Origin of the sequence: Butyricimonas sp. DFI.6.44 (genome assembly GCF_022132345.1) — a bacterium.
GTDB lineage: Bacteria > Bacteroidota > Bacteroidia > Bacteroidales > Marinifilaceae > Butyricimonas > Butyricimonas muris.
In genome coordinates this window covers 1-57,671 of the sequence record NZ_JAKNJD010000018.1, presented here as the reverse complement: position 1 = coordinate 57,671, position 57,671 = coordinate 1, and the positions used below count along the sequence as shown (strand labels likewise).

At 41.7% G+C, this 57,671-nt stretch carries 33 protein-coding genes (1 of these 33 running past the window's edge); 13 read left to right on the top strand and 20 right to left on the bottom strand.

Annotated elements, in window-relative coordinates:
• Nucleotides 1–1,087, top strand: partial view of a zinc-dependent metalloprotease gene (locus L0M98_RS20550; protein WP_227217493.1) — the end only. Its footprint begins 1,532 nt before the window's first position; the window shows 1,087 of its 2,619 coding nt (coding positions 1,533–2,619); its start codon lies off the left edge, out of view; its stop codon occupies nucleotides 1,085–1,087.
• A 54-nt stretch (nucleotides 1,088–1,141) separates the two neighbouring features.
• Here the strand turns inward: L0M98_RS20550 and L0M98_RS20545 are convergent, their stop codons facing one another.
• Nucleotides 1,142–1,834 carry a hypothetical protein gene (locus L0M98_RS20545; protein ID WP_227217494.1) on the bottom strand — a complete coding sequence of 231 codons (693 nt, stop codon included), beginning with the start codon at nucleotides 1,832–1,834 and terminating at the stop codon, nucleotides 1,142–1,144.
• A gap of 271 nt (nucleotides 1,835–2,105) precedes the next feature.
• Here L0M98_RS20545 and L0M98_RS20540 point away from each other — a divergent pair, with 271 nt between their 5' ends.
• The 11 genes from L0M98_RS20540 (at nucleotide 2,106) to L0M98_RS20490 (ending at nucleotide 18,936) form a co-directional block, all read left to right on the top strand.
• Nucleotides 2,106–2,759, top strand: a complete 654-nt coding sequence (locus L0M98_RS20540) for a hypothetical protein (protein WP_227217495.1) — start codon at nucleotides 2,106–2,108, stop codon at nucleotides 2,757–2,759.
• Between the two features lie 323 nt (nucleotides 2,760–3,082).
• Nucleotides 3,083–3,637, top strand: a complete 555-nt coding sequence (locus L0M98_RS20535) for an RNA polymerase sigma factor (RefSeq protein WP_099290693.1) — start codon at nucleotides 3,083–3,085, stop codon at nucleotides 3,635–3,637.
• 110 nt (nucleotides 3,638–3,747) lie between these two features.
• On the top strand, nucleotides 3,748–4,680 hold the full coding sequence (locus L0M98_RS20530) for an ABC transporter ATP-binding protein (protein WP_099290694.1): 933 nt from the start codon (nucleotides 3,748–3,750) through the stop codon (nucleotides 4,678–4,680).
• Nucleotides 4,681–4,696: 16 nt separating this feature from the next.
• Nucleotides 4,697–6,994, top strand: coding sequence for a Gldg family protein (locus tag L0M98_RS20525; protein ID WP_227217497.1), 2,298 nt, complete (start codon nucleotides 4,697–4,699; stop codon nucleotides 6,992–6,994).
• Between the two features lie 24 nt (nucleotides 6,995–7,018).
• On the top strand, nucleotides 7,019–7,951 hold the full coding sequence (locus L0M98_RS20520; RefSeq protein ID WP_099290696.1) for an ABC transporter ATP-binding protein: 933 nt from the start codon (nucleotides 7,019–7,021) through the stop codon (nucleotides 7,949–7,951).
• A 15-nt stretch (nucleotides 7,952–7,966) separates the two neighbouring features.
• On the top strand, nucleotides 7,967–10,267 hold the full coding sequence (locus L0M98_RS20515; protein WP_227217498.1) for a Gldg family protein: 2,301 nt from the start codon (nucleotides 7,967–7,969) through the stop codon (nucleotides 10,265–10,267).
• A 153-nt stretch (nucleotides 10,268–10,420) separates the two neighbouring features.
• A complete protein-coding gene (locus L0M98_RS20510) occupies nucleotides 10,421–11,611 on the top strand; it encodes a FecR family protein (RefSeq protein WP_099290698.1) in 1,191 nt (396 codons plus the stop codon).
• Nucleotides 11,612–11,707: 96 nt separating this feature from the next.
• Entirely contained in the window at nucleotides 11,708–15,160 is a 3,453-nt protein-coding gene (locus tag L0M98_RS20505) for a SusC/RagA family TonB-linked outer membrane protein (RefSeq protein WP_227217499.1), read from the top strand.
• A gap of 10 nt (nucleotides 15,161–15,170) precedes the next feature.
• Complete coding sequence (locus tag L0M98_RS20500; RefSeq protein WP_186976988.1) at nucleotides 15,171–16,613, top strand: RagB/SusD family nutrient uptake outer membrane protein; 1,443 nt, start codon at nucleotides 15,171–15,173, stop codon at nucleotides 16,611–16,613.
• A 14-nt stretch (nucleotides 16,614–16,627) separates the two neighbouring features.
• Nucleotides 16,628–17,305 (top strand): DUF4843 domain-containing protein, encoded by a 678-nt coding sequence (locus L0M98_RS20495; RefSeq protein WP_227217501.1) that lies wholly within the window; start codon nucleotides 16,628–16,630, stop codon nucleotides 17,303–17,305.
• A 23-nt stretch (nucleotides 17,306–17,328) separates the two neighbouring features.
• On the top strand, nucleotides 17,329–18,936 hold the full coding sequence (locus L0M98_RS20490) for a PKD-like family lipoprotein (protein ID WP_227217502.1): 1,608 nt from the start codon (nucleotides 17,329–17,331) through the stop codon (nucleotides 18,934–18,936).
• A gap of 322 nt (nucleotides 18,937–19,258) precedes the next feature.
• Here the strand turns inward: L0M98_RS20490 and L0M98_RS20485 are convergent, their stop codons facing one another.
• From L0M98_RS20485 to L0M98_RS20395, 19 genes are all read right to left on the bottom strand, one after another.
• Nucleotides 19,259–21,937 (bottom strand): zinc-dependent metalloprotease, encoded by a 2,679-nt coding sequence (locus L0M98_RS20485; protein WP_227217503.1) that lies wholly within the window; start codon nucleotides 21,935–21,937, stop codon nucleotides 19,259–19,261.
• Nucleotides 21,938–21,962: 25 nt separating this feature from the next.
• On the bottom strand, nucleotides 21,963–24,521 hold the full coding sequence (locus tag L0M98_RS20480) for a zinc-dependent metalloprotease (protein WP_227217505.1): 2,559 nt from the start codon (nucleotides 24,519–24,521) through the stop codon (nucleotides 21,963–21,965).
• Between the two features lie 42 nt (nucleotides 24,522–24,563).
• On the bottom strand, nucleotides 24,564–27,248 hold the full coding sequence (locus tag L0M98_RS20475) for a zinc-dependent metalloprotease (protein WP_227217509.1): 2,685 nt from the start codon (nucleotides 27,246–27,248) through the stop codon (nucleotides 24,564–24,566).
• 134 nt (nucleotides 27,249–27,382) lie between these two features.
• Nucleotides 27,383–28,987 carry a PKD-like family lipoprotein gene (locus L0M98_RS20470; RefSeq protein WP_227217510.1) on the bottom strand — a complete coding sequence of 535 codons (1,605 nt, stop codon included), beginning with the start codon at nucleotides 28,985–28,987 and terminating at the stop codon, nucleotides 27,383–27,385.
• Between the two features lie 17 nt (nucleotides 28,988–29,004).
• Complete coding sequence (locus L0M98_RS20465) at nucleotides 29,005–29,703, bottom strand: DUF4843 domain-containing protein (RefSeq protein ID WP_227217511.1); 699 nt, start codon at nucleotides 29,701–29,703, stop codon at nucleotides 29,005–29,007.
• Nucleotides 29,704–29,717: 14 nt separating this feature from the next.
• Nucleotides 29,718–31,163, bottom strand: a complete 1,446-nt coding sequence (locus tag L0M98_RS20460; protein ID WP_227217512.1) for a RagB/SusD family nutrient uptake outer membrane protein — start codon at nucleotides 31,161–31,163, stop codon at nucleotides 29,718–29,720.
• Nucleotides 31,164–31,173: 10 nt separating this feature from the next.
• Nucleotides 31,174–34,590, bottom strand: a complete 3,417-nt coding sequence (locus L0M98_RS20455; RefSeq protein ID WP_227217513.1) for a SusC/RagA family TonB-linked outer membrane protein — start codon at nucleotides 34,588–34,590, stop codon at nucleotides 31,174–31,176.
• Nucleotides 34,591–34,697: 107 nt separating this feature from the next.
• Complete coding sequence (locus L0M98_RS20450) at nucleotides 34,698–35,882, bottom strand: FecR domain-containing protein (RefSeq protein WP_186977001.1); 1,185 nt, start codon at nucleotides 35,880–35,882, stop codon at nucleotides 34,698–34,700.
• A gap of 86 nt (nucleotides 35,883–35,968) precedes the next feature.
• Complete coding sequence (locus L0M98_RS20445) at nucleotides 35,969–36,541, bottom strand: RNA polymerase sigma-70 factor (protein ID WP_186977003.1); 573 nt, start codon at nucleotides 36,539–36,541, stop codon at nucleotides 35,969–35,971.
• Nucleotides 36,542–36,710: 169 nt separating this feature from the next.
• Nucleotides 36,711–39,419 (bottom strand): S9 family peptidase, encoded by a 2,709-nt coding sequence (locus L0M98_RS20440; protein ID WP_186977005.1) that lies wholly within the window; start codon nucleotides 39,417–39,419, stop codon nucleotides 36,711–36,713.
• Between the two features lie 11 nt (nucleotides 39,420–39,430).
• On the bottom strand, nucleotides 39,431–41,755 hold the full coding sequence (locus L0M98_RS20435; protein ID WP_227217515.1) for a S9 family peptidase: 2,325 nt from the start codon (nucleotides 41,753–41,755) through the stop codon (nucleotides 39,431–39,433).
• A gap of 1 nt (nucleotide 41,756) precedes the next feature.
• Nucleotides 41,757–44,096 carry a S9 family peptidase gene (locus L0M98_RS20430; RefSeq protein ID WP_227217516.1) on the bottom strand — a complete coding sequence of 780 codons (2,340 nt, stop codon included), beginning with the start codon at nucleotides 44,094–44,096 and terminating at the stop codon, nucleotides 41,757–41,759.
• A gap of 16 nt (nucleotides 44,097–44,112) precedes the next feature.
• Complete coding sequence (locus tag L0M98_RS20425) at nucleotides 44,113–46,452, bottom strand: S9 family peptidase (RefSeq protein WP_227217517.1); 2,340 nt, start codon at nucleotides 46,450–46,452, stop codon at nucleotides 44,113–44,115.
• Between the two features lie 82 nt (nucleotides 46,453–46,534).
• Nucleotides 46,535–48,187 carry a PKD-like family lipoprotein gene (locus tag L0M98_RS20420; RefSeq protein WP_227217518.1) on the bottom strand — a complete coding sequence of 551 codons (1,653 nt, stop codon included), beginning with the start codon at nucleotides 48,185–48,187 and terminating at the stop codon, nucleotides 46,535–46,537.
• 16 nt (nucleotides 48,188–48,203) lie between these two features.
• Nucleotides 48,204–48,965 carry a DUF4843 domain-containing protein gene (locus tag L0M98_RS20415; RefSeq protein WP_227217519.1) on the bottom strand — a complete coding sequence of 254 codons (762 nt, stop codon included), beginning with the start codon at nucleotides 48,963–48,965 and terminating at the stop codon, nucleotides 48,204–48,206.
• A 12-nt stretch (nucleotides 48,966–48,977) separates the two neighbouring features.
• On the bottom strand, nucleotides 48,978–50,501 hold the full coding sequence (locus tag L0M98_RS20410) for a RagB/SusD family nutrient uptake outer membrane protein (protein ID WP_227217520.1): 1,524 nt from the start codon (nucleotides 50,499–50,501) through the stop codon (nucleotides 48,978–48,980).
• Nucleotides 50,502–50,513: 12 nt separating this feature from the next.
• Nucleotides 50,514–53,942 carry a SusC/RagA family TonB-linked outer membrane protein gene (locus L0M98_RS20405; RefSeq protein WP_227217522.1) on the bottom strand — a complete coding sequence of 1,143 codons (3,429 nt, stop codon included), beginning with the start codon at nucleotides 53,940–53,942 and terminating at the stop codon, nucleotides 50,514–50,516.
• A 259-nt stretch (nucleotides 53,943–54,201) separates the two neighbouring features.
• On the bottom strand, nucleotides 54,202–55,380 hold the full coding sequence (locus L0M98_RS20400) for a FecR family protein (RefSeq protein ID WP_227217523.1): 1,179 nt from the start codon (nucleotides 55,378–55,380) through the stop codon (nucleotides 54,202–54,204).
• A 149-nt stretch (nucleotides 55,381–55,529) separates the two neighbouring features.
• Nucleotides 55,530–56,042: a GNAT family N-acetyltransferase gene (locus L0M98_RS20395; RefSeq protein ID WP_227217524.1), complete on the bottom strand. Its 513-nt coding sequence runs from the start codon at nucleotides 56,040–56,042 to the stop codon at nucleotides 55,530–55,532.
• Between the two features lie 375 nt (nucleotides 56,043–56,417).
• Here L0M98_RS20395 and L0M98_RS20390 point away from each other — a divergent pair, with 375 nt between their 5' ends.
• Nucleotides 56,418–57,596 carry an OmpA family protein gene (locus tag L0M98_RS20390; protein ID WP_227217525.1) on the top strand — a complete coding sequence of 393 codons (1,179 nt, stop codon included), beginning with the start codon at nucleotides 56,418–56,420 and terminating at the stop codon, nucleotides 57,594–57,596.
• The last annotated feature ends 75 nt before the right edge of the window (nucleotides 57,597–57,671 follow it).

The following is a 57,671-nucleotide window of genomic DNA, read 5'->3' as shown; positions in this document are numbered from 1 at the left end:
CGCCATCAAATGGTTATATTCCCCCATCTCCGGTAACCTAACCTCCGCCGAAGAAGCCAAAATTCTCGAAAAATGGGTGGACGAAAAAGCCGGAGACCCCCGTTTCCGTTATGGCAAACAACAAATCCTAAGCCGTTACGACCCGACTGCCATCGAGGAAGACCTCGGCGATGATCCGATCAAGGCAGGCGAATACGGGATCAAAAACCTGAAATACATCTTCGCCAACCTGAACGACTGGATTCAAAACGACGAAACCACCCTGCACCGGCAGGAACTGTACGGAGAACTAGCCAGCCAATACTTCCGCTACCTCCGCAATGTGATGTACAACGTGGGCGGCATACGCATGACCGCGGTGAAAGAAGGCACACCGGGCAAACGTTTCGAAGCCCTGCCCAAAACACTGCAAAAACGCTCCATCACTTGGGTATTGAACCAACTCCGGGACTGCGAATGGTTGGACAATCAAGCAAACGCCCCACAAGCAAGCCTTTCTCTGAAAATGTCCTCCCGTGTCGTTTCCGGTATGGCAGAAACCATATTTGAAACACTATCCAACAAGGTACAAGTGGCAGCCCAACTGTCTGACGATCCTTACACGATACAAGACTACTACGATGACTTATACACCGGTATCTGGAAAAACACCATCGACAACAAGAAGCTGACCGCGAATGACCGGATGCTGCAACGCTTCGCCATGCTGGCACTCGTGAAAGGAGCTACCCGAATCATCGAAGGCAAAACTCCGCTTTTCAACGCCTATGCCCCCTCGCTGGACGAAATCATTGACTACCGCCTTGACCCATCCGGTATTACCCAACGGTACTACAAAGAGTTGAAAGAAATCGAAAAAGAGAAAGGACAAGCAGCCATCGCCGAACGATTGGAACAAAACTTCGATTACGGCTACAAGTGGCAAAAGAAACTGGAAATCGAAAGCATTGATGAATCCGAAGGCTGCTACATAACCATGCTCAATAAAGTAAAAACTTTACTGGAAAATCGAATCGCCACTGCCAACAAAGTAGATAAAGCACACTATCAAGCGATCCTGTTTAAAATAAAAGCCTTGAACAAATAATCGGGCAAAACGGATTGTTTCATCCATAAAGGCTGATCGAAAAATAAAATTCGGTCAGCCTTTATCCACCGGTTCCCACACGCACACCGAATCCGATGTGTCTTTCCCGTCGGCTCTTCCCGCGAAAACGTAGACGAAAAGCCCGTCCGCTTCCGCCTGATTAGGGAACTCCATGCTCGCAACAAACGTTTCACCCCGCGTTCCCAACTCCTGCAATCGACAACGCCGTTTTGGCACAAAAAGGATTACCCCGTACACCTTGTCATCCGCGAAACAATCCACCGACTCCACGGGCATCCCCTCGTGGGTAAAAACGACCTTCCGGTTTTCCGCGTCCACCTCGACACCGACCACGGGGGTGACCAACTGCCCCGCCGCCACGCGCAATTTACGATAATCAATCGTTCCCGTGAATTCCTTCTCTGCCTTTTTACGATTGCTCACCGGTTTTCCCGGGGCAATTTTCTCCACGGTAACCGCACTCGCCACGTTCGCCCCGGTAAAACCGTTAAACCCCTTGGCATAACCGTTTCCCCCGGGGAATCCCACCCGGATTATATTCATTAACCACTGCTTTCTCCCCGCGACCGTCCCAAACGCCATAGACTGCCGTTTCTGAGGTTCGCCACCGGATTTGCGTTTTAACGACGCGCTTCTGCAACAATTTTTCCCGTCGGGTCTCACGTAACCTATCACGTTCCCGTATTTTCCTCGAATCTTTCCTACCGGATTTACAAATTCTGCCATAGATACTTCATTTTATTTTTCCTACCCACAAATATACAAAAATTAATCCACAATTAACCCTATACAAGGGGAATACATAAATTATTTCAATTTTATTTTCGAATCAATACGGTATCACTATCGTAAGAAACGCTGTAGATTCCCTGTAGGTTCGCTGTAGCAACGCTGTATATGTACAGCGTTGCTACAGCGAACCTATTGTATATTTACAATATTTTTTATACTATTGCACCGAAATTGATAGCTTATTAATACTTAATTCATTTATGTTATGGATAGAACATCACCTATACTTCTTGCAATGCTTGCCAACGGACCGGTCCGAGTGGATGGGGTAACCTTCTTTCTTCAAGGCGGACAAGTGAGAACCTGCAAAACCAAGCGAGGACCCAAGAAAACAAGAACGGAAGGCGAGGAGCAATCCTCGAATCGCTTTACCGAAGTTCGCAAGATGTGGCGAGTGTACCGCCGTGCCATCGGGGGACTTCCGATATGGAGTGTATGGGCAAGACAAACAGGAGCACCCAAGAGCGACACGTTATTCCATACCGTCAACGGGAGCTGCTTCCGCCCGGGCGAGGGCGTGTGGGCGTTTCCCACCTTCCGCTTCTCGATGGGAACACTGGATGCCCCGGTCATCACGTGTGCCGAACGCAACGGCTGGACAGTAACCCTGCGGTGGGAGAACGATGTCGATTGCCCGAAAGCAAATGCAGCAGATCAGGTGTATCTCGGGTATTTCTACGGCACGCTACCCCGTTCCCCGCAATTCATCACCTGCATCAATGCACACCGGGGCGATGGCGAGGTTACCGTCGAAATTCCCCCGGCAAAACAACCGGATGGAACACCTTTACACCTGTATTTATTTTTCGGTAATGAAAACCCGAATCGCTTTTCACCGAGCGAATACGTGGGAGTTTGACACAACTAAAATAAAGCAGGAAATAAATGAAATCGAACAAACTCAAGTAAACATATATAAAGATATTTCGATATAGCTGATTCCAGGCAATTCATTACGATAATAAATAAATACGGTAATCTATCCCTATTACCGTCAGAGGGAAATACCCTTTAATTATCTATTATTAAACCTTCGTTTAATGGTATCAAAAATAATAAAAAAAATATCCTTTCGAATCGAAATCAATATATTTTTTTTAACTGGTAATGAAGAATTTCCATGAAAGCGCTTAATACACAATGATAATATCGTAAAATAGCATTAAACGAACGTTTTGTGCTATGAGTGTTTCAATCACATATGGAGATATTAAGAATGGGGATATCAAGGCATTTGAAGCTCTTTTTCAAGAGTTTTATCCTTCTATGTGTATTGTCGCCATGAAAATTATCACAGATCAAAGTGCCGCGGAAGATATTGTGCAAGAGGCATTCATAAAACTTTGGGAAAAACGTAGCGCATACAATGACATCCCGAGTTTGAAAACATTTCTTTATGTAGCGGTCAAAAATCTATGTTTCAATTACATTCGAGATAAAAAAATAACCGTGGATTACACCTCTCCCGAAGTCGAAAACCAAGAAGCCGTTTTTAAAGACCTCGTGATCGAGGAAGAAGCCTACCGAATCATAGATGATGCCGTGAATGCCCTCCCCCCGCAAAGTGCACGAATAGTTAAAATGTATTTAGACGGGAAACAAAATAAAGAGATCGCTGAAATATTAGGCATTTCTGTAAACTCCGTCAAGACACTAAAATATAACGCATTAGATTCACTAAAAACTTTATTAAAAGATTATTTCTATGTTCTTTTGCTATTTCTTGCAGAAAAGTAATTCTAAAAGAAATGTCAAAATAAAGTGAAAAACGCACCCCCTATTCATCCTTTTCGAATTTAGCTGTGTTCTGCAAATAGAAATATAAATCAGAAACACAATAAAAATTTATGGAAGAAGCAGTAGTAAAAGTCGAACATCTCTCGCACCGTTATAGTGTGCAATGGGCGATAAAAGACATCAATTTCGAAATCAAGCAGAAGGGGACTCTCGGCCTGTTAGGTTCCAACGGGGCGGGGAAATCCACAACGATGAATATCATCTGCGGGGTTCTCAATCAAACAGAGGGCGAAGTATATATTAACGGTATCAGTCTTCGCGAGCATCCGGTAGAAGCTAAAAAGCACATCGGCTTTCTTCCACAAAAGCCCCCGCTATACCCGGATCTGACTGTTGACGAATATCTCACGCACTGCGCACTGATGCGCCTCGTGGACAAAAGACAGGTTAAAGCAGCAGTGGATAAAGCAAAAGCTCGTTGTGGAATCACTCATTTCAGCAGACGATTAATTAAAAATCTATCCGGAGGGTACCAACAACGGGTAGGAATAGCCCAAGCCATCGTACACAATCCGAAATTCGTGATTCTCGATGAACCGACAAACGGGCTAGACCCGAACCAAATCATTGAAGTACGCCATTTGATCAAGGAAATTGCCGAAGATCACTCCGTCATGCTTTCCACTCATATTCTACCCGAGGTGCAAGCTACTTGTGACACGATAGAAATGATCGAAAAGGGACGAGTTGTTTTTTCCGGCACCATTGGGGATTTCAATAATTACATGGAACCCAACACGTTTATCGTTTCCATGACAACACCCCCTTCTATAGAAACTCTATCCGCTATTCCCGGGATCACGCACGTGGAACATATCACGGATACCCGTTTCCGCATGCGCTTTTCTTCAGGTCAAGAGATCACGAAAAAAATGATCGAATTGAGCGTTGCCAATGAATGGCACCTTCACGAGATTATATTGGAAAGGGATTCTTTAGACGCGGTTTTCGCACAATTATCCGGAAAAAATATTTTAATATAAAAGATAATCATCTAACATGAAAACAATATTCAGATTAGCGAAGACGGAACTTCGCATCTTATTCTGTTCGCCTGTATCTTGGCTGATCCTAGTTATTTTTGCCTTTCAGGCTGGATTGAATTTCAGTGAAAATTTCGGGGGACAATTAAAACGCCAAGCCTTGGAATACGGGCTGGGAGAAGTGACATTGAATACTTTTGCCGGATACACAGGGTTGTTGGTTTCCATGCTTAAAAGCCTGTATCTCTATATTCCCCTGATCACCATGGGAATCATGAGTCGGGAATTAAGCAGCGGTTCTATCAAATTTCTATATTCTTCCCCGATAACGACAACACAGATTATTCTAGGAAAATACCTTTCCATGTTAATTTACGGGGCAATGCTCATGGGCATACTTCTGATTTATATCATTTTCGGATTTTTTACCATCGAGAACATGGATATCGCATTCGTTCTTACCGGATTGCTGGGACTCTATTTACTGACTTGCGCCTATGCCGCCATAGGGCTTTTCATGTCAAGCATCACGTCTTATCAAGTCGTGGCAGCGATGGGTACACTTGCAGTCCTTGCCGTTTTGAATTTTATCGGTGACGTGGGACAGGATATTTCTTTCGTGCGGGATATCACGTATTGGCTATCCATCTCGGGACGCGCTTATCAATTTCTTGGAGGAATGATTTGCAGTGAAGACGTGCTATATTTCATTATCGTAATTTCTCTATTTATTATCTTATCTATCATGCGCTTGCAGGCTGCCCGCAAGAAAAGAAGCAAGGCTGTTACATTTGCCCGCTATTTCGCGGTTATCGCGTGCGCATTGATCATAGGGTATGTATCCTCTCTTCCGACAAGTAAATTTTATTATGACGCAACCGCTTTAAAGAAAAATACCCTGACTCCCGGCAGTCAGGAAGTTGTAAAAAATCTGGACGGGGGATTAACCATCACGACTTACATGAATATCCTCGACGCGAATTACGGTAGCGCACTCCCGAGCCAACTAAAAGAAGATTTCTCCCGTTTCGAACAGTATGTCCGTTTTAAACCGGAGATCAAAATGAAGTACGTCTATTATTACGCTCCATCGGTTCAACCTTCTTTCGATGGACGTTTCGAGGAGTTACAAGGGAAAGAGCGTGCCGAGCGTATCTGCAAGATCATGGAACTTGATTTTGACATGTTCCTATCGCAGGAGGAGATTGACAAGGTTATTGATCTCAAGTCGGAAGGTTACCGTTTCCTTCGCGTTCTGGAACGGGAAAATGGTCAGAAAACCACTCTTCGTCTTTACAATGACATGATGAAGCACCCGTCGGAAACCGAGATCACTACAGCGTTGAAACGCTTCCTAGTCCCCGCCCCTAAAGTTGCTTTTCTCACGGGACACGGGGAACGTAACGTGAATAGTGCCGGCGACCGTTACTATTACACGTTCGCCCGAAGTATTTATTTCCGTCACTCCCTGATCAACCAAGGATTCGATGCCACGGAATTATCTATTAAAGACTCCGATATTCCAGAAGACATTAACATTCTGGTTATTGCCGATATGCGTAGCCCTCTTTCCGAAGAAGAAATGACAAGATTGGAACATTATATAGAACGGGGCGGTAATCTTTTCATCCTTGGGGAACCCCATCGTCAAGAAGCGATGAATCCCTTGCTCGCCCGATTCGGGATAGAACTCATGCCGGGAACCCTCGTGCAACGTAATCAAGATTACCTGCCATCCGTTGTCACCGCGAAACTAACGGATAATGCCGCCGCACAAAGTCCCCGGTACGCCCAACTCAAACGATGGGGAGCCTCAATCGTTATGCCGGATGCCTCTCCTTTACATTATAGCACGGACAAAGGATACACTGTAAAACCTATTGCCATGACGCTTAAGGAGAATAGTTGGAATGAACTGGAAACAACCGATTTTCTGGACGGGGAGTTATCCATTAACGAGGCTATCGGGGAAAAGGAACAGTCTTATCCTGTCATTCTCTCGCTTACCCGCCAAAGGGGAAACAAGGAACAACGCATCGTGGTCACGGGTGACGCCGATTGTATCAGCAACACGGAACTGATGAATAGCCGGAACGGAATTTTCGCCGTCAATTTCGACTTCATCAGCGAAACGTTCAAATGGCTGTCATACGGGGAATTCCCTATCGATACATCCCGCCCGGAAGCTATTGACAACAGGATTCTTGTCAGCCGGGCAGCAACTCCTTGGATTTCAGCATTCGCACTGGGCGCCATTCCGTTTATCTTGGCCTTCATTGGCTTTATGGTATGGTACAAGAGAAAGAAATTTTAATAGCTAAATTTTAAATTATAACACATGGAAGATTCAATAGTAAAGGTCGAGCATTTGTCTCACCGGTATCATATACAATGGGCTATAGAAGATATAAACTTTGAGATCAAAGAAAAAGGGGTGTTAGGATTGCTCGGTTCCAACGGTGCCGGGAAGTCCACCACAATGAATATTATATGCGGCGTGCTGAACCAGACTGAAGGGGAAGTTTACCTTAACGGCTACAACCTACGGACGAACCCGGTGGAAGCCAAAAGACATATCGGGTTCCTTCCCCAAAAACCGCCACTATACCCGGATATTACCGTGGAAGAATATCTGACTTATTGCGCACACCTTCGGCTAATGCCGACACATGAAATCCCGGCTGCCGTGGAACGTGCCATGAAACGGTGTGATATCACACATTTCCGCGAACGTATTATCAACAATCTGTCGGGAGGATATCAACAACGCGTGGGCATCGCACAAGCCATTGTCCATAATCCCCGTTTTGTTGTCCTTGATGAACCGACAAATGGTCTTGACCCGAACCAGATTGTAGAAATACGCCACTTGATAAAAGAAATTGCTACTGATCATGCCGTATTGTTATCGACACATATCTTGTCCGAGGTACAAGCTACTTGTAATAACATCAAAATGATTGAACAAGGTAAACTCGTATTTTCCGGCAGCATGGACGATTTTAACAATTACGTTGCCCCTTCCACGTTGTTAGTCAGATTTGACGCAGCTCCATCCGAACAAACTCTAGGAGCGATAGAAGGCGTTGCCCGAGTGGAAAAGCTCGATCCCCGCAGCTATCGCCTGCAATTCGACGCGTCAAAGGATATTAGCGAACATATCGTACAACTCAGTGTTACCAATAACTGGGAATTAGCCGAGATACAACTGGAACGCTTGGCTCTTGACACGATATTCGCTCAATTATCAGGAAAAAAAGTACAACAGTAAACGCAAATTCTATCTATGAAAACAATATTAAAGATAACCAAAAACGAACTGAGCACGCTATTTTATTCCCCGATAGCATGGCTTATTCTTATTATCTTCACTTTCCAGTCGGGAATGGCTTATGCCGAAGCATGGGGTGATGCATTACGTTCCCAAGCTTTAGGGTATACTGTTATCGGGGCAACCAGACGCCTCTTGCTCGGTTGGCAGGGAGCTATTTCCAGTATGCAAGAACATTTGTTCCTATACATTCCATTACTCACGATGGGGCTTATGAGCCAAGAGTATAACCGTGGTTCTATTAAATTATTGTACTCATCCCCGATCACAAACCGGCAAATCATTTTTGGGAAATATCTTTCCATGATCGTGTACGCCTTGATTCTAGTAGCCATATTATTCGTTTATTATGCCTTCACGGCTTTCACGATCAAGGATATTGATTCGTCGTTTGCCTTGACTGCTTTACTGGGAATATTCCTCATGATTTGTGCTTACGCGGCAATCGGGTTATTCATGTCTTCGCTCACGTCTTATCAGGTTGTTGCAGCCGTGGGGACTCTTGCCATACTTGCCGTACTCAACTATATCGGGAATGTCGGTCAGGAAATCCCATTCGTGAGGGATATCACATACTGGCTTTCCATCTCGGGGCGTGCAGACACATTCTTTAAAGGTCTTATTACCAGCGAAGATCTACTTTATTTCCTACTGGTAATTATTCTTTTCATTATATTTTCCATTTTACGTTTACAATCCGAAAGAACCAAACGTACCGCATCACAATCCGCACTTCGCTATGGAGGAATTATTGTCGTGACTCTTTTGATCGGTTATGTTTCATCCCGTCCCGCACTTCGCTGTTATTATGATGCAACCGAAATGAAAGATAACACTTTGACTCAAAACAGTCTGGACGTCATGGAACAACTGGATGGTCCCCTGACTATCACCTCTTATGTCAACATTCTTGACGAAGATTATTTCCGGGTATTGCCCCGTTATCACAATCAAGATATCGAACGGTTCGAGAAATATATACGCTTCAAACCGGAGATCAAGATGAAATACGTTTATTATTACGACAAAGTAGACAACCCGAGTCTTGCTCAACGCTATCCCGGTTTAAGCGACGAACAACGTGCTCAAAAAATATGTGAAGCTCTTGATTGGAATATAGATCAAGTATTGAATCCCGAACAAATACAGCAAACAGAAGACCTGTCTGCCGAGTACAACAAATTCGTACGGGTGTTGGAACGAGGCAACGGACAAAAATCATACCTCCGCCTTTATGACGATAATATGCGCTTCCCCACGGAAACCGAGATCACTGCCGCTCTTAAACGCATGGTCGTAAAAGCGCCTTTGGTTGCCTTCATTACCGGACACGGTGAGAGAAATATAAACGGGGGTGGTGACCGGGATTATTATGCATTCTCTCAGTATAAAGGATTCCGTAATTCACTTATTAATCAAGGTTTTGATATTACTACACTCGCTCTTGATACCCTAGATAGAATACCCGATGAAGTGGATATTCTCGTGATTTCAGATATCCGCACCCCACTTTCTTCCAAAGAACAGGGTATGATTGATGGTTATATCGCCGAAGGGCGTAATCTGATTATCGCCGGAGAACCTCGTCGCCAAGAACAAATGAACCCCACGTTAGCAAATTTGGGATTAACTTTCATGCCGGGTATTCTCGTGCAGGAGAGCAAGGATTATCCGGCAGATTTGATTTTATCTTCCATCACTAAAGCCGCTGAAGATTTAAGCAAAAGATTCAGCGATGCGGCATATTTCGGTTACAAGATCACGATGCCTTCCACTGTCGGGATCAAGCAAATAGAAGAGAAAGATTTCACGATAATTCCATTGATGACAACCGACTCCACTGGTTCATGGAGCGAACTGGAAACGACGAACTTCGTTGAAGATACGGCACGCATCAATCCTGCTATCGGAGAAATCGAACAGGCAAATGTAACCATGATGTATTTAACCCGCCAGATAAACGGCAAAAAACAAGGCATCATAGTTCTCGGGGATGCGGATTGCATCGGAAACGGTGAACTTACACGCCAACGAAACGGGATCGAATCCTCTAATTTCACGGTTGTCACGGAATCATTCCGTCTTCTCACGAACGGAGAATACCCGATAGATACCAACCGGAAACGTTCCTCCGACAATAAGGTTTACTTGAATGAAAAGTCCGGTGTCTGGTTAAAAATTCTCTTCATGGGTGTTTTCCCCGGTATCTTGACTTTCTTAAGCCTTGCATTGTGGTGGAGGCGCAGGAAAAAATAAATCTCTTTATTTCCCCGATTCTCCCGTACAAGGAAGAATCGGGGAAGTATAAAAAAAATTCCATTTTCTATCAAAAAAAATAATTTTCCATTCATCCTTTTGACCTTATCCCGTGTTCTGTAAATAGATAATAGTTTTGTAACGTCTATATTTATGTTAGAATACACAAAAGAATACCGTATCGCACAACTCATTGCCAAAGAAATGGCAGGAGAGCTTTCACCGGAGGAAGAAGCCGAATTGCAACAATGGCAAGCAGAACACTCTTCCGGAGCCAAGTTGCATGAGCGAATCTTAAATCCCGACAATAAACGTTCTCGGGATCAGCAATTCCATCGCGTTAACCCTCATGCCTCATGGCAAAAGGTCGAGAAACAAATTGCGCCCGCGCACAAAACAAAATCCCGTACACTTTTATGGTGGTCTAGTGCTGCCGCTGTCGCGATAGTGGCCATCACGATCGGCTTGTTTGTCCCGAGGTATGACAAAACACAACAAGAGGTTCTTCCCGTAGCTGAAATTCATGCAGGAAGTTCAAAAGCGATATTAATCACACCGGAAGGAAGGCAAATCAGTTTATCACAACAATCCACGCAACAAACACTTGATTTAGGTAACGGAATTATTGCCATCAACAACGGAAATGCATTAGAATACAAACGACAAGCAGATTCTTTAAACATCAAACATAAACGACATACAATACAAGTTCCAAAAGGCGGAGAATATGAACTTATCCTACCGGACGGGACGCATGTCTGGATAAACTCGGATTCGGAATTGTCATTTCCTGCTCAATTTGATGAAACAAAACGAGAAGTTGTGCTTTCCGGAGAAGCTTATTTTTCTGTCACAAAAAACGCGGCAAAACCTTTTATCGTGAAAACGAACGGGAATATTGAAGTGAAAGTACTCGGAACGGAATTTAATATTTTGGCATACCCGGATGCCGATGTTATCGAAACTACGCTATGCGAGGGTTCTGTTAACGTGTCGGATAAAAAGCAAAATGTAACATTAACTCCATCCCATCAGGCTGTTTACGAAAAACATTCCTGTAATCTGACTACCCGCAAAGTAGATGTACGTTTATACACGACATGGAAGGAAGGATTGTTCGTGTTTGAAAACAAACCGCTCGAAGAGATCATGACAACACTTTCCCGTTGGTATAATATCAACGTGTTCTATGTCAACCCGGCAGTGAAAAAATACCATTTCACGGGAGATCTGGAGAGATACGGGGATTTCAGAAAGACCCTCGGGATGATAGAAAAAGCGACATCCATACGGTTCAAAGTGAATGGAAATAATATTATAGTGGAAGAAGTTATTAATCAATAAAAAACAGGAGGATCTGATCCATCCTCCCATTTGTAACCAACTCATAAACAAGTCTATTTAGAAATCGATTATTTAAACTATTAAGTACTCAAAGTTATGGAAAAAAAACGGAAGTACACCTTTGATTTTCATCAAAGGTGGGAGAAAATTCTTCGGATTTTACGAGCAAGCCTCTTGATAGCGCTTATCACAACGATGTATTTCGACGTGAACGCTACCGCACAAGTCATCAAAGTGAGCGTTAAAATGGAAAACGCAACCATCGACGAAATGATTAAAACCGTCAGAACGGAAACGAACTATCGTTTCCTGTATCGGGTAGAAGAGGTTAATAAATACGGGAAACGTAATATCGACCTTCAAAATGTATCCATTGACGATTTCCTCAAGACCTTACTTGCAGGCACCAAGCTATCTTACGAGATTGAAGATGATGTCATCATCATCCGTCCTGCCGATGACAATAAAAAGGAAACTGAAAAACCTCGGACCATAAAAGGGAAAGTACTGGATGACAAAGGATTTACCTTGCCGGGAGCTACCGTCACAATCAAAGGCACAACACTAGGTGTTGTAACCGATGTGGATGGCAAGTTCAAGTTGGAAATACCTAAAATGGATAGTATTATCTTAGTTATTTCTTTCATCGGGTTTGAAACACAAAGTTATAAAGTAAGCAATAATCCTAAAAACGATGAAAACGAGATCGTTATTAAATTGCAGGAAGATGTAAAACAGATGGATGAGGTTGTCGTGACGGGATACGCCAACATCAAAAAGGAAAGTTTTACAGGAAGTTCTGTATCCGTAAAAAGAGATGAATTATTGAAGGTATCGAAAACTAACGTTATAAAAGCATTGCAAGTTTTTGACCCTTCATTTCGGCTACAAGAAAACAATCAGTGGGGATCAGACCCGAATACCCTCCCGGAAATGTATATCCGCGGTCGCTCGGGGACAGGAGTAAAAGAACTTGACCCCAACTACACGACAAAAGCCAATTTGGAGAATAACCCGAACCTTCCTCTTTTTATCATGGACGGTTTCCAAGTCAGTATCCAGAAAGTGTATGACTTTGACCCGAACCGGATTGAAAGCATGACCATATTGAAAGATGCGGCTGCCACTGCCATGTACGGTTCCCGTGCAGCGAACGGCGTGGTGGTTATTACCACGGTAGCACCCAAACCGGGTAAAATAAATGTCAGTTATTCCATGACCGGTACGCTTTCCATCCCGGATTTAAGTGATTACAATCTGATGAATGCTAAAGAAAAACTCGCGACAGAGGTTGCCGCCAACGTGTTTAAAGCAGATCCGTCAGACTCATACTACGAGGATAATCAAGCAAAACTAGATAGAGAGTACCAGAGCAAGCTAAACAATATTATCGAAGGGGTTGACACTTATTGGTTATCCAAACCGTTAAGAACCGTTTTCAATCACAAACACAGTATATTCCTTGAAGGCGGACATGAAGATTTACGTTTCGGTTTAAATCTAACTTACGCAAACAATGACGGTATCATGAAAGAATCCAGTCGTAACAATGCCGGAGTTGAATTTAGTATTGACTATCGATTGGGTAATTTTCAAATCAAAGATAAAATCGTTTACCAACAAACCAAAAGTAAAGAATCTCCCTACGGTAGTTTCTCGGAATACACCAAGAAGTTACCCTATGACAAATATAAAGATGAGAATGGCAACTATTTGCCAGAAACTACACAATGGAACTCTGAACTTAAGCAAACTGATATCGTTAATCCTTTATGGGAAGCCACTCTAGCGAGTTTCGACCGCACAAAAGAAGACCTTCTGGAAAACGAATTAGGCATAAATTGGTTTATTACACCCCACTTACTGGCTAAAGGGACATTCAAGGTTACCCAAACAATCAGTGAAGGGAAAAAATTCGTGGATCCCAAATCTAAAAGAAACACGAATCCTTTGTCCGTAACCAATTTAACGTCCGGTTCTTTAACCCAACGTGACGGGAAAAGTGCATCATGGGAATTCACAGCTAATCTTTCATATAATCGAAGTATTGAAAATCACAATATTAACTTCAATCTCGGCATGAACGGTTCTAGCACAGACTCCAAAAGTACAACAACGATTTATGAAGGATTTCCTTCCGGTATTTTCTCCTCTCCCAGTTATGCTGAAAAGGTCAGAGAGAAACCATCGAACTCAAAAGACGTAAGCCATCTAATCGGTTTTATCGGTTTGTTGAACTATTCATACAATGATATTTACTTATTAGATGCCTCTATACGTACCGACGGTTCGTCAAAATTCGGACATAATAAAAAATGGGCTTTGTATTGGTCCGGTGGAGTGGGCGTAAATTTACACAACTATGATTTTGTCAAAAATATCGGTTGGCTCAATCTTCTAAAATTACGCACGAGTTACGGATTAACAGGAAACGTGAGTTTCTCCCCGTACGAGGCACAAACCATGTATGAAACTATAGATGACGAATGGTATAAAACAGGATATGGCGCCACTCTTATCGCATTAGGTAATGAAGATTTGGGCTGGGAGAAAAAATACAAAACAAATTTCGGTATTGATTTTGAAATTTTTAAGGGGATTTTGAATCTTTCGGCTGATTATTATATCGAGAAAACCGTTGACATGGTGAATGATGTCACTATTCCCAGTTCTACTGGCTTCACCACTTATAAAGACAATATTGGCGAAGTGAAAGGAAAAGGTTATGAAATCATTTTAAAGAGCAGTATCGTTAATAAAACAGATTGGAATTTCAACGTTTATTTCAATTTAGCACATGACAAACGTAAATTCGTGAAGATTGCAGAAAGTTTGAAAGCGTACAATCAAAAAGTAGAAGACCATTTCAATGATAAAAATACGCTCGTATATAATTCTGCTACAGGGAACAATAGTATATCCGAACCGTTCAAACAATACGTGGAAGGAGGATCGTTGACGCCGATTTATGCCGTGCGTTCCCTTGGTATAGATCCGACGAACGGAAAAGAAATTTTCGTGAAAAAGAATGGCGAGATCACTTATACATGGAACGCATCCGACCAAGTAGCATTAGGGGACTCAGAGCCGGATATTCAAGGTTCTTTCGGTTTCAATCTCCGATATAAAAGTTGGACGTTATTTACCTCCTTCATGTATAAATACGGGGGACAATATTATAACTCGACTCTGGTGGAGAAAGTGGAAGATGCCAATATATACAAATACAATGTCGACAAAAGAATTTTGAAAGACAGATGGCAAAAACCCGGAGATAGAGCTAAATATAAATCTTTAGCAGATGGCATGCGTAGTGAAAAAACTCAGCCGACAGAACGTTTCATCCAAAACGAGAACGTGGTAAGTTTAAATTCTCTCTCTCTAAGTTATGATTTCGATCCCACGTTATTGAAACGTATCGGTGTCAGCATGCTGCGTCTAGAACTCGGAGCCAACGATCTATTCCGCCTTTCCACTGTAAAAGCAGAAAGAGGTCTAAGTTACCCGTTCGCCCGAAGTATGAATATAACATTAAATGCAACTTTCTAAAACAGATATCATGAAATTCAATAAACTATTTTTATATATCATTTTACCGTTTATATTAGGAGGCTGTAATGACTGGCTATCGGTTTCTCCCGAATCCAATATAAATGAAGAAGATCTTTTTGCTAAAGAAGACGGCTACCAAGTAGCATTGAACGGCATTTACAAAAGCATGGCTGAAGCTAGTATGTACGGACAGGAAATGTCTTACGGAGCTTTGGAAATTCTCGCCCATACTTATAGCAACGGTTATTTTAGTGGAGCATACAGTGACATATATAGCAGTAGATTCACGACCGTAAATTCCAAAAATCTTTTTGAAAAGATGTGGAGTGCAACCTATAACGCTATTGCCAATTGTAACAATCTTATCGAAAATGTAAAAAATGAACCGGTTACTCAATTCGAAGAAGGAGAGATAGGTAAAAACCTTATCTTGGGGGAGGCTTATGCCTTAAGAGGATTTCTGCATTTCGATATGCTGAGGTTGTTTGCTCCTTCCAAAAAGGTGGATGACGGCAAAACTTATATTCCTTATTACGATCGCTATAAATCAACATTTGAGCCTCATTTAACCGTGGATCAAACTCTTGAAAAGATCAAAAACGACCTGCTCACCGCAAAAGACCTTGTTGCCACTTTTGATACACTTCCGGAACATAAAAAACGTTTTTCCATAGGCCACCGTATTGAAGGAAGCCTGATTCCTCCCGACAATTTATTCTATGCCTACAGAGGATATCGTATGAATTATTATGCAATCGTGGCGACACTCGCACGTGTATACTCTTGGGCCGGTGATTTGAAAGAAGCACACGATGCCGCTTTGGAAGTTATTAATGCAAAAGGAGGTGGTGAATACTTTTTCACTCTTCAAAACGGTTCCGTTTTTCCTGAAAATCACAAACTCAACAAGGAATTAATTTTTGTATTATCCAACCAGAAATTAATTGAAAATTATAAAGTTTATCTACCCGGGTCGACGGCGGACAGAACAAGTACCTTTTATATTTATCTGAATCAAATGGAATGGTACTCATGGAATCCTCCTACCGAAGATACCAGATACTTAACCTTCCTCGGTACTTATTCATCTAATAAATATCCTTTAAAATATACCTCTCAAACCGGGAAATCATATGGCGAAGACGCAATTCCCATGATCCGGGTTAGTGAAATGTACTACATCGCTTCCGAATACCTATATAAAAATAATCAGTCAGAAGAAGCCTTTAAGATGATTGATCAAGTTCGTAATGTTCGAGGTATTTTAAGTGATCCGATTAAAAACTATATCACTAACGAAGCATCTTTTGAAAAAGAATTGATTAAGGAGATTCATAAAGATTTAATGGTAGAGGGACAAGCTTTCTATTGGTATAAAAAATTCAACCAAACACTAAGCAGGGGTACTATATTCGTTATCCCCACACCTGATAATGAAAATATTAACTAACAAACCCTTCAAATATGAAAACATTTATTTCTCTGATATTCAGTTTTATTATACTTTGGGCTTGCTCGGAGGACAAGACTTACGAGTACAAGTCCGTGAAATACCTGCATTTCTCGAAACCGGAAGTACCTGACAGTGCTACAGTTCTGTCATTTACCCACTACCCGGGAGTAACAGAAAAAGAGATCGCTGTTGAAGTACTATTGGCCGGGGATCTCGTATCGAGGCCAACTCCATACCAATTAAAAGTCGATGCCGATTCTACCACTGCAAACGCAGAACAATACTCTTTTGACCTTATACAAGAATTCCCTGCCAATCAAATAAAAGATACAGTCTATATCAAATTATTCAATAAGGAGCTTGAAGGAAAAGAGGTAACTCTTTATATTCGGATAGTCGAGAATGAAAACTTTACCCCCGGTCTTAAAGCGAATCAAGCAGCTAGAATAATTTTCAACAACATCTCTAGCAAACCTGATTGGTGGGATGAAGAGGTTGAAACATTGTTTTTGGGAGAATGGAGTGCTAAAAAGTACTCTGAGTTTGTCAGTTTCACCAAGATTACAGATTTATCAGAATATGAATTTACCGTTAGACGAAAAATATGTCTTGAATTCAAGAAATACCTCAAAGATGAAGGTATTACAGAAGAAGACGGAGTTACTCCTATGGAAATTCCAGTAAATTAATCGAACGCTAAATTATTACAAATATGAAATTAATATATGCATACCTAATCATTTTTCTCGCATTCATAAGTTGTTATGATGACAAGGGAAATTACGATTACACATCATTAAATAGTGTTACAATAGAACCATTCTCATTTGGTTCTATTAGTTACGGAGATACTCTTCAATATTCACCGGAATTAACATTTAGCGGGGATACTACCTCTAGCAATTTTGACTTCGAATGGACATTATTCGGAACAAAAAAATTCAAGTCACGTGACCTTTTCTATATTACAGATACGATAGGCTCAGGTATCATCATCCTGCATATCACAGATAAAAAAACCGGAGCGATATATAGTCAACACACAATCCTCACCACCAAATCACCTTATGAAACTGACGGATTTGTGATCTTATCCAGAGGAGCAGGTAACGAGTCCATTCTATCCTACCTTCGGCAATCTTACAATTCAAATTATAATGCCACGGAAACCAATTACTATACTTATAAAGATTTTTATAATGTCTACGAGGAGATCAACAAAGAATCCTTAGGACAAGAGCCGGTAAGAATCATGCAACATTTCCACGAATCCGATTATAACCATAATAGTGAAACCGGAAGTTTTTGGATTTTACAAGGTGGTAATAATTCGCTCGATGTATCCGGAATCAGTTTCGAAAAGGATGTGTTGTTAAAAGATCAATTCCTTGATGGTGTCCCTGCCGGATTTGAACCATTCGATATTGTTGATATGACTTGGAGTACCTTCGTGATTGGAAAAGACGGAAAAATGTACAGCCGCAAGAAGAGTAGTCAATTCCTATTTAACACAGGTTATTTTCTAAACGATCCGGTCACTTTTGAAGAAAACGGAGTCACCCATGAAGTAAACGGTCTTGGAGTTATTCACCATCGCTATACAGCAGGAAGTTACACGTTACTGTATGAAAAAAATTTGCATAGATTTTTACTAATCATGGATAGCGACCAACAAGTTGCCGGTAAAGTCACGGCACCATTCGTTCCACACGATGCATACGAATCAAGTGACGTCACACGAATTGATAACCTCGGGGACATGAAAATGATTCATTGTGGCGCATACAAATGGAATAATTATCCGGACGCTATCAGATTCCATGCAATTTTACAAGACCCTGAAGGAATCTTTTATTCCTATGATTTTGGTTTAAATAGCACCAAATATGGAGACGAACCTGCTATATCAACCATAAAACAACAAGTATTACCGGAAGCAACACAACAAGTATTAAGTAATATTATCGGCAACGGTAAAAACATATTCAACACCGGTTACACAGACGCTAGTGCATGGGGAATAAAACAACTTCTAGGATATGTATTAATTACCCATAACAATGAATTATGGTTACTAAACCGCACTACAGGAACTATCATCCTATATGACACGTTTGAGGCTGATATCACATCTATTGACACTGAAATATATAATGCTTGGATCGCAGGAATCGGATTAGCAAACGGGAAATTTTACGTGGAAGAAGTTTCTGCACCAGCATACACCAATGAAGTACCTCATAGGATGTTCTCTTTTGAAAAGAAATTTGGAGAAGAAATTATTAGCGTGAGATTCAAGAATGGAAGTACGTGGATGTAATGTAATTCATTCAAGCAAGGACTAAAAAATTCATTCCAAGTACAATCGTAATATAAAACATCAAGCAAGAGCCCGCCTAACAAAAAAAAGTTAGGCGGGCTTCTTACATTTTATAGTGCAAATACAACTCTTGCGACACGGTGTCCACAATACCCCTTCTCTAATAATCTTCTTTTATCTTACCAAACACTTCCGCCTATACCAATGAAATTTTCTATAGAATACATTCTTGGGAAAAAATTATTAGTGTAAGGCACAAGAACAAAAAGGGGCTGAATTCTAAACACTGAATTCAGCCCCTTTTCTATCCCGAGTATCTACTTTACCACTTAGGTGCTTTCTTTAAAGAGCGATTAATCAAATATAATAAATAATCGTAATGTGCTTGGGTTTCAACATTTCCCGTGCCTTTGCGCTGGTTTATTAATTTGATAGCTTTCCCGTAAAGGGCATTCCACAAATGATTTGTATTATCTACCGCGACATTCTGTACCAACCAACGACTGCCAAACCCTGCTGTCGGATTGGTTTTCAAGGCATTATCCACAAGACGCATCTCTGTCGGGATTTCAACATTGCGCATTTGTTTGATTTGGCGTAATATCTCTTCTTCACTTGGTATTTTGGGTGTTGTTGCATATACTTGTCCGAACGGGTCTTTCTTACCGTTAAAATCGACAAGATCACGAGTCCGACGGATAAATTCGTTTTGCATAATACGCTCTGCCTCTGTAACATTTTTGCCTTTTATCGTGGAGTCCCAGATGTGGGCGTAAAGATCTTCAAGGTATTCTTGAGGGGTATAGTTGTCTTTATCCCTATATGCCACGAGGGACAATCGCTTGGTGATGAACAATTCGGTTGTTACGTTTTGCATGCTAATCAAATAAGTTTGTAGTATGCGGCGAGCTTGCGAACCGTCGAATGCCAAATTCTTCGTTACGCTGTAATTGTCAATCCAATCCATGTTTTTCAACTCATTCATGACAAAAGCCAAAGAACGTTTTTGTAAATCCTTGCTTAAAGGTATAAACGAAGGCATAGCGTCACCCACGAAATGTTCGTTCAATTTGAATCCCCCGATATTTATATACACGTTGAACAAGTATTGTTCAAAATGATATACCAAATACCTGTAAAGCATATTCCGGTATTCGTAATCAATATCTTGATTATCCAACCAATCGTTCATGTTCTCAAGAATGTATTTCAAATTCTTGATACCGTAAGTACTGGCTTTAAGCGCATCATCGCCCAAATCGTTCGGGAGGGCAGTCGGATCGAACGTGGTCAACAAGCGTTGCCTTTTGCCATAGCGGAAAATAGGATCTCCGGCTTTTTCAGCAATCCATTTTTTGACTATTTCATAATCCGCTTCTCGTGTCATGGCCGCAGGGTTAGGTTGATAAGCTACTTGCACGGTGTAGTAATCGGCAGGTCCGATTTTACTCTGAACGAGTACCACGTTCTTATCTTCCGGTTGTGCCACGTAATTATATCCCAATTCATCCATAATCGACGGACTGATTCCGTATTGTTGGGTGAAAGAAGCCGAACGCAAGGAGTCAGTCGGGTAAGCATTGGAAGCGGCAGCGTTGCATAGGAAACCCAGCATTGTTCCCGTATTGTTGGCAACCATGGCTTTTAATCCTTCACCGAAAACTTCCAAGGGTAATTTCATATTACGAGCCCGGGCGTCATTGGATGCCGTTTGAATGAAACGTCCGTAATTGATTTGGCTTAACACGTCATGGAAGATAAAGAGGGAAGCCGTCATAATTTCACCGGAACGAGGATCAGCCCATAGGGGACCCGGCACAGTACTGTATATGCTGGTCGGGGCATAACGAATACAATTGAACGCGATATTATCCGGGTCAAAATTCGGATCATCTTTTGGGAAAGGCTTTACTTGAATGGCATTTTTGAAACCGATAGCTTCAAATGCTTTATTCCATTCAAGGACACCTGCCGTGATATATTCGCTCCAGCCTTGCGGGAAAAGATTGTCAATATAGAACACGATCGGCTTTACCGGTTCCACGAGTTCGCCCCGTTTATAGGCTTCCATGTCCTTCGGTTGCAAATTCCAACGAGTCATATAGTGTGTCATCGTGGCACGATCTACCTTCGTGTTCATATTCATTCGGGCTATCGTGTTGATATTAACACGAGGATCTGCCAACCGAGGACACATGATATCTTTCTCTTCCGGGAGAATCATAAGGGTGCGGTTAAGTTTTGCCGTCACGGGCTCATCTTTGGCAACAAGATATTGCCCGCCTACAATAATATCCTGGTCATAGTTTAAAGTCGTGACAACAGACACGTTATTTTCAAAAGCTTTTATCGTGTCGATTTTTGAAAGTTCCTTTTTGAATTTAACGGCACGACCTGCCCAACCGTATTCTACGGTACGTTTACTCGGTCCCCAAAATGGATTCATTTCATCCCGATGTTCCGTGAAGAACGCTGTCATATCGACAACAACCGCACTGCTATCCGGGGTGTAAGTTTCTACTTTGAATGTATTAATTATAGCCGGGGCGCTACTTTTCCGGATAGCTTCGCGTGTGTTTTCGTCTTTTGAATCCGTATAAATTGGTGTCTGTCCGTTCGCGAGCAATTCCACTATACACATTTGCAAAGTCGAATCCCGTAGAGTAAAGGTCACGTGCATTGGTTCATAAGGCATTTGCCCCACCAGACCGTTACCGTTATCGCTGATTTCCACGATGGTTGAGCCTAAAAGGAATTCCCGGTTTAATAATGTTTTCGGAAATTCAAAATAAACTTTTCCATTCACTTGGCGGAGCGTGAACAATCCTTCTGCCGTTGTTACTTTTTTATCCTTGAAAAGTTTTTCGTATTTCGTCAGCTCCGGACTTTCAACTTTTTCCGTTTTTTTCTTTTTCCGTTCGCTCTTTGCCATGACATTCACCGTGTTTGTCAAACAGAAAGCCACGAGCAATAAAATGGATATAACTATATTTCTATTCATTACTTTAGTTTTTAATTTTAAGCATTTATTCCTTCCTATTTCTGAAATCTTCGATCATTTCCAACAGATAAGCGTGGTGCGCCCGTGTGTTGAAATTACCGGTTGCCCGTTTACTTTTTACCGTTTTTTCAATGCGGTCAAGTAGTGAAAAATACAGGTATTTCGTGTTATCGTGAGCAACGTTGTAGACCGGGTATTGGAACCCGAATCCCGATGCCATGTGTTCTCCGCAACTGCAAGTACGGCGCAACATGGGTTTCTCCGCGATAGGAGGTCCTTTTACAGTCCAGTTAACAGGTAATAATGAATTTAATAGAGAAGACAATATCGTTTTCTGCAAAAGCATGTCGATAGCAGAAAGGTTTTGCCCCTTGAGTGTCGGTTCCCACACGAGAGCATGCAGGTCATTCAGGTATTCTTTGGATGAGTAGGAGTTCGGATCCCGGTACTCGCCTAAGGATATTTTTTTCGTGTTGACAAGTAAAGCTGCTGCAAAATTCTTCACGAGCCTTTCCGAACGAGGGGTGCTTACTCTTAGGTTTTCTGTTGCTTGGGGGTTATCCAACCATTCCAGTTGTTGTAAATTTTTAATCAAGAACCTGAGCGATTGTTTTTGCTTCTCCTTGGGAACAACCGTGAACGAGGGGCGAGGATCGTTTACCTCGTGTTCATTCAAGTAAAAACCACCTATATTCATCAGTGCATTGTAGAGATAACCGAAACATTGATTGACGATTTCTCCATAAATATTTATCCGGTAATCAAAATTCGGATCTTCCTTGTCCATCCACTCGTTCATGTGTTCGAGAATGTATTTCAAGTTTTTGATACCGTACTCTCCTGCCTTCACGGCGTCATCCCCCAAATCTTCCATCAGTGCGCTAGGGTCATACACGGCTTGGAGTTGTTGTTTCCCGTAACGGAACATCGGGTTGCCGGCTTTCTCGGCAATCCAGCCTCGTACGATAGCGTTCTCTTCTTCCGCTGTTTTTGCCTCGGGGATGGGTTGGTAACCTATTTTTATGGCATAAAAGTCATAAACCCCGATATTGGGAGGCGTCAACCGCAAACCTTTATCACCGGGTTGGGCGATGTAATTATTACGGGCATAGTCCATAATGGAAGGAGTTGTACCGTATTTTTGCGTGAATGAAGCGGAACGCAGCGAATCTACCGGATAGGATGAAGAGGCTCCCATGTTATGCATCAACCCCAAGCAGTGTCCCACCTCGTGAGCGATAACATAGTTAAGGCTTTCATCTAATATGTCTTGTGGCAACTTTTTCGTGCGCACTCTTTCATTTACTTGTGCTGTTTGCACGAAACGCATATCGTTCACGAGCTTGATGACATCGTGGTAAATGTACACGGAAGCATTGATAATCTCCCCGGTACGAGGGTCTGTCCACGAGGGCCCCATCCCATTAGCCACATCGATAGGCGCATAACGGATGCACGAATATTTCAGGTTGTCCGGGTCAAATTCCGGGTCATCCATCGGGAAATCTTTTGCCTGCATCACGTTTTTAAAACCGATTTTCTCGAAAGCGGCATTCCATTCCAAGACTCCCGCATGGATTGCTTTTTTCCATTCAACCGGAAATGTATTGTCGATGTAGAACACGATGGGTTTCACCGGCTCGACCAATTCACCCCGCTTGTATGCCTCCATATCCTTCGGCTGCACGTTCCAGCGATTCATGAAATAAACGTATTTTGAGCCATCCCGCTTTACACTGATATTCTGTTTCACTGTAGTAAAAAATCCGATCCGGGGATCCGAAATCCTGCTCCTCATCATATGCTCCTCGTCCGGTAACAGAATGATAGAGCGATTAACTTTTATCGTTACAGGCAACTTAACCTCTTTATTCTCTTGGCTTGCAATCGTGTAATTCAAAGAGGAGATGATCGACACATTATCCTCGAACGCTTTAATGTCATCGATAAACGACAACTCCTGCTGGTATTCCGGTGATAATTTAACTCTCCCGTATTCGGCTTTTATCCCGTACGGGTCAAAAGGCGAAACGCGCTCGTCATCACTCAAAAATAGATCTGTCATGTCAATAACCACGGCTGTACTGTCGTTATTGAATGCTTTTATCTCGTACGTTTTGATAATCGGCGAGATAGAGCTTTTCCGGATGGATTGTTTCAGTTCATCTTCCCGGCTATCCGAATACTTCGGAATCACTCCCCACGGTTGCGTGATTTGAAGCAATTGGATAGAGGAATCCCTGCGGGCAAAAGCCAAATGCAAAGGTTCTTGGGGCTTTTGCCCCACGAGCGAATAACCGTTGTCGCTTGTTTCCCTGATCGTGGAACCAAGCAAAAATTCTCGATTTAGAAGCGTCAGCGGGATTTCAAAATAGAGCTTTTTATCTGTTTTATGGAGGGTAAATACCCCTTTACGGGTTACAAATTTTTCCTCCTTGAACAATTTATCATATTTGCTTTCCCGGGTTGCTTCTTCTGTCTTGTCTTTATTCTTTCTTTTCCTGTTCCCGCCGAAACTATCATCGGGTAATGCCGTCACGAGTAGGAAAAGAGAAGAGATGAATATAATGAACCCTTTCGTCATAATACTGATTTATTTTTTATTTATGCTGTCACTTGTAATTTGTTACTTATCTCTGAGAAAATCCTCGATTAATGATAACAAATAGTTATAATGAGCTTTGGATTCGTAGGTTCCCGTATTTTTATTCGCTTTTAGCGTGTTATGAATCCGGCTTACCATCCGATGCAATAAATGTTTTTGGTTGTCATTGGATATATTCTCCACGTACATGATGTAATTAAAACCGAATGTTTCATTTAATGCTTGCCTGAAATCATTGTCACGTTTGAAATTCAAGAAATTCTTTTCAGTCGTGTTCGCGTGTAATGCCGAGTTCTGGCTCAAAGAATTCATCATTTGCATGGCTTCATAAACAGGCATCTTTGTTTTGGCAAATGTTGGAATCTCCGGTATGGGATTACTCCTAAGCAAAAAATAGTCCGATTGAAACATTTTTTCGGTTAGTGGATCAGCTTCTTTAAGCAAGGTTTCAAGGAAAACTGTTTGCAACAGCATTTCCGACGCCGTGGGGGTTCTTCCTTTGATAGCGGATTCCCACACGTGGCTATACAAATCGTCAAGATATTCTCTCGGCGTGTAGGCAACGTCCGGTTCACGGTAGGCTGCCAGTGATATGCGTTTCGTGTTCAACAATGTTCCGCTGAATTCTTTCAACATGAGTCTTGCCGTTGAACCGTCAAATTCAAGGTTTTTAACCACGTTGATATCATCAATCCATTCTAGGTTCTTCAGTTCTTTCATGATGAATGCCAGCGAACGCTTTTGGATTTCCTTGGGGACAACCTTACATGTAGCGTAAGGATCTCCCACGTAATGTTCGTTGATATAAAATCCCCCGATATTCGTTTGAGCATTTGTCAAGTAACGGGTGTATTGAGTCACCATATCATTGTAAATACTTTGGCGGTAGGTGTAATCATGATCTTTATCGTCCAACCATTCATTCATATGTGCCAAAATATATTTCAAGTTCTTGATACCGTACTCCCCGGCTTTTACCGGATCATCACTCAAGTCCTCTGTCATGGATGAAGGGTCGAATACACCGTAATACACCTGTTGTTTCCCGTAGCGGTACTTCGGGTCCCCGACTTTGTCGCTGACGAATTTTCTTAATACCGGAATTTCTTCCGCGGTAGTATTTGCTTCAAGAATCGGTTTATACCCGTATTCGATAGCGTAATAGTCATACACGCCCAAGTCGGGAGGGGTTAATTTAACACCTTTATCTCCGGGTTGCGCAATATAATTGTAACGCGCGTAGTCCATGATAGACATCGTTGTCCCGTATTTTGCCATAAATTCCGCATCCCGGTACTTCTCAACAGGAATAGCGGCAGAGGCTGCCATATTATGCATCAGACCCAACGTGTGCCCGATCTCGTGGGCAACAATGTAACGCATACTTTCTTTCACCACATCCTCCGGTAATTTGGGTGTTCTCACGCGTTCATCCAATTGTGCCGTTTGCACGAAACGCATACTGTTTACCAATTGGATCACGTCGTGGTAAACCAACACGCTAGCGTTAATAATCTCGTTGTTTCTCGGATCTACCCATGAAGGGCCTTGTGCGTTAGCCATCCCGATCGGGCAGTAACGGACGCAATTATATTTAATATTATCCGGGTCGAATTCCGGGTCGTTTGTCGGGAAATCTTTGGCTACCATCACGTTTTTGAAACCGATTTTTTCAAAAGCCTTGTTCCATTCCAAAATACCTTGGCGAATCGGTTCTTTCCACTCCTCGGGGAAAGCGTTATCCACGTAGAACACGATCGGTTTCACGGGTTCCACCAATTCTCCCCTCTTGTAGGCTTCCACGTCCTTCGGTTGCACGTCCCATCGGTTGATAAAGTATATATCTTTTATACCGTCTTGCGTGGTGCTGACATTACTTTTGTAACCGAAGAAATACCCCACCCGCGGGTCGGCTATTCTCGGGCGCATACTTGGCTCTTCGGGGAGCAAAACCAGAGAACAGTTTACTTTTGCCGTCACCGGTTCGTTGTGGGCAAACATTACTATTCCCATGTAAATAATATCTTGCAAATAAGACAGACTGGAAGTGATGGATATGTTGTCCTCGAAAGCTTTGATTTCATCAACGTAGGAAAGGTCTTTTTGGTATTTTATAAATCTAGCCGCCATCCCGTAATAAGTTCTTTGGCTATACGGGTCAAAAGGTTGCAGCCAACTGTTATTGCCCACGAAAAACTTAGTGACATCAAACACGACGGCAGTACTATCCGGGGAATAAGCTTCTATTTTGTAAGCATCCATCACTGGGGCAAAATTTCCTTTCGCCATAGCAGCTTTCACGTTTGGATCTTTTGTGTCCGAGATCATTTGTGTCTTGCGTTCATTGCTCACCTCTTTCATTTGAACAGTACTATCTGCTAATGAAAATTTGATGTGTACCAAAGGATTGTTTTTCTGTCCCACCAGCGCATTGGAGTTGTCACTGATTTCAGACACGGTTGCTCCCAGAAGCATTTCTCTCTCCATCAAGGATAATGGAAATTCCATGTATACTTTTTGATCCATCTTGTGAAGGGTAATCATTCCTTTCACTGTTGTACACTGCTTTCCCTTGAATAATTTTTCGTACTTGCTTTCTGTCTTCTCTTCGACTTTTGCATCTTTTTTCTTGGACTTTTTCCTTGCCTCCGAAGTGAACGGCACGCAAAGTAAAGCCACCAGAATAATTAAAACTCTGATTTTCATAAATACTTTTGATTTAAAACATACAATAATATACCCGATCTATTTTCAATAGATATCTTCTGACATTTCGAGTATCGCGAAGAATCCCCTTACTTGGAGATTCTTCGCTTCACTCCGAATAATGACGGTTTTATTTAATTCCACCCCCAATTATCTCCGCTTCCAACTTTGAATCGTACATCGACAATTTTACCCAAATTCATTGCATTTTCAGGAGTTTGCCATATTAATTTTTCTTCATCTGTTTGCAAGTTTTTCCCATCTCTCATGTTAAGAATGACAAACTGTCCGTTATCCAAACCAATTCCGGCACGTCTGTGGTACCATACCTCGGCATTTATTGCCGTGACATTACCTGTACAGGTATAAAATAATTTAATTCCATCTTTGGGTGATTGCCTGCAATAAAGATAGAGCTCTTTATTTTTGGATATGAGTACATAATCTGATGCATCTTCAAAAGGCAATGTGTATATCACACTATTGGAATTTATATATGGAGCCAAATCTATTTCATTGCGTCTACAATCGCTTAGGTATAAATTTGAAGAAGCCCAATCCCGATTTACAATAAAATCTTGAGCCCAGTATTTTCCGTCTTTGTCCTTTAAAATCATAAAGAAACCGACGGGTTGTGAAACTCCCAACGAAGGATTATAATATCCAAGGTGAATCAATTCATTATCTCCCAAATTGTCCAAAGGAACCCAACCTGTCGGGATATCTTCCGAAGGTTTGCCCGGCATTACTTGTGGTTTGCTTAGATTCGTGGAACTGTAAATATCCGTTTGATCCAAAATTACGACCAGACGATTGTTTTCAAAGTCATGGAGTGTTGCAAAACCATTTTCCTTGAATGTCGAGAGATAGATGTGAGCGTGTAATTCTTCTCCGTCCAATGTCACAGGTGTTTGCAAATAACTGCTGGAATGATACAAGTCATCACTGACTTTAACCCGAGAGAATATTTTCCCGTCATAATTTTCTATCAAATCAACTCTTTTCATAGACATGGTATTGACAGGTTTGAAATCAACCGGTAATGTATGGTTTGCAAAGGCCTCATCGATCGTGATCACTTTTTGGAAGGTAAGACCGTCCAGATCGACCATACCTTGTCCTCCTTGTTGTACCACCATGATATTAGCGGCAAGATCATGATTATTATGTGTATTGCAAAAATGTTCATGCAGTTTGACTGGCAAAGTCCCTAATTCGCTATGGCTTTTCAGCTTATAGACGTCTTCGTATACAATATTAGCCCAAACGTCTTCACCTTTCTCGTTTTCTTTCGTGTGTTCTTTCACGAACGTCAGGTAAGATTTCTGGTCTTTATCTCCCAGGACAATCCACCCGTCAACATTAAACTCGCTGCTTATAGTATATGACTGGCTTTGAATATAAGTAACTCCCGTGTTAGGATCAGTTATACGCAAAACAAGATAACCACTGGATAGCGTGTCCGTGATCCAATAAAAGTCTTTTTTGTTCCACCCCGGACGTGTTTTGCCACACCATTCCCATGTATACTTCAACCCTTCTGTTTCAACTCCTCTGCTGAATGTTAATTCCGGCTTTATATCTATGGTGTCACCAACTGCAAGAGAAGTACTTCCTGTAAATTTCCCAATTTCTATGGTGTTGATATCGTGATAAGAGTAATTCCCTTTATCATCATAGCAATTCGTGAAAAATAAAACTATAATGATGAGTGAAAATATATTATATTTCATATTCATAGTTTTTTCATTTTAAATTAATAGCAAGGGATTATCATTGGAGCACCTCCGGCTTCCGTGATGTCATTTTTGGGATCGTTATCGGCAAGCGAAGCCGCAATTGCATCTTTGAGTTGTAATGACAATATTCGCATTTCCCATGGTTCTTTGCCTTCAAAGGAGATTTCTCCGGTCACACGTATAAAGGCATCATATTTTTCCGGGGAAAATATCCCTAAATACATCTCAATAACCGTGTTATCCCACCATAGAGGTCTGCTGGTAATATTGTCATAACGAAGCTGTGCCGTTTGTTGGTAATAATAACCCGGTTCAAAGTTTTCATTCTCCGCCAACATGATTTTAAGGAGATATGATTTTGCCTCCAAATTCTTCTTTGAAACCTCTATCCACAACGTGTCTGTTGTGCGATTCGCTCTGAAGACTGGAGGTTGGGGTAACGTGTAATCTCCTGCGATAGCTGTCGTTAAGGAATCGATAACTTGAATTTTGTATTCAAGGTCCACCCCGGCAGGTTCTCCGATCAGTGAGACAATGAAAGGAACCTTTAATGTATTTTCCCCGGGATAATGCGAGAAAGAAACATAGGCTGTGTCTATTCTTCCCTTCGTAGAAATAAATAATTGGCGATGTGCAGTATTATATAAATCCGTTTCTTGTTCTGAACAAGCAAAGAGGACGGATAATAATCCTAATATGATAATGTATTTTTTCATATCTTTTGACGTGATTAATTAATAGTTTCACTTTCGGGTAAAGGAAGGATAAACGCTTCATCCGGCATGGATCTCTTGGGTTTGATGTTGAGTTTCTTGTAGTAGAACCACAACTGACCTTCTCCGACAAACTCTCTTTTGGCTTCATTAATTAACTCCGAGTTAAATTCGGTCATCGACGTGATATCCAAACGACCAACAGTACAATTCCGTCCCCGACGTACAATATCCAATTCGTTAGTCGCCTCTTTAAACATATTCGAGTGTGCGTAATATTCTGCCCGGATATAATACATCTCGCTTAAACGGAGCATAGGTATCATAATTTCATTCGTCTGCGGATCGCTTGTGGCATTAAGAGAATATTTTAAAGATTGATACCACCAGTCATTAACTTCTGCGACCAATTTTTTTCCACGATAGTCTGCGGGATCATCAAACATATCCTCTTTATCATAAATGTCCAAATATAATATTACCTCCGGCGTATTATAATATGATAAATAATTATCCAGAAGTTTTTCATTTGACAATGCAAAAATCAGATCGTCATGTAATTTGGGTTTCGCACTAATGCTTTCTTCGGGAGTAAACCGGAATAGGTTCGCCGAATTATCTTTAGCATCAATAATGATTTGTGTTGTATTGAATGCTTCTTGATATTTACCAACGTAAGCGTATGCGCGAGCTAAAACAGCATTAATAGCGTAATAATTCATCCGGAAGCCTCTATAAGCCTCAAAAATATCCGTAATTCCTAAGATCGCCGTGTTCGAAGACGAACTTGAAAAGCGGTAATAATAACTCATTCTGTCTTCCCGTGTGCCTAACGTGTCATACGGGGCCACCAGATCTTTTGCCGCGTTAAGATCCCGGATCACTTTTTCCATCACGTCGTTGATCGTTGCTCTGGACTCGTAAGTCGAGGGGTATTTCTCGAAATAAGGGATATAAGTTTGACCGTCATCTTTGGAAGGAGCAAACAAGCGCACCATTTCAAAGTGAAGGAAAGCCCGGAGGGCTAAGGCTTCTCCTTTAATTACATTTTTTTCAAGTTCTTCTCCCGCGAATTTTAGCGGATCCTCTCCGTCGATTCTTGACAACAGATTATTGGCATTTGCTATCGAATTATAAGTTTTCGACCAGATATTGTCAATTAATGGTTTTACATTTTTATCCTTGTAATTATAATCGGCGATTGTACTCCAATTTTTGGGTAAATAACTTACATCATAATACCGTGCTAATACATCGAGAGCACCCCATGTCATTTCCCGACCATACATACTACCGGCTGCCATATTTTGGTATATGCCGTTTAGTGCGTTTCTATATCCAAGTCCGGTTTCAAATAATTGATCTTCATCAACTTGATTTTTCGGGCTTATTGTCAACCAATCATTACATGAAGTTAATGCAGTCAACAAAGTTATAGCAATAATAAATTTCGATATTTTCATGTTTTTTCTTTTAGAAGCTAGCTTTTAATGAAAAATTTATTGTTCTGGCAAAAGGATAACTTAGACCTCTTTCTTCTTTTACCGAAGACCATCTCACGAGATCCTCCGCCCCAATCTCAAAACGCAACATACTTAATCTGGCTTTTTTTACCCAAGGTTGGGTGAAATCATAACCAAGAGAGATAGAACTTAAAGATACCATATTATAATCTTGAACAAACCGAGAGGTAGGATTAGTTGTTTCAATTCCACCGGTTCTACCGCTTTCCAGTTTTTTAAATTTTGCCTTATCGCCGGCTTTTTGCCACCTATCTGTTAATACTCGTTTATCAACATTCTCGTTGTAAATATCAGCATTCTCAACCCGGTCAACCAATGTCTGGTTATAACGTTGTCCTCCAAATTCATACATAAAATTGGTGAACAGGGAGAAGTTCTTATAGGTCAAGTTAAAACCAAATGAACCTTGAGCATCCGGATCGGTGCATCCGATAGCCACTTGGTCAGAGGTATTCCACACGTCGGTTAAAGTCCCGTCCGGTCGAATAAAAACTTCATTACCGTTAGACGGGTCGATACCCATGGAGCGTACTCCCCAAATCGTGTTCATGGATATTCCTTCCACGTATTTATTAAAAGGCTTACTCGTTGAACCGTCAAAACGACTGTTCGTTTTGAAATACTCGTCGACTTGCGTGTTATAGTCTCTCAAACTTTGAGCAATTTTCATCAGTCTATTTTGATTATGCGACAGATTGCCGAAAAGAGCCAAGTACAGGTCTTGCTTCCTGATAATATTCATCCTCAAATCAATCTCGTATCCCCTGTTCCTAACCTCTCCGATATTATCCTTGTACGTGTTGAAACCCGTGGAACTCGGAACTGTTACACTATTGATACAATCGGTTGTTTTCTTGTTATAATAAGATGCTTTGATATAGAAAAGGCGATTTAATATACTCAATTCAACCCCGACATCTAAAGTATTTGTCGTTTCCCAAGTGAGGTCTTTGTTACCTAAAGCCGTTAATGTAGCCCCAGCTCCTGTCTGATACCATTGTTCATCATTTATCGAATAAATCGTTTTAGCTTCATAATCCGAGAAATTGACATTCCCGGTTTGCCCGTAACTACCTCTAATCTTCAATTCATCAATATACTTGTAGTTATCCATGAAAGCGTAATTGTGAATATTGATACCGAAACCGGTTGACCAGAACGGGGCATATTTACGGTCGCTACCGAACTTAGACGATCCGTCAATACGCCCGGAAAAATCAAACAGGTAAATATCCCGGAAACTATAATTTACTGTGGCTATTGCCCCGAATAATCTGCTTTTCCCTTCCGACTGGGTTGGTTTCTCGTAAATTTCTTTCGCGTAATTGGGTGAATTCAGTGAACCTGATGGGAAGCCTTTATAGAAAGCAGACCCACTTTCACTATAATCTTCTTTTGTATTTATACCTACAGTGAAATTCACGTTATGTTTATCGAAAGTACGATTATAAGCTAATAACAAGTTCATATCCCAATTGAAGGATTCCCCGTTTGATTTCCTCAATTCTCCGGAATAAAGATGGGTCATGCTCAACGGTTCCGCATTCTGCTTGGAAAGCGGATCGAGAAATCTATCTCCATGTTCGACAGTTCTGGTAATACTAAAGGTCCCCTTCAATAATAAATGTTGGGTTATATACCAATTAGCACTAAGATTGTTGATAAATTCTTCTATTTTAGATTTATCATAATTCATCAATGTCGATTCGTAAAGGGGATTTTCCCGATAGTCAGTATCCGTGCTTGTCTTGTCATAGTCTTGCAAGCGCTCAAGGTATTTCCCGTTTTCATCTTTGTAAGTATCATAAGGTTGAGCATAAGCGTATTTTGAAAAATCGCCGTATGGTGATTCTGCCGATTTAGTCAAGTTATAGCTTACTTGATTTTTTACTTGCAATTTCCCTATCCGGTAATCTACGTATAGGGCTACCCCGATATTATCCCTGTAAGAACCAATCATAACACCCTTGTTCGTATTATAGCTGAGATCGAGTCCGAACCGAACGTTTTCCGAACCTCCTTCTATAAATAGACTGTGTTTATGATTGAATACGGTTTCAAGAGGTTTTGCCAACCAATAAGTATCAATACCTTTCTCTATATTAGCAAGTTTCTTGTTATACTCTTGATCTCTGGCAATTTGGAAATCTTCATCGACATAGCAGCCGGCTAACTTCTCGACCTCCAACTTTTCTCTCGCATTGAGAAGATCATAATCCGACAGGTCGGGAGCGACCACGGAACCGGTAAAGCTATACGAAACATTCAATTTGCCGGGTTTCGGGGCTACCGTTGTGATAACCACAACACCATTGGCGGCGCGTGAACCGTATAGGGCGGTTGCCGCAGCATCTTTTAATATAGTGATGCTCTCGATTCTATTGATGTCGAAGTCGTACAATTTTTGCACACTAATCTCGAATCCGTCCATGATAAACGTCGGAAGATTCGGGTTGTTCTGCAAATTACCTTTGGTCGTGTAATTCGGATCCAGTTGCTTTATTCCGATACCGGATTCACCGCGAATATACATTTCCGGTAAGGCATTCGGGTCTGAGCCCCATTGGTTGTTTTCTTTGATGCGGAAAGAGGGATCGAATGCTTGCAGCGCTTTAATTACATTCGTTTTAGATGCCTTTAAAAGTTCCTCTTTTTTTACAGAAACCGTGTTTCCAGTGAAACTTTCTTTTCTGATGTTGGCGTATCCCGTCACGACAACCTCATCCATCTCCTCCACGTCTTCTTTCATCGTAATAACCAATTCTTTTTCATCATTTTTCCGTTCATCGCTCAAACGGTAATGGATGGTTTCCATCCCAATAAACGAGAACACCAAAATTGTACTATCCATTTTGGGTATCTCAATTTTAAACTTACCATCCGCATCTGTTACCACACCCAGTTTAGTTCCCTCTATAAGAATCGTAACTCCGGGCAACGGTACACTTTTCTCGTCTACCACCTTACCCTTGATTTGCCGGGGTTTCTCCTGTGCTTTTTCATCCTTAGCCGGAGTGATGATGACTACATCATTTTGAATAACATAAGACAAAGGCGTGTCCTTCAATAACTCGTTCAACACCTCTTCCAAAGTAGCATCCTTCACACTCAGATTCCGTTTCCCATACTTTATGACCTCTTCCATCTGGTACAAAAAACGATAACCTGTTTTTTGACTCACATTCGTGATAGCTTGGTCGATGGTAACGTCTTCCAAATTCATTGTCAATCTTACAACCTGAGATTTTGCACCTACCTGCAAGAAGAAGAGGGACATGAATAGAAGAAGAAGGCTGCGTTTAAAAATAAATCGCATCTTTTTAAATCTTTGCATCCCGCTAAAGACTTCAATTCCGTTTTTTTTCATACTTTTACATGCTTAATGATTAATGATTGACTTTTTAATCGTTATTAAAACTCACTTAGGAGCAGAAAATAGGACCAATATTTTCTGCTCTTTATATATAACAACATTTATTTGAACATCTTTTTCACGAATACAGTTCTATCTTTCACCTCGAACTGCACCCGAGTAGCTTTCTCCAACATATCCAATATCTCCGTGAAATCCTCATACCGGGCTAACTCTCCGGAGAAGTGATATTCCTTCAGTTCCGGGTTTACCCAAAATATATCAATATTATACCAACGTCCCAAGCACATCATGATGTCCTCCAACGTATTATTCAATAACACAAACCTTCCATCCTTCCACGCAGAATAAAGGCTCGCATCTACCCGACGAATAAAAAGTTCTCCATCTTTATATACAACTTGTTGATCAGGCTGAATCTTCACGCTTTGCTTTCCATCATATACCCGTACCAATCCTTCATTCAACGTGGTTTCCACAATTTTCTTATCCGGATAAGCCTGCAAATTAAATTGAGTTCCCAAGACCTCGACAGAAACTTTGTCATCCGCATTCACTACAAACGGGCGTGAAGCATCTTTTCTAACACTAAAGAAAGCCTCTCCCCGTAAAAATACACCCCGTTCGTTTTTCCCGAATTTAACAGGAAATCGAATCTCTGAATCCGAATTCAAAAATACCTCCGTACTATCGGACAAAAACAACTTGTACTCTCCGCCGCGAGGCACCCGAATGGTATTATACACTAGAACATCTCTTCCACTTTCTCCCGCAATCTCTTCATAAGAAACTTGACGACCATCATTTTTGGCTATCATGCCGCTTCCCAAAGCGATTAATTGTTTCGTACTATCCTGCAATACAATTTCGTCACCGGAAGAAGTAATCAGAACAGCCTTGGAACCACCCGTTTCGATACGAGCTATCGGTTGCGCAATCTCTCGTTCCATCGGCTTTCTAAAAAGTCCCCAATACAATCCTACCCCGACAAGTAAAATCATTGAAGCCGCAATACCTATCCACCAAGGAGATATACTTCTTCGTTTGTCTCGTAAGTCTAACTGTTTTTTCACCGTCTCCCACGAATCATCCACCTCCAAACGCCCGGCATATAAATCTCTGCTCGAAAGATTTTTTCCTTCAAGGATATGTTGAAATAGTTCTCTATTCCGAACATCCTCCTTCAACCACGCTTCCAATTTCTCTTCTTCAGCAGGCAAAAGTGTACCGATCACCTTTTTAGCGATCAAACGAGATATTTTATAATCTTTCGGATAGTCCACCATAAAACGTCCTAATTTAAATTTATAATTCTATCTACAGAACGACAGAATTTCAAAAAAGGATGAGTGGACTTGTCGTTTTTTTTCAATTATATTTTTGGCAACAGGAACAAAAGTAAATAGTAATAATCCTTCAACGCCACACGAAGAATATCCATTGCTTTATATTTCAAAGACTTAACAGTATTAACAGAGATGCCTAATTCTTCTGAAATTTCTTTATTTTGTTTACCTTCCAAACTCAATTTTATAATTCTGCGACTTTGAACGGGTAAAGCATCGATTGCCTCATTAACAATTCGATATGTTTCCTCTTCAATTACAATGTCGCGAAAAAAGTATTCACGCTCAGCAGCCCCCAAACTATTTTGAACAGGCATTTTCTTTTGCTTCTTCAAATAATCAAAGCATTTGTTTTTGACAGCTACATATAAAAATATATCCGGCGTTGTTTCAAAATTATAAGATTCCCTTTTTTCCCACAAATGAATAAATACTTCCTGCGCAATGTCTTTCGCTATATCTTCATCCCCGACAAGACGGCAAGCAACAATACACATAGACAAGTAATATTTTTTAAATAAGACCTCATAAGCCTCAATATTGCCGGTACGAATGGAGTCAAATAAAAAGTCCTCTGTATTTTGATCACGTTTAGACATAATTCTATGATTTACACCAAAAGAACACTCTTAAGAATACAAAAGTAGAGAAAAAAATGAAAATAACAATTTCACGAATAATTACTACTCATTCGCAACACAAATTATTTTGCAATAAAAAACTCGTTTTACATCTGTAAAACGAGTTCTTCACGTTAAATTATCTCACTCAATCATACTTCTGGTCTATCCCCCTCTCGTCTATATTTATCCCCTCTTTCATCCACCGGGGCATAGGTGCGTCTTTCAAGTAATGGTCAAAAAATTGTTGTAAACGAATCGTCCAATCCATTTCTGCCGCCTTGTTATACAAGAAATGTTTATCCCCCTTGTAATTCAGTAACCAAGCCGGTTTCTGCAAACGCCGCATGGCAAGAAATAAATTCAAACCCTCCGAATAAGGTACCGCCTCATCTTTATCACAATGAAATATTAATAGAGGCGTCTGTATCTTATCGGCATAGAATATCGGGGAATTTTTAATATACATTTCGGGGTCGTCCCAAAGTGTTTTTCCCATGCGGCTTTGAGTTTCCTCGTACATGAACATACGGGGCATGCCGCTTCCCTCCCGGATTCCGGTATAGGCGGAAACCATGCTTGAAACAGCCGCACCGGGACTGGCACACCGGAACATATTCGTGCGAGTCACCAGATAAGCCACCTGATACCCGGACCAACTATGCCCCTGTATACCGATACGGTCTTTGTCGGCAATGCCCCGGTCAATCAACATCCGGGTTCCGCTCACCACGGCATTGTAACTACTCTCACCCGGGGCACCTATCGTGAAATGCACATCCGGCATGAAAACCACGTAACCGTTGCTCACGTACGTTACCACGTTAATCATGGCACTACTCAAAGCCGGCACGGGATTCACGTGTATATCCCCGGTATGGGTTTCATAGAAATTCACGATAACGGGGTAACGTTTCGACGAGTCGTAATCATCCGGCAGGTACAACAATCCCCGGTTGCGTTTTCCCTCGAAATTCGTCCACTCGACCAGTTTCACCGAACCCCAGCGGTAATCCTTCTGCTGCGGGTTCGTGTCCGTTATCTTCACGGGACGGACGAAATCGGTTTTACTCCACCAGATATCACGGAATTCATGGTAATTCTGACGAATGTACATGCAATATTTCCCGTCATTGGTCACTTGATTAAAATTCAAGGCATAAGGCCCTTCCATCAATTTACGGATTTTGCGGGCGGGAGTCAGCACGTAAACCCCTTGGTCGAGAGTTTCAGTATTCCATGTTTTCAACAAAACATTCTGTTTCGTGTCAATCCACTTGGAATCGTAATTCGCTTTCAATAAACGCAAAGAGGTATTATTTTTCCGTCCCCAGCCGTTCGTGAGGGAATACACTGCATTTTTACCCGTCAGATCTATCACCCACATATCATACCTGTCATACAAAACCACTTTATTTCCCCCGTCAAGCCATCCGGCGATGCCATATGAATCAGCAGGTTTCGGCTTATCGTGCTCTTCGTCGTACACGGGATAACCAATCGCGGAAGATATATCCGTCAATTCTCCCGTGGTTGGTTCCAATTTATACCATGTTTTCTTTTCCCCGTGATAAAATAAAGCATATTTCCCGTTCGGACTCCATACCGGACGTTGACGAAAATCCGAGAATATCAATTTCCGCTCTCCCGTTTCTAAATTCACCAAGTATAAATCTGATGACTCACCATCCCTCCAGTCCGTCAGTCCGCGGTAAGGCGCCTCATTCGAAATAATCACGTAATTATATTCGTCACAGGTAGGATGAAACACTTGATCAAACTCCGCCGGCGAAACAAGTACACATTCCTTCGTGTCTACATGATAGACGTACTTCGGGGTGTTGCGCCGATAACCTCTCCCGTTCCTTTGGCGACTTTGAGAAAGTTCATCATCCCATTTCCACAATTCAAGTTCGAAACTCTTGTCCGGTTCCACTTTCGGGCGACGAGGCGTTGCCACCTTAGGCACACCGTCGACAAAAATATACCGACCGTTATTAAACGGCATATTCAACCCGCCACGAACTTTATACGCGGTATCGGGAAGCACCACCTCTTTCGTGTCCATGATCAACTTGTAAGTACCGTCTTTCATGTTAAAAGCATACAACAAGTCGGGATCTTTCAAGAAAGAAGTGTCCGACGCTACCGTGAATACCCCCTTCATATTCTCTCTATCCAACGTGAAATTTGTCAACCGGGCATCCGGATTACCATAAATCAACTTCTGCTTCCCCTTCACCGGACCGGCATAAAGAGATTTGTAACCATCACGCTCTTTCGTGTAGATGATCGTCTTGTTATTATCGAGCAATATATGGTAATCCAAACTATCCATGACAGTCGAATCTCCCGTTTCATAGTTCCAAATTACCAATCGTTTGATATCTTTGTCTTTCTCGTTTTTCCCGATAGGATAGGAATAAGTCATAACCGGAGAATCGGATGATTCGTTACAGTCATACGGTCTGTCCCATAACTGCTTTTTCATGTTCCTCAGAGTCAACAGGAAAACGGAATCCTTTACCAGCCCCGAAGTATCCCGCGGAGAAGGGGAAACCACGTATTTCAAGCATTTCCCGTTATTGAAGAAATGAGCTTGCCGCACATTTTCCAGTTCGTAAGTCTTACCCGACTCGTTATGGTGCAAATAAGTGACGGGGGAATCTTTCTCGTGCCCCTCGCTGTCAATATACACGAAACGGTAGGTAATCCATTTCCCGTCATCAGACATATGCTGCCCCTCTACCCTTCGCCATAATTTATAAGCCTCCATATCGAGGGGCTTTTTCTGTGCCATGCCATCCGTCAACCAAGCGAATAACAAACAACACAGCAAAATATATCGTCTTTTCATACCTATATTTTTTATCTTTCCAAAAAGTAATCCAAATCCCCTTGATAATCCGCTGAGGCATCCCCTAACAGATATTTAGCGAAATGGAACCATAACTTGCGTTCAAAAAACTCATCGGCAGCCCCGGAGAACCCGTGAGAATTACCGGGCAACACGAGCATATCGAAGTTCTTCCCCTCTTTAATCAAAGCATCGACCACTCGCAGGGTATGTGACGGATGCACCGTACGATCCATATCCCCGGTCACGATCAACAAGCCTCCCTTATAATTCTTCGCCAATTCCTGATTCGTCTTGCTCCGGGTTTCAAAGGTGATTTCTTCCCGCTCGTTTCCGGCACTATCTTTTACTACCTGCCTTTTCTCCTTCACACTGTAATGGATTTCGACAAAGCCTTTATTATAAATATTATTATCGTGATTCCCTGCCGAAGATACAGCCGCACTGTAAAAATCCGGATAGGTCAACAGTGCCGCCGTGGACATAAACCCGCCACCGGAGTGACCGAATATACCCACCTTTTTCACGTTAATAAAGGGGTAACGTTGTGCCAATTGCTCGATCGCATATTTATCGTCAGCCAAAGGATAATCCCGCTGGTTGCCGTACCCGTAAGTATGGTAATATTTCCCCCGCATAGGCGTTCCACCCCGGTGTCCCATGGATACCACGATAAAGCCCACTTGAGCCAAACGGGTATTCATGTCATCATTCACCGTGAAACGGGTTTGCACGTACTCGAAGAAAGGTCCCGGGTAAACCGACGAAATAATCGGATAGGTTTTCGTGGAATCGAAATCCGCCGGTTTCCACATCACACCGTAAATATCCGTTACCCCGTCTGCCGCCTTCACCTTGAACCGTTCGGGTTTCTTCCAACCGAAAGCATAAAGGTTCTCCAAGTCCGGTTTCTCCAACTCCAAAATCACTTTGCCTTTCCGATCGCGTACCACGTTGACAGGTTCCATATCCACCCGGGAATAGCTATCCACGAAATACTTGCTCGACGGAGAGATATCCACGTTATGCGAGGCATTTTCCGGGGTTAATAATGTTATCGCATCGGTCTTATCCAGATCGGCTCGATAAAGAACATAATAGTAAGGGTCAACCTCTTTCTCCTTGCCTAAACCTATAAAATAAATCTGTCGGCTCGCCGTGTCAATCTTCATGATCGGTCCGGCAACCCATGCCCCGGAAGTAACTTGATTCTTCAAGTTACCATCCTTATCATACAAATAATAGTGTCCCCACCCGCTACGCTCGGAGCGGAAAAGGATCTCGTTCCCATCGTTCAAGAAATGAACGGCTCGCATCTGGTAATCCAGATAAGGTTTGTCTACCTCGTGTATCAACACTTTTACCTCTCCCGTTTCCGTGTCGACAACACAAATCTCGCACTCGTCCCAAGTTCTTTTATAACGTTGAAAATAAAGACGTTTTGCATCCTTACTAGCATACAGGATATCGATATATTGATCTTTCCAACGATCGATATTAACCTTTTTCACCTCCCGGGTATTCGCATCCCCGATCAACAACTCGAACTGAATCACATGTTCATCACCCGCCAATTCTGCCTTGTAAGTTTTCAGACGGGGACGGGGATTTGCCAAAGCATCAATCAACCACAAATCTTCGACTTGACGGGAATCGTCCCGAATAGCATAAAACTTGTGTCCGGTTGGGAACCATTTCGCGGAGCATCCCATGCGTTCGTCCAACTCGCCTTCATCTTCCCGGTTAAAGGTATAATAACGTTCCCCGTCGCTTGTCAATTGTACTTCTGTCGTGTCCTTGCCCTTAGCCGCATTTCCCACGATATAGAGATTATGCCGCTTGGCAAACAACATATAGGAACTGTCCCGTGAATAGTATTTCCAATAAGGATCATAATTCATCTGCCCTTTCTGTTTTTCGGCTAATTTCAGTTCTTTCGTGTTAATATTGTACGTGAAATCATTCCGGTCAAACCAGAAACGGATTGTTTCCCCGTCCTCGTCAAAAGTGAAATCCAATTCCAAATCCTTGTGGTTATATCCCTTCCTAGTAATCTCACTGATTTTCATCAATAACTCCGCGTTGTCGAAAATCAAGCGTTTTTGTCTTTTAGCCGGATCAACCAAGTAATAGTTTTTTCCCTCGCTCGTGCGGAAAGAATACCAGAAACGATCGGTATTATTTATATAACGAGGATGTACTTCCAAACTATTCTTTGTCAACGGCACTTGTGTTACGCGCCGGAAGCGCTCGGCAAGCTCGTAATTCGCTTTTTGCTGCCCGAACGCCCCGACCGAAACAAGTAAAAACAGACCAATAATAAATTTCTTTATCATCCTATCTATCCCCATTCTTGTATTGTTCAACTTCATAATAGTAATCCCCGGTATCATCTCCTAGCAGAATACGGGCAAAGTGGAACCACATCTTACGCTCGTAAAATGTATTCTCGGCTCCCCCGAAACCGTGGTTCGACCTCGGTAAAATGATCATATCAAAATTCTTGTCCGCCTTGATCAACGCGTCAACCATCCGCAACGTGTGAGCCGGATGCACGTTATCATCCATCCATCCGTGAATCAACAACAGACCGCCTTTATATCGTTTTGCCAACTCCATATTCGTACCCACTTTAAATTTAAAAGTTGATTCCGTCCGGTCACCGTTCACGCTATCCTTGATCACTTTCTTTTCTTCTTTCACACCGTTGTGAGTTTCGCCCCACCAGTGATTATAGATTGTATTATCATGATTTCCCGCGGAAGATACAGCCGCCTTGTAGAAATCCGGATAAGTACAGATGGCCGCAGTAGACATAAATCCACCCCCAGAATGACCATAGATACCCACTTTCGTCGCATCGATAAAAGGATAACGGTCAGCCAGTTGCTCTATCGCGTATTTATCATCCGCTAACGGGTAATCCCGCAACCTTCCATGACTGTAAGTGTGATAAAATTTACCCCGCATAGGCGTTCCACCCCGGTGTCCCACGGCAATCACGATAAAACCCAATTGAGCCAAACGGGTATTGTCGTCATGAATCAACCGGAATTGCGTCGGCACGTACTCGTAGAAAGGACCGGGATACACGGAAGAAATAATCGGGTAGACTTTCGTCGAATCGAAATCAAACGGTTTCCACATCACCCCGTAGAGGTCGGTCACTCCATCGGCAGCCTTCACCTTAAAACGCTCCGGAGCCTTCCACCCTATCTCCAAAGCCCGGCGAATATCAGGCTTTTCCAATTCCATAATCTCTTTCCCTTTCCGGTTTTTCAACACGATACGGGGAACCATATCCACCCGCTCGTGAATATCCACGAAATACTTGAATGACTTCGAGAAATGTACCTGATGATTCGTGTTATCAAAAGTCAATTGTGTCAAACTCTCCGGTTTATCAATATTCACCTTGCACGGGATATAATAATACGGGTCTATATTTTCATCCTTTCCTAAAGCATAGAAATAAAGCGTACGTCCCACGGTATCAATATCCGAGCAAGGCCCTGCCACCCATTCCCCGGAAGTAATGGCATGCTTAAAGTTTCCCTCGTTATCGTAAAGATAATAATGCCCCCATCCCGTGCGCTCGGAACGATAAATAATATCCTTCCCGTCATTCAGGAACATGATATTCGCCATTTTGTAATCCATAAAAGGTTTGTCAATCTCGTGAATCAACACTTTCACCTCTCCCGTCGTGAGATCGGCAACACAAACCTCCTGTTCGTCAAAAGCCCGGGTTTTCCGTTCAAAATAGATCTTATTACCATCCTTCGAGGTATAAAGTACATCCACGTACTGGTCTTGCCAGCGATCGACATCTATCGTTTTCATCTCCTTCGTTTCCACATCGATAACCGTCAACACGGTTTTCTCCAATTTCTGGTCGCCTGCCATAGAATACTTGTACGTTTTCACCTTGGGACGGGGAGTTGCCATCACGTCCACCAGAAACAATTCATCCACGTAGCGGGTATCTTCCCGCACGGCATACACCTTTTTAGAATCTTTCATCCACACGGCAACCGGAGTTGCTGGAAATGTATCCGTACCAACCTCTTCTTCTTCCTTGAAATAAGAGAAATATCTCTCACCATCCGTCGTCAATTGTATGACAGTCGTGTCTTTCCCTTTATCCTTATTCCCCATGATATAAAGATTATGACGTTGAGCAAACATGATATAGGTACTATCCGGAGAATACTTTTTCCAAGAATCCCCGAAACCTTTATTAATCACGGTATCCAACTTCGTCACCTCCTCCGTCTTCATATCATAACGGTATTTGTGTTTCTCGAAATCAAAAGTGAAAGAAGTCCCTTTTTTATCAAACTCCAATCCTTGGAACGTGAAATCCTTCGCGTCACACACCTCGTGCGTTTCCTGATTCAAGAACCCGAACAGTTTTTCCGAGTTGAACAGCAAGCGCTTCTCTCTCTTCTCCGGATTCACGTAATAATAACGCTTTCCTTCTTCCGTCGTGAACGAGTACCAAAAACACTCTCCGTCATTAATATACATGGGATATATACTCATGCTGTTTCTATCTGCCGACCGGAAATTCCGACTCGTGAAACGATCGGCAAGCTTGAAATTCGCCTTTTGTTGCGCGCGTACAGAACTTCCTGCCACCAACAACAAAAGCATTATGATATATTTTGTTCTCATTTTCAATTCTCCATTTTCAATTTTCGATTCCCTTGTATTCCTCTATATTACCGTAATGATCGGCAGTGGTATCCCCTAACAAGTATTTCGCAAAATGATACCACAACTTCCGTTCAAAAAATCTATCCGCGCTCCCGTAACCATGAGTCTTACCGGGTAATATCAGCATATCGAAATTCTTCCCGGCTTCTATCAAGGCATCCACCATCCGCAAAGTATGAGCGGGATGCACGTTCTTGTCCATATCCCCCGTCACGAGCAAAAGATGTCCTTTCAAGTTTTTAGCCAACTCCATGTTCGTGGGTACCTTCACGCTGAACTTTGACACTTCACGCTCCCCGTTCACACTATCTTTTACCGTTTCCTTGGCTTCTCTCACTCCATGATGAATCTCCACCCAACCATTATTATAAATATTATTATCATGATTACCGGAAGAAGACACTGCGGCAGTGTAAAAATCAGGATAAGTACACAAAGCCGCCGTCGACATGAAACCACCCCCGGAATGACCGAAAATACCGACTTTCGTGATATCTATATAAGAATAACGATCCGCCAACTGCTCAATAGCGTATTTATCATCGGCCAAAGGGTAATCCCTCAAATTTCCATACCCGTAACGATGGTAGAACTTGCCTCGCATAGGGCTTCCTCCCCGGTGTCCCATGGAAACCACGATAAATCCGAGCTGAGCCAGCTTCATATTATAACTATCATCCAAAGTAAACGACGTACTCACGTATTCAAAGAAAGGTCCCGGGTAAACGGACGAAATAATCGGGTATTTCTTGTTCGGGTCAAAATCTGCCGGCTTCCACATGATACCATGCAGGTCAGTCAACCCGTCGGCAGCCTTCACCACGAAACGTTCCGGCGCACGCCATCCCATCTCGTAAGCCCTCCGCACATCCACTTTTGCCAAATCTTTAATAATCACCCGCCCGTTATTATCCTTCAACGTGAATCTCGGCTCCATATCCACCCGCGAATAACTATCCACGAAATACTTCCGGGATTTAGAAAACTCCGCCTTGTGTTGTCCGTCTTCCGGGCTCAACAACTTCACTCCTTCACGATCAAGATGAGCCTTCACCACTTGGTAATAATAAGGATTCATCTTTTTGTCATACCCGTGCGCATACAAATAGATCGTTCTGCCCACCGTATCGATAGCAGCAATCTGCCCTGCCACCCAATCGCCTGAAGTAATCGTGTTTTTCAAAACCCCGTTACCATCATAATGGTAATAATGAGCCCATCCGGTACGTTCTGAACGATAAAGAATATCATTCCCCTCGTTCAAAAAAACGATATTACGCATATGATAATCAATATAAGGTTTATCCACCTCATGTATCAACACCTTCACCTCTCCCGTTTCCGTGTTCCCCACGCACAACTCCACTTCATCCCGCACCCGGTTATAGCGTTCAAAGAAAATCTTATCCCCCTTGTCCGTCACGTACCGAACCTCGGCATCCTGATCCTGCCAACGCTCGATATTAAAATCCGTCACTTTACGCTTGTCTACATCAATCACCGAAAGCACCCACTTCGACAAGTTCTTATCTCCCGCCATATCATATTTGTAGCGTTCCAGTACAGGTTTAGGCTTCGCCAATACATTAATCACCGCCATCTCGTCTGAGTTCCGGTTGTCTTGACGCAAGACATAAACCTTATTCACTTTCGGGAACCAACGCCCTGCCATCGCTTCTTCATCAGATACCGTATCCTGACCATTCCGGGCATAGGAAAAATAACGTTCCCCGTTCGTGGTCAACTGAATCTCTGTCGTATCCTGTCCTTTATATTTATTTCCTCTCATATAGAGGTTATGATTCTTCGCGTATACTATATAATTCGTGTCCGGAGAAAAAGACATCCACGAGTATATCACCATGTCCTCCTCCTTCTTCTCTTTTTTTGGCAACTCCTTTACCTTCTTCGTCTTCATATTATACTCGAAATCTCCCCCTCCCAACGAAAAAGTCATCTTCGACATATCTTTTGAAAAATCTATATTTGATAGTTGTAGATCCTTCTCGTTATACGCCTTCCGGGTAATACTACTCACCCCTTGCGCTATATCCGTATTCTCGAAAAGCAATCGTTTTTCCGCTTTCACCGGATCAACCAGATAATACATCGTCCCCTCGTCCGTCCTAAAATCAAACCAAAACTTCTCCCCATTATGAATATAACGAGGAACTACCCGCATACTATTCCGGGCGGCAATCCCCGACAACCCCATCTGGGTAAACTTTTCTGCCAACTTATAATTCGCTCTCTGTTGGGCATCCCCTCCCAAGTAAGAAATAAGTAGGCATAACATTACGAATGTTTTTTTCATAACAATAATTTACACGAAACAACATTAATATGTCGACGGGAGTAAATACTCCCGTCGATTATTATCTCAAATACAATAAAGTTTAATTCAAATATCCGTCGAAATTTCCACCACTGCCATATTTATGGATCATATCTACAACATCTACAATTTCAGTATCTAATTCTTTCAAATTTTCTTCGTAAATCTTTTTAACAGTAAATGCGTCCGATTCATAATTAATCTCCAACACTAGGAATGTTCCATCTTTCAACAGTACTCCTAGATGGCAATACATTATATTCTCTTCATTAGACATCGAATTACCAAAATAACGAACTTTTACAGATACTATATCTGCAGAGGCTGTAAAAATCTCTCTACTATCCTGCAGAGGCTCATTCCAGTCCATCACTGTTCCGTACAATTTATTTCCAGAAGCGACAAACAACCATTCCCAATCACCGTAATACCCGTACACAAAAGCAGCATCCTTGAAATTAGTAAACATTTCTGCTGTCAACTCTCCCGTTTCAGAACTCTCTACTTTCACGTCATCTCCCGTGGTATAACGATAAGGAAAGTCCAAAGCATATTTGTGCCATAGATATTTGCCATTGCGCTCGATAAGTGACAAAAAGTATTCATCCGTGTTCACTAAAACATGTTTGATATACCTTCCTGTAAAATTATTAAACAACGACATATCAAAGTTTCCCGACGAATTATTGATCAAACGCGCTCTCGAACCGATACTATTCAGAGGATCAACGAGTCCACCACTATTATACTTTTCTGATCCATTATCTATCAATGCCCACATGGTGTTGGTTTCATCGATAGCGAGAAAAAATTTCGGGGCATAATATCCTCCAGATTTCATCACCTCGACCAATGTTTTGTATTTTGCTCCATTGAAAGCCGGGTCATCAGAATAACGCCCTGAATGTAAATCACTCGTCACTCTTGCAACGGAATAATACAAAAGATTGTCCTCTGTCTGCAACCACTTACAACTCCAACTTAAAGCGGCATCTTTTATCTTTTGTCTGGGAGCAACTCCCGAGAATTCATCTAATGGATTCCCCGTGAAATCCAATTCATAACCGCCCAATTCAATCGGTCCGCTTTCCTGCAGAACCATAATTTCAGAAGTCAACGGGACGTTATAATTCTCTTGGTAAGTAAACTCCTCTATAAGTTTAATTGGACCGGAACCCAACGATTCGCCCAAGTTAGTATAAAAACCCACATACACCAAAGAATCTCTTTGTCTTTGATAATTACCATCCATATAAGGAACATATATTCTTTTCCCTGCCAACAATGATAAACGAGAATTTCCCGAAGCAGTACGGCTAAGAAACAACCACCCTAATTTATACTGGGGAGCAACCAGTAAGTCTGTTTCTGCAGGGAATGATACTCCCGTTTTTTTATCTGTTGCCAAAAAAGTCAATGTATACTCCCCATACTCCTTTGCCTCGAAAGTATAAGAAGGTCCCGTAGCCACCTCGGTATCACCCAACATCCAACGACATTCCACATCCGGATTCAAGGTATCTATCGACAAGCGAACTTCCGGTGTTATGGTTACCGACTCCCCAGGGAACAAACTATACCGACTCTCGATTCCGGTAATTTTCCAACTATTACCATCAAAGTTATTTATATCACGATAATCCGTGTTTGTTTTGTCATCCAAGCAGGCTCCCGCCGCAAACAAAACCAATATCAAAAATAAAATACGTTTCATATTCTTTCTATTTTTATTAACCGGCAACAGGAACTTGCATCAGTTGATTGTTATCTTCATCCCACATCGGAGCTGCACCAGAAGCGATATTCGCCGGATCATTATTAAAATCTTCTAGCCAATATTTCAATCGTAAAGCATATTTTTTGATCATCACCATATCATCACCCTCCAATGAAGCATTATCTTCTGCTAAACGATCCAAGAATAATTGATACTTTTTCTCTGAATATTTTCCCAAGTACACCTCTTCTACAATATTATAAGGATTAGACTCCGTATTATCATTACGACTCCACCATTCCGGTATCTCCAACCGATCTGAAACATAGAATTTCGCTATCCGATAAGCGTATTCCCCTTGCTTTACGCAATCGGTTTCATCAATCCGTAAGAATAAACGATAACTCTTATTTTTCAAATCCTCGAAATTATTGAAAAATTTAATTTCAATCGTGTCTATTTCCTGCCTGGGGGCAAATTCACATTTCGCCGGCAATTCATAAGCGCTCTCCGGCAATGTGGTAGAATCAGGATGTGCCGAAACGGTAAACTCACGAGACTCGGTCAACCAATGTCCACGAACCCGAACCGGAATTTTTGCCACAATTTCTCCACTCGGATAAGTTTTAAAACTATAAATCATACTGTCTGCCGAAGCATCTTTCGTGAACGAAATGTAAACGAGATCCCCCGAGAACGTTGCTATCCCCTTTTCGGAACAAGCTCCAAAAACGAATAGAACCAATATAATTGATAATACATATACTTTTTTCATTTCAATATTCTTTTAGTTCAAATTAGTTTCAGAATCAGGTACCGGCAAAATTGCATGTTCAGCATCTATAGGAATGACATTTCCAGATCTTACAGCAGGAATACTTTCTTTTAAACGCTTGTGCATAAAAAAGATTTGTCCCTCTCCCAACCATTCTCTCCGGGCGTCATTCATCAGTACGGATATGAAATTGCTCTCATCGGCATTATCTAAATTTAACATAGAAGCATCTGAAGTCCGTAAGCCGCGACCTAATTTCACTTTACGAAGATACCCCTTAGCTTCTTCCAAATTACTCTTGTAAATAGCCTCTGCCGCAATATAATACACCTCACTCATACGTACTATCGGGACCAAGTAATTATTAATTTTAGCCTGAGTCCGATCTTCATTGTCATATTTCTCATACTTCGTAAAACGGTACTCCGTCCCGATTCCGTAATCATACATCCAATGCTTGTAACGCAGATCATTACATCCAGAGGATGTTATATCGCCTTGGAAATAATTATCTTTAACATTTGCCACCATTATATAGCGATGGTAGTATGAATCCGGATTTGTCAAATCATTAATAGCATTAACATACTCTATCAAATCCAAAGACTCTAATCCCCAAAGGATATCGGAATAAAATTTCTTATCCCCGTATCTCGTTTGGTCATAAAACCTGAAAGCATTTGTTTTATCTTGGTAAGCGATAATCTCTTTCGCATACGTGTACGCCTTTTCAGGCTTCTGGGCATATAGACAAGCTCTTGCCAAAATAGCCGTAGCGGCATAATAATTTAATCGATAACCTCTTTTATAATCAATAAAGAGAGACTCTCCCAAGGTATTGTTCTCAAAACGTAAACGAACATCGAAAGTTCTACCCGAATCTGCCTTCCAAAGTAAAGCCCGCGCATCTTCCAAGTCTTGGATAATAAGACTCAAACAACTATCTGCGGTCAAACGTTTGGAAACATACGAAGGATACTCTGAAACATAAGGAATATATACATTATTCTTCTCTGCTTCCATTGCAGGAGAGGCGGCAAAAAGACGTACCATATCTAATTGTATTGCTGCACGAAGAGCCAATGCTTCACCCCAAATCTCACTCTTTTCTCTTTCTTTGTAATAAAATTTCTCTGGATCTTCATTCGCAATATTCTGAACTAAATTATTACAATTGGCTACCATTTTATAAGAATTTTCCCACATCGTTTCGATAGCAGGTTTCAATTGATAATGCTCCCATTGATAATCGGTAGCACCATACCTGCCCAACCACCCAGCAGTCTCAGAAGTAGTGTTATCAAAATCAAAACATTGCCCCAAAGCATCAACAATTCCCCACGTCAATTCCCGACCATACAAACTCGAGTTTGACAAACCATAATAAATTCCGTTCAACAAATGACGATATCCATCCCCGTTTGCAAACAGATCCTTTTCGTCTATTTCATCTTGCGGTTTTACATCCAACCATCCGTCACAAGAAATTGTGGACAGTGATATCAATAATAAAAACAATAATTTATATTTTCTCATCGCATCTAATTTTTAAAACGTTGCCCGTAACGAAAAATTCACACTCCGCGCAAACGGATAACTCGTACCGCGTTCTTGTCTTACCGTAGAAATCCGGAAAAGATCATTTGAACTTAGTTCAAAACGCAATCTCTGCAAACGAAGTTTCTTGACAAATTCCGTGTTAAAATCATAACTTAACGTAAGAGCACTCAAAGACAATTCATTGTCATCCTGCACAAAACGAGAGGTCGGCATCGTTACCGATTTGATATCTTTGATATCCTTCAACGGGGCAATATCCCCCGGGTTTTGCCAACGATCTGTCAATACGCGACGGTCAACATTGCTATACTGTATATCGGCATTTTCGACCTCATTAACCAAAGTTTCATTATAAGTCTGTTTTCCCCAGTCATAACTGAATGAAGCAAACAAAGACAAATTCTTGTAAACGAGATTCACTCCGAAAGATCCACTTGCCTTAGGTTCGGTATCTCCTACGCGCACCTCCTGCAAAGCCGCCCATGTATTGGAAATAGAGCCATCTCTATTCAAGAACAACTCTTTTCCGGTCACAGGATCGATACCTAAAGAACGAACGGCAAAAATAGAAGTCAAAGAAGCACCCTCTTCATATTTCATGATCGGTTTGGAGTATTCCGCATTCCATATAGGATTATTTCCATCCTGACGATCTTCTGCTTCTTCGTAGTAATCATTTACTTGCTCGTTATAAGCCCGCAAAGCATCGGATACTTTCAAGATCTTATTCGTGTTATGGTTCAAATTACCCCACAAAGACACACTCCAATCTTTTGTCTTATACACGTCAAAACGCACTTGAATATCAAATCCCTCGTTCAAAGTTTCACCTAGATTGTCTTTATAAGAAGTAAAACCGGAAGAAGAAGGCAAAGTGACATCTGTGATCAAATCTACTGTCTTGTTATGGTAATAATCAAAGTTTAACGAAATTCTTTCATTCCAGAACTGCAAATCCGTGCCAATATTCAATTTATTAGTAGTCTCCCATTTCAGATCCGTATTTCCTAAAGCTTTTAAGTTTACACCAAATCCGGTCACGTACCAACGGTCATAAGTCTGGAAAACAGTCTTGGCTGCATAGGAGGGGAAATTAACCTTACCCGTTTGACCGTATGAAACACGTATTTTCAATTGATCAATCCAAGCGTTATCTTTCAAAAACTCATAATTGTGAATATTGATACCCACACCTCCGGACCAGAAAGGAGCCCATTTTTGATCGGAACCGAACTCGGAAGAACCATCAAAACGAATAGACAGATCTGCTAAATAAATATCATTCCACGTGTAGTTAGCGCTCAACAAGAATCCCAGCAAACGGCGAACACTCTCTGTTTTGGTCGGTTTACGGTAAATCTCGGCAGCATAATTAGGAGAATGGAACTCCCCGGACGGGAACCCTCTATAATGTGAAGAAGTTGACTCCGTCTTGGTTGACATTGCATTGATCGTTGCAGAAGCATTTAAATTATGCAATCCGAATGCTTTGGCAAAATAAACAGCAAACTGCGAATCCCATTTTGTCATATCACTCCGATCCACATAAAGATCTCCTAACAACGTCGTATTAGTGGAACTGCTAGAACTCGTCAAAGCCGTAGCGTTAGATGATTTCGGGTCAATAAAACGCTCGCCATTACCAATAGATTTTGTTACAGCCAATTGTCCTTTAAACGTGAATGCATCGGAAAAGAACCATTGAAACATAAACTGATCGATAAACTCATCTGTTTTATCAAAGTCGTAATTATTCAACTTTGCCTCGTACAAAGGGTTATTCAAGAAGCTACTGGATCCTTTAGCTTGAGAGAACTCAAGCTCTTTCACCAAAACACCATTTTTATCATAAGTACGGTCATACGGTTGCAAGTGCGCATAATCGGAAAAACTTCCATAAGGGGATTCCGTCGCATCCGTATAGGTGTAGGTAACTTTATTCAATACCTGCAATTTATCTTTCAATCGCCAATCCACGGTAAAACCGAGATCTACATTTTCACGATAAGATCCCTTCATAACTCCATTGTTCCCCGTGTAACCTAATTCTAAATTGTAACGCAAATCCGAATTACCCCCCTCAACAGAGAGACTGTGTTTATGGTTTACAGCATTACGCAAAGGAATAGACATCCAATCGGTATTCACTCCTTCCTCCACCCGAGCCAATCTCTTATTGTACGCAATCTCCGCATCATAAATACTATTGAAATAGTCTGTGGTATAAATACCAGCTCTTTTTTCTATATCCAACTTTTCTCTGGCATTAGACAAATTATAATCAGACAAATCAGGCATAGACAACGTCCCTGTTAAGTTATATGAAATCGTTACCTCGCCCGGCTTCGGCGCCCTCGTCGTGATTACAACCACACCATTAGCAGCACGAGAACCATACATAGCCGTGGCTGCCGCATCTTTCAACAAAGTAATAGTTTCCACTCTATTCGGATCCATATCATACACCTTCTGTACACTAACCTCGAATCCATCCATGATAAAAGTCGGAAGATTAGGATTATTCTCCAATGCAGATTTTGACAAAGCATCTTGTTCCAACGCTTTAACCCCTATACCTGAACGCCCTCGAATATACATCTCCGGAACCATATTCGGATCAGAACCCCACTGATTGCTTCTCTGGATACGAAAAGAAGGATCAAACGATTGTAAAGCCTGAATCACATTTGTCGCGGAAGCTTTCAGCAACTGGTCTCTTTTCACGGTAACCGAACTACCGGTAAAACTCTCTTTTCTCACGTTCGCATACCCTGTTACCACCACCTCATCCAAGTTTTCCGTGTCTGGTTCCATCCGAATAGAAATTTCCTTACTTAAATCTTTCACCTTACCCACGTTCAACTCGTGTGATTTCATCCCCACGAAAGTGAAAACCAAAATCATCGTATCCCGCTTGGGTAATTCAATTTTAAATTTTCCGTCAATATCCGTCACCACTCCGACAGTTGTACCTTTCAACAAAACCGTCACACCCGGAAGAACTTCTCCCCTTTCATCTACGACCTTTCCTTTGACTGTCACTTTTTTAATCTCATCTTTTTTGTCGTCCGGAGTAATCACGATCAGATTATCGACAATCTTGAAGCTATACTTCGTACCTACCAGACAAGCCGTCAAAACTTCTTGCACGGAGGCGTTCGTGAATGAACGGGTAATTCCCGTAATCCCCTTGATTTCCTCGTCGTTGTACAGGAACTCATAATTTGTTTTTTGCTTTAACACACGCAAGACTTCACTCAAAGACTGTTGCTCAAACTGAACTGTAATGTTCTGTTGACCAAAAGCATTTTCACTAGAAAATGCGAAATGCGTGAGTAGCAGCATCACCATCATCAGCTTGCAGACCAATGATCGTTTACCACAACTGAACACGCAGTTTTTAATTTTTCTTTTCATTGATAATTTATTTAGGTCATTTTTAGTATCCGATTACTTGAAACAAGGGGGCAAAACACGAAAGAATCGCCCCTTTTCAAGCAACTGATGTTTATTAAAAAATATTACACACTCTCGTAATGAAATTTATTCACTACATGGGACCCTCCAGACTTGGTTTTTTCAAGAAAATAGCGTATATTTGTGGAATCCCTTTTGGGTTTATTTTTAGTACACATTTTATAAGGCCGGAGTTGCAGCTTCGGCTTTATTCTTTACACTACTTTTCCATCACTGTCACTGTTTTTCCTTTCAATTCAAATTTAATTTTTGTCGTTAAACTCAATAATTCCAGTACATCTGCGATATTAGCGTAACGAGGCAAATACCCTGTGAAATGATAATTCTTCACTGTTTCTCCCATGTAAATCACATCTATATTATACCATCTCGCCAATTTCTTCAATATCTCTTCCATGGTTTCGCTCTGGAACCGGAAATTCTCCTTCATCCACGTGGTATACACCTCCACATCCACTTCCTTCACATCCACTCGTCCGGCTTTAATCACAGCCTGTTGCCCCGGTTTCAACACCGTCTGGCGACCGTTCATATCAATCTCTATCTTCCCTGAAGCCAACGTAGTTTTGGAATCTTTCTCGTCCTCGTAATCATTCACGTTAAACGAGGTTCCCAACACTTTCACATCATAATCTCTGCAACGCACGATAAAAGGCTTCGCCGCATCTTTAGCGACTTCAAAATAAGCTTCCCCGGAAAGATATACCTCCCGTCGATCGCTATTCGCGAAACTTTCCGGAAACCGGAGTTCTGTCTGGGCATTCAAATATACATGCGTCCCGTCGCCCAATGTTATTTTATACTCTCCCCCTCTGGGTATTTCTATTTTATTATATCGTACCTCCTTCAAGGAATCCGGACGTTGAAGGTCTGTAAAAACAACTTCCTTACCATCATTCGCGGCAAAAGCCGAAGCCAATTCCACGTTATCCAACGAATCCAGATGATAGACAGCGCCAGAGGCAATTGTCAACGTTGCCATCGGACGCCCGGGAACAATCTTGACCACCTCTGCCACCTCAACAACTTTATTCTCCGACTTTTTATCCCGACTCATCCACAATGCTAGCGAAACACCCAACACCACAACAACAGAAGCCGCGATACGATACATCGCACCCAATTTCCTCCTGTGTCGACGAGCAACCTTCCGGGTTACTTCCGTCCATGCCTTATCCGCATCATACGACACAATCTTACGAATGTCTTTAATTTGCAACTCTTCATCTTGTACACGGGCGAAAAGAACCTTGTGGGAATCGGACTCATCTAGCCATGCTTCGAGTTTCGACCGCCCCTCGTCATCAATTTCATTCCGCAAATACGCCAGTATTAAAGCGGCAATGTCATACTGATATATATTACTTTTCTCTTTCATACACTATTAATACACGACCCCTCGAAAAAAGGATTAAACGGGATTCTTTTTTTTTACGAAAAAAGTGTACGCAATTCGATATATCAAAAACACAACAGCATATTCACCTGAATACAAGCATATTAAATCTCAAAGAAACGAAGAAAAAATTACGTTTTATTCACCCGAAAAACCAAATGCAACATATCAACACCCCGAAAATGTTTAACAAAAGCCGCCACTTTTTTCATCCCGTTCCGCGATGCCACGTTTTGAGAAGCGACATTCGTATCCCGTATTATCGAGTACACTTCATCAAAACCCAACTTTTCAAAAGCATACTCCTTGCAAGCAATAGCCGCTTCCGTGGCATACCCTTTATGCCAAAACTCCTTTCTCAACAGATAACCGACCTCCGGAACCCGCTTCCCGTCACAATCTTGCCACGTGACACCACATTGTCCTATTAACTCCCCACTCTCTTTCTCCACAACTCCCCACAACCCGAAACCATCATTCGCATATCTCCGGAATTGCCGCTCCAACCATTCCTGCACCTCCTGATTATTATAAGCCCCCTCGTAAGCATACATCACCACGGGATCTTGTAATAACTTACACACTTCATCAAAATCTTCTTGAACAAGTTCTCTTAAAATCAATCTTTCCGTTTCCAGTATCATATTTTCACCTTTTTTATTCTGCAACAAATTTAACGCTTCCGAAAAACAATTCAATCCAACATGAATATTTAATTCATACTCATCATTATCGCGAAAATAAAACAAACACAAATTCACTATTTGTATTACTAGATAGCCACAATTTCGACACAATTGATATATGTGTTTCTTTCAATAAAATTGTATTTTATTTGTATTATACAAATGACGAAAAAACACAATTACATCCACAAAAATGACGCAATTCGAAAAAATATAAAATATAAATGTATTATAAATGAAAATAATGTATATTTGCGCCATGAAAACAATCGTTTTTGAATTAGAAGGGATGTGATTTTGTTCATTATCCTATAACAAATTAACTAATATTGTATGAAAAGAGTATTTATTTTGTTATGCATCGCTGCATTGCCTCTTTTGGCTAGTGCCCAAAACGAGAGCAACAACCTTGAAACTGAAAAAGGCAAAGCTTGGAGTGGCTTCGTCACTAACGGTTTCTGGGATAACTGGTTTACATCTTTCAATTTCGGGGGACAAATCTACTTCGGAGAATGTGATAGCAAAGCCAGTTTCGGGAAACGCTTAACTCCGGCCTTTGACCTATCCGTTGGGAAATGGGTATTACCGACAATCGGAGCACGGGTTCAAGCAGGCGGTTTCACGTTAAGAGGTGCCACGGCTGATGCCGGAAACATCTACGCTAAAGGCGCTCTTAAAAACGGATACTACAAACAAAAATGGCAACAATTCAATGTACACGTGGACGGATTGCTCAACTTATCAAATTGGATTGGGGGATACCGTACCGATCGTTTTTACGAGGCTGTACCGTTTGCCGGTTTCGGAATGATCCATGGTTGTTCTTCCGTGGATAACACCAAATTCATGTTCGCGGCGGGATTGATCAACAAAATGCGTTTAACTGACGCCCTCGATGTGAACGTGGAAATCAAAGGTAGTTTAGTACCGCAAGCATTTGACGGAGAAGTAGGCGGATGCAAGGGAGAAGGCATACTGGGAGTTTCCGTGGGTGTTACCTACAAATTCAAACAACGCAATTTCAGAAGAGAGAAAAAAGCTGAAACAATATATACCGGTGTTTCCCCGGAAATGTTGAGCGCTGCAGAAGCAAAATTGGCAGAACAAATCCGTCGTGCTGACCGTCTGCAAGACGAGTTGGATCAAACTCGTAAAGCTTTGGATGCAGAAAAAAACAAAGCAAAGACTATCAAGAACGCTCCATTGGCTATTTTCTTCAAAATAAACAAAGCCAACCTCACCAGAAAAGAACTGATCAACTTGGAATACTACGCTAACCTCATCAAGAGCAACCCGGGACAAGTTTACAAGGTAATCGGTTACGCGGACAAAGCTACCGGTAGCGCCGAATTCAACCAGAAATTGAGTGAAAAACGCGCACAAAACGTGGCTGACGCTTTAATCAAGAAATACGGCGTAGATGCCAAACAATTGGAAGTAATCGGTAAAGGCGGAGTTGAAAATCTTTACAAAGGAGATGTAGAATTAAACCGCGTTGTAATCATAGAATAAACGCGTATCCGTCTTTAGGCAAAAAGGGACTGTCTAACAAGTTTTAGACAGTTCTTTTTTTTTGTAAAAATAAGG

What these genes read in the sequence shown, in the direction of transcription:
- L0M98_RS20545 (WP_227217494.1), bottom strand. Translation starts at nt 1,834, where the DNA reads ATGGCAGAATTTGTAAATCCGGTAGGAAAGATTCGAGGAAAATACGGG.
- L0M98_RS20540 (WP_227217495.1), top strand. Translation starts at nt 2,106, where the DNA reads ATGGATAGAACATCACCTATACTTCTTGCAATGCTTGCCAACGGACCG.
- L0M98_RS20535 (WP_099290693.1), top strand. Translation starts at nt 3,083, where the DNA reads ATGAGTGTTTCAATCACATATGGAGATATTAAGAATGGGGATATCAAG.
- L0M98_RS20530 (WP_099290694.1), top strand. Translation starts at nt 3,748, where the DNA reads ATGGAAGAAGCAGTAGTAAAAGTCGAACATCTCTCGCACCGTTATAGT.
- L0M98_RS20525 (WP_227217497.1), top strand. Translation starts at nt 4,697, where the DNA reads ATGAAAACAATATTCAGATTAGCGAAGACGGAACTTCGCATCTTATTC.
- L0M98_RS20520 (WP_099290696.1), top strand. Translation starts at nt 7,019, where the DNA reads ATGGAAGATTCAATAGTAAAGGTCGAGCATTTGTCTCACCGGTATCAT.
- L0M98_RS20515 (WP_227217498.1), top strand. Translation starts at nt 7,967, where the DNA reads ATGAAAACAATATTAAAGATAACCAAAAACGAACTGAGCACGCTATTT.
- L0M98_RS20510 (WP_099290698.1), top strand. Translation starts at nt 10,421, where the DNA reads ATGTTAGAATACACAAAAGAATACCGTATCGCACAACTCATTGCCAAA.
- L0M98_RS20505 (WP_227217499.1), top strand. Translation starts at nt 11,708, where the DNA reads ATGGAAAAAAAACGGAAGTACACCTTTGATTTTCATCAAAGGTGGGAG.
- L0M98_RS20500 (WP_186976988.1), top strand. Translation starts at nt 15,171, where the DNA reads ATGAAATTCAATAAACTATTTTTATATATCATTTTACCGTTTATATTA.
- L0M98_RS20495 (WP_227217501.1), top strand. Translation starts at nt 16,628, where the DNA reads ATGAAAACATTTATTTCTCTGATATTCAGTTTTATTATACTTTGGGCT.
- L0M98_RS20490 (WP_227217502.1), top strand. Translation starts at nt 17,329, where the DNA reads ATGAAATTAATATATGCATACCTAATCATTTTTCTCGCATTCATAAGT.
- L0M98_RS20485 (WP_227217503.1), bottom strand. Translation starts at nt 21,937, where the DNA reads ATGAATAGAAATATAGTTATATCCATTTTATTGCTCGTGGCTTTCTGT.
- L0M98_RS20480 (WP_227217505.1), bottom strand. Translation starts at nt 24,521, where the DNA reads ATGACGAAAGGGTTCATTATATTCATCTCTTCTCTTTTCCTACTCGTG.
- L0M98_RS20475 (WP_227217509.1), bottom strand. Translation starts at nt 27,248, where the DNA reads ATGAAAATCAGAGTTTTAATTATTCTGGTGGCTTTACTTTGCGTGCCG.
- L0M98_RS20470 (WP_227217510.1), bottom strand. Translation starts at nt 28,987, where the DNA reads ATGAATATGAAATATAATATATTTTCACTCATCATTATAGTTTTATTT.
- L0M98_RS20465 (WP_227217511.1), bottom strand. Translation starts at nt 29,703, where the DNA reads ATGAAAAAATACATTATCATATTAGGATTATTATCCGTCCTCTTTGCT.
- L0M98_RS20460 (WP_227217512.1), bottom strand. Translation starts at nt 31,163, where the DNA reads ATGAAAATATCGAAATTTATTATTGCTATAACTTTGTTGACTGCATTA.
- L0M98_RS20455 (WP_227217513.1), bottom strand. Translation starts at nt 34,590, where the DNA reads ATGAAAAAAAACGGAATTGAAGTCTTTAGCGGGATGCAAAGATTTAAA.
- L0M98_RS20450 (WP_186977001.1), bottom strand. Translation starts at nt 35,882, where the DNA reads ATGGTGGACTATCCGAAAGATTATAAAATATCTCGTTTGATCGCTAAA.
- L0M98_RS20445 (WP_186977003.1), bottom strand. Translation starts at nt 36,541, where the DNA reads ATGTCTAAACGTGATCAAAATACAGAGGACTTTTTATTTGACTCCATT.
- L0M98_RS20440 (WP_186977005.1), bottom strand. Translation starts at nt 39,419, where the DNA reads ATGAAAAGACGATATATTTTGCTGTGTTGTTTGTTATTCGCTTGGTTG.
- L0M98_RS20435 (WP_227217515.1), bottom strand. Translation starts at nt 41,755, where the DNA reads ATGATAAAGAAATTTATTATTGGTCTGTTTTTACTTGTTTCGGTCGGG.
- L0M98_RS20430 (WP_227217516.1), bottom strand. Translation starts at nt 44,096, where the DNA reads ATGAGAACAAAATATATCATAATGCTTTTGTTGTTGGTGGCAGGAAGT.
- L0M98_RS20425 (WP_227217517.1), bottom strand. Translation starts at nt 46,452, where the DNA reads ATGAAAAAAACATTCGTAATGTTATGCCTACTTATTTCTTACTTGGGA.
- L0M98_RS20420 (WP_227217518.1), bottom strand. Translation starts at nt 48,187, where the DNA reads ATGAAACGTATTTTATTTTTGATATTGGTTTTGTTTGCGGCGGGAGCC.
- L0M98_RS20415 (WP_227217519.1), bottom strand. Translation starts at nt 48,965, where the DNA reads ATGAAAAAAGTATATGTATTATCAATTATATTGGTTCTATTCGTTTTT.
- L0M98_RS20410 (WP_227217520.1), bottom strand. Translation starts at nt 50,501, where the DNA reads ATGAGAAAATATAAATTATTGTTTTTATTATTGATATCACTGTCCACA.
- L0M98_RS20405 (WP_227217522.1), bottom strand. Translation starts at nt 53,942, where the DNA reads ATGAAAAGAAAAATTAAAAACTGCGTGTTCAGTTGTGGTAAACGATCA.
- L0M98_RS20400 (WP_227217523.1), bottom strand. Translation starts at nt 55,380, where the DNA reads ATGAAAGAGAAAAGTAATATATATCAGTATGACATTGCCGCTTTAATA.
- L0M98_RS20395 (WP_227217524.1), bottom strand. Translation starts at nt 56,042, where the DNA reads ATGATACTGGAAACGGAAAGATTGATTTTAAGAGAACTTGTTCAAGAA.
- L0M98_RS20390 (WP_227217525.1), top strand. Translation starts at nt 56,418, where the DNA reads ATGAAAAGAGTATTTATTTTGTTATGCATCGCTGCATTGCCTCTTTTG.